Here is a 57671-nt window from a genome sequence, read left to right as displayed (position 1 = left end):
CAATGCTTCAAACGGCTGAAGTAGTGGCTAGCCGCTACAACATCAGCCGCGATGTACAAGACGAATACGGCTACCAGAGTCAAATGCGTACGGCTGCAGCCCAAGAGGCAGGTAAATTTGACGACGAAATAGTGCCGATTACCGCCATGAAAGCTGTGGTTAACAAAGAGACAGGGGAAACCTCGGAGCAAGAAGTTACTTTGAGCAAAGATGAAGGGAACCGACCTGAGACTACTCTTGAGGGATTACAGGGTCTAAATCCGGTGATTGAGGGCGGATGCATAACGGCGGGCAATGCGAGTCAGTTATCTGATGGCGCCAGTGCGACCGTCATTATGGATGACGCGTCAGCAGGAAAAGGCGATGTTCAACCTCTGGGCATTTATCGTGGAATTGCTGTTGCAGGGTGCGAGCCTGACGAAATGGGTATTGGGCCTGTGTTCGCTGTACCCAAGTTACTCAAGCAGCATGGTTTAACTATGGATGACATAGGTTTGTGGGAACTTAATGAGGCTTTTGCCGTACAGGTGCTCTACTGCCGAGACAAGCTTGGTATCCCTGATGAATTGTTAAATGTCAATGGTGGTGCAATTTCAATTGGCCACCCTTACGGAATGAGCGGTGCTCGAATGGTTGGGCACGCACTCATTGAAGGTAAACGTCGTGGTGCGAAATATGTAGTTTGCACCATGTGTATTGGTGGCGGAATGGGCGCTGCTGGTCTATTTGAAGTGATATAGGTATTAGGTATGGAAGGTTATAAAGCTCCACAACGCGACGCAATGTTCGTAACTCACGAGTTATTAGATTATCAGTCGCACTATCAAAAACTAGGTTTTGACGAAGCATCGGAAGATTTGGTTACTGCTATATTTGCTGAGGCGGCTAAGTTTGCTGAAAATACATTGGCACCTATCAATGCCTCGGGTGACGAAGAAGGGTGTAAATGGGAAGATGGTGTAGTCACCACGCCAAAGGGCTTCAAAGAAGCTTATGCAACCTACGTCGAAGGTGGGTGGCCTAGCATGGCGCACCCAGAAGAAGTTGGTGGTCAAAATCTACCGTACTCTTTGGCGTCAATTATCGCCGAGTGGTTTTCAGCGGCTAACCATTCATGGGCTATGTATCCGGGCTTAAGTCAGGGGTGTATGGAAACCCTTAAAGCTCATGGTACCGAAGAGCAGCAAAATACATTTTTAGCGAAGCTTGTTAGCGGTGAGTGGACAGGCACCATGTGCTTAACCGAGTCTCACTGTGGTTCAGACTTAGGTATGCTGAAATGTCGTGCAGAGCCTCAAGAAGACGGAAGTTATAGCCTGACGGGGACAAAGATTTTCATCTCGGCAGGTGAGCACGATATGTCTGAAAATATTGTACATATTGTTCTTGCACGTTTACCTGATGCGCCGGAAGGTACAAAAGGTATCTCTTTGTTCGTGGTTCCCAAATTTAATGTGGGTCCTGATGGCGAGAAAGCCGATCGCAACGCGGTTCATTGCGGCAGCATCGAACACAAAATGGGCATCAAGGCGAGTGCAACTTGCGTGATCAATTTTGACGGTGCAAAAGGTTTCCTTATCGGTGAACCAAATCGCGGTCTAAACTGCATGTTTACCTTTATGAACACTGCACGCATAGGCACTGGTCTTGAAGGGCTTGCGGCTTCTGATGCGGCGTTCCAAGGTGCGCTACGTTACGCTAAAGATCGTATTCAGTTCCGCTCACTAACAGGTCGCAAAAACCCTGATGGTCCAGCCGACCCAATTATCGTTCACCCTGACGTCCGTAGAATGTTACTCACACAAAAAGCATTCGCAGAGGGTAACCGTGCACTCGCGGCCTACTGCATGCAGCTCGTAGACGTTACGCTTTACGGAACTGATGCAGCCGAAAAGCAATTAGCCGATGCAAAACTCGCTCTGTTAACGCCAATTGTAAAAGCCTTCCTTACTGAGACGGCACAAGAGAGCACCAGTTACGGCATGCAAGTATACGGTGGTCACGGCTTCATCAAAGAGTGGGGGATGGAGCAGTTAGCTCGTGATACGCGTATTTGTACCATGTATGAAGGAACAACGGGTATACAAGCGATTGACTTGTTAGGTCGTAAAATCATGGGCTCAAATGGTGAATTACTGGGCGTGTTTATCAAAGAAGTAGCGGAGTATTGTGCTTCACTTCGCGGCAATGCCCAGTTCAGCGCATGGACCAATGCGTTGGCATCGCACCTTGATGAATGGCAACAAATTACTATGGACATTGGTAAAGCCGCAGCGTCAAATCCTGATGAAATTGGCGCAGCATCAGTCGACTACCTAATGTACTCAGGCTATGTGACTGTAGCCTATTTCTGGCTGAAGATGGCAGTAAAAGCTCAAGAGCAATTAGATGCAGGAAGTACGGAAGTCGACTACTACAAGTCGAAAATTCAGACGACTGGATTCTACTTTGACCGTTTGTTAACACGTACACGTTCATTAGTGTCTGCGATGCAATCTGGCTCAGACAATCTAATGGGTATGACTGAGGCAATGTTCGCACAAGAGTAATGTTACTCAGGTGAGTGAATAAGGCATCAAGTGTTCGCTTGGTGCCTTTTTTATTACGAGGAAAAAGGCATACGTATGATTAATTCTCGGTTTATTGATGTGCAAGGCAGCAAAATACACTATTTGGAACGCCTTGGTGAAGGTCGTAATTTACCTTTAATTGTTCTCTTTCATGGGTTTCCTGAAAACGCCTATGCATGGGAAGCGTTAGTTCAAAAGCTACCTACAGATTTTAGGGTCGTAGCGCCAGATTTACCCGGTTATCATTTATCCTCTCCATTACCCTCACCTGAGGATTACCAGGTGCCCAATCTAATTGCTCGAATGGGGGCATTTATTGCTGCGGTAGCGAATGATAAACCGGTAGTTTTAGTTGGCCACGATTGGGGGGGAGCCATCGCATGGCCGTTAGCAGCGTTCATGCCTCAATTATTCTCTAAGCTCATTATTCTAAATGCCGCCCATCCAAGCACATTTACTCAAGCCCTGATAACGAGCTCACTACAACGTGAAAAAAGTCAGTATATTCATACATTAGTGTCCGACAACGCTGAGTCAGTATTGCGCACGTCGGATTTTAGTTTGTTCAAAAATATGTTGGGAAGCGATGTATTTGATACCAGTTACGGCAAAAGACTTCTTCAAGGGTGGGAGATGCCTAATCGGCTTGACGCCATGTTGAATTACTACCGTCAAATGCCGCAGCAAGTGCCGCTGGACAACCCTACCAAAGAACAGCTCGCCAATATTAAGATTCCGAACATACGGATTGATGTGCCAACCCTTGTACTTTGGGGCCGACAAGATGACGCATTTGATGAATGTATTTTGGAAGGGTTAGAAAACTACGTACCACAGCTTAATGTATATTATCACGATGATGCGACACATTGGGTCCACAGAGAGCAACCTGAATGGGTGGCAGAAAAAGTAGCTCGTTTTATCTTTGGGTGAGTATAAAGAAAAAGAGCAACCCGAAGGTTGCTCTTCAATGCAGATAGTTTTACTTACCTGCAACCATGTTGAAATGGAGTCACATGGCTATGTGAAATCGTTTTTAAAGGCGACCGTTTACTACTGCAGTAATAGCGTTGCCTTCTAAGCCTTGCTCAGCTACCCAAGCTAATAGTGTTTTACCGTCCGCTTCTGGTGCAGCCAGGTCACTCTTAGGCATTTTCTTTACAAGTAGAGAACCAACGTCAACTGCGTTTGCTAGCATAGCCGTGCGAATTAGGCTATTACCGCTGCAGGTAATACCTGAATAGTAGTCTTTCAATTTTAGGCGGTAATCTGATTCAACAGCACGCATTTTTTTACGTAGCTCGCCTTTATCGTCTGCTTGTACAATAGTACAAATGTTTGCTAGTGCTTCGTTAACGTTAGCTTGCGCCATTCCCGAGAAACCAAGAGCGGCAGCGATAATTAGTGAAGTTTTAACAATTTTCAACATGGTTAATTCCTCGTTTTTATGTTTAGTCGGTGTTTGTCTGTTCGGGTTTAATTAAACAAAAGAATCGCAAATTAAAAAATTGTAGGTGTGATACTTAGGTATTAAAAATAATAACGTTGGGAGGTAAAGGCGTAAGGTTTTAGTTGGTTGCTTTCCTCTAAAAGTCTTTTTAAAACATGAGGTTATTTTTTTAAAAAGACTTTGTTTCTTTAGTTCTTCTGAGGTTTTTTAAGTGGCGAAATCTGCCGTTAACACGGAGAAATTTCGTGATCAGCGACTATAAAGCGCGATCACCTGCTTCTATATCTACGTCGTTTATGCTGGCCTCTCTGCGTGCCATAAGTCCGTTTTCATCAAATTCCCACAATTCATTACCATAAGAACGATGCCACTGTCCTTCGCTATCATGCCACTCGTATTGAAACTTAACCGCAATTTTGTGTGTATCAAAACACCACAGTGTTTTGCGAAGCTTGTACTGTTGTTCCTTTTTCCACTTTTCGGTGAGAAATTGAACGATAGCATCTCGACCAGAAAAGAACTGATCGCGATTTCTCCATACACAATCTGGTGTATAGGCCAAAGCGACTTTTTCTGGCTCTTTGGTATTCCAAGCATCTTCGGCAGCTTGTACTTTTGCGGTTGCTGAGGCTAAGTCAAACGGTGGAATAGGGTGTTTCTTCATTGTGCTTCCTGTAAAAAATTATAATTGTTGATTGGCGAACTGTTCATTCCATGATTTTAAGCTCCGGACTGATAAGCGAGCTTTATGCCATTATTTGTTTGTCACGCGCTAGATGATTAATCTGCTAAAAATTCAGTGTTTTACCTTTATTCATATTCGAGTTGGCATAAAATTCTAACAATGATATTCAACGTAACGTCGATTTTTGCTGCACAATGTTCATGATTGTCTCACTATTTTTGAGCATGATTCAGGCTGTTCAAGCAAGAGCCATTGACTTAGTGTCTGTGTTTTTTACACCTTTTTAATATATGCTCGACAAGGTTTTATAAAACAGTATCTTACGTTATGGCTCGAATTTGGCTTGTCCAACTTACTTGGCGACAGGGAGTATTACGCTGAGTTGTGATGCCTGTGATAGGTCGACATGGAAGTTATGCTCACCGTTTTTCTCTAGAGAAAAACAGTCCTTTCTTCAACTCCGGTTGAACGACGTTGATGCAAAAACGCAGTTCTCATGCAGTACGACCTCTATCTATTGGCTGATGGAGTAATTTGTATTGGCATTCATGCTAACTACATATATCTGCAATTTTCTTTTTGATCATGAGAACAAAAATATGTTTAAGCGTTTATTAGTTTATTTAGTTTCCCTAGTATGTGTTTGCGCCCCGTTAAATGCCGCCCCAATATTCTTTGTTAATGATGTCAGTGGTTTTACATCTCAGGCAGGAGTATTGTCTTACGATAGTTTTGAATATCTGTCCCATAGTGAGTCTTCACCCATTGCTTTTAATGGTGGTGAATTTACGTGTGTTACAAATACTTACTGGCCATGTCCAAATTTTTTTGGCGCAGCGGATCTAGCTGCAGAAAGTGCCAGGCGAGGAGATGCCGATATAGCGGCCTATGACGGCGATGTTTCTCTAGGCTTTACTACTGACCAAACAGGTGTGTTTACCTTTGATTCGCCTGTTACTGCATTTTCAATTTTTATTGGAGGAGCAGGTAATATATTGGATGGCGGAGATCTAGTGAGTAATCTTATTACACTTGATATTTCGGTTAATGGGCAGACTAAAACGGTCTTGAGTGAATATGGAAATGTGTCCCCAACATTTCCCAGTAACACCAATTTTATTGGAGTGATAGACCTAGATGGGATTTCAAGTGTGTCGTTCTTCGGACTAAGCTCAGGTAGAGATGCCGTTTACCTTGATTATATGGGAATATCGTCAGGGGCTGTGACCGTTTCTGCGCCCACAAACTTGCTTGGTGTTCTCGGCTTACTATTGCTTGCTTTGTGCAATAAAAGAAGAGTGTGATTAGGCTGAAAGCAAAAAGGCAGCCCTTGGGCTGCCTTTTTACTGCAAGCAAGTGTGCTTGCTACCATGTTGAATCCGTTTCACATGGTTATGTGAAATTTGCTTTATAGGCGGCTGTTAACCACTGCTGTGATTGCATTGCCTTCTAGACCTTGTTCGCTCACCCATGCTAGAAGGGTCTTGCCGTCAGCTTCTGGTGCAGAAAGGTCACTCTTTGGCATCTTCTTAACCAGTAGAGAGCCAACATCTACTGCATTTGCCAACATGGCTGTACGAATAAGGCTGTTGCCGTTACAGCTGATGCCCGTGTAGTAGTCTTTTAGTTTAAGGCGGTAGTCTGATTCTACTGCACGCATTTTCTTGCGAAGTTCACCTTTGTCATCCGCTTGAACGATAGTACAAATATTAGCTAGTGCTTCGTTTACGTTTGCTTGTGCCATTCCTGAAAAGCCAAGAGCAGCTGCGATAACTAGAGAAGCTTTAACAATTTTCAACATGGTTAATTCCTCGATTTTTTATTTGGATTGTTTGCCTGTTCGGTATCTAGTAAACAAAAAATAATCAGTCGAAAAAATCTTCAAGTCGATACTTAGGTATATAAAATAATAACTAATCGGTGAGGGGATGGGCAGCGGAGGCGATTAGGTATAGATAAGGTACCCGATTTTAACGAGGCGGGTACCTAGGTCAATAATAACTGAGGATGTCGATTTATACCTTATGAAGGTTTGAAGTGACTCGCCACATCCATAATTTGCTCGCGCATCCACATATGGGCGTAGTCATTGTCAGCACTTACATGCCAGTACAAGAAATACTCCACCGGTGGTAAATCAAACGGCATTTCATATATCGACAAATCATAGTGCTTCGCTAAATGATAAGGGAGACATGCAATAAGATCTGACTTAACAATGGTACTTGGAACGGTGAGAAAGTGTTGACTGCGCATAACTTCTTTTCGGCGTTTACCCAGTTTGTCCAATGCAATGTCAATTGGGCCTGCACCTGATTTGCGCTGCGAAACGTTAATGTGTCCTAACCGCAAAAAGGTATCGAGGTCCAAACCATTTTTGAGTGCTGGATGATTCTTTCTTGCCATCACTACAAATCTATCTTGAGCAATTTTTTCTTTACACAAATGCGGGTCGGTAAAAGTAGACGCATCTGCAAAAAAATCTAAGCTTCCTGCAGCCATAGCTGAAACGACTTGGCTACGCTGAAGTTCATAGTTAGTTAGGCATATGTTGGGGGCGAGATTTTGAAGTTTTGACACCAGTCTTGGCATGATACTCACTTCTAGTAAATCTCGGCTTGCGAAGTTGAAAACCTTTTCCGCGGTTAATGGGTCGAAGGTGTGACTCTCTTGAACACTTCGCCGAAGCAGGGCTAGTGCCTGTCTGGCAGGCACAATAATATTTTGCGCCACCGGTGTAGGCGTCATGCTATGTCCCGTTCTTACGAAGAGGGGGTCGTTTAACATTTCTCTTAATCGTGCCAGAGAGTTACTCACTGCGGGTTGCGTTATACACAGTACGTCCGCGGCTTTGGTTAGACTACCTGCGGTGTAGATAGCATCAAATACGGCGAATAGATTTAAATCAATTCTATTGAGATTCATCCTGTTTCCTTGCTAATCACTTGCCTATGAATATTCCCACTGTCGAATGGGTAGCGTATCTATCTAAAAAAGTTAACCTTATTGTAACAACTTTCTTTATAAATACCTATTATTAAAAGTTAATTGAAATATTCAATACGTTGATAGTAGATTTTGGTGCAATCTTAACTAGTGGAATGATAAAAAATGAAGTCTCTACTTGAACTACAGCAAGGTGATGAGCTTGTTCAACCAGAATGGATGCAAGTTTCTCAGAGCGATATAAACCAATTTGCCGATGCCACTGGCGACCATCAATGGATTCATTTAGACAAGGAAAAGTGTGCAAAGGAAAGTCCATTCAAAACAACTATTGCCCATGGCTTTTTAACCGCATCCCTTATGCCTAAAGCGTTTTCTCAAGTGGTGGGTGCATCTGAACGCATTGCGTCTACGATAAACTACGGTATTGATATGCTGAGGTTTTTGTCACCTGTGAGTAGTGACGACAGTGTGAGATATAAGTTTACGGTTAAAGAAATAGCTCAGAAAAGTTCAGGGTTGCTTTATAAAGTTGAAGCGTCCTGTGAGATAAAGTCTTCGGGTGATCTTGCGCTTGTAGGTACATTTCTTATGCTCGCAGTCGTCACATCCTGAAGGTTGCAGCGTCTGTTTTTGAGGTAATAAATTTTCATGGTGATTAGTTCTTTTGTTTAACAGGTCGGACCATGTGTAAAATTAATGTGAACATATTATTCACAATAAATTTACAAAATGTGAAATGAGTCATACCATCAATGTGTAGGTTGATTTTTGGCCTTACACAACAACAATATAAATCGTCCAGCTTATCACTAACGGAATGTGTGGGTTTGCCGGGAGTGGTGCGCTTTGATTTGGAATCACACTATGAAATTAAATACGCGTAAGACCGCGGTTGCTTCCTTGGTTGGAGCCGCGCTACTTTGCTCTCCCTACTTAGCTTTTGCACAGGAAGAAGCAGACTCTCAAGAGGCTGAAGCTAGAGACGTTGAACTTATCCTAGTGACAGGTAGTTTCGTTCGACGTAGCGAAAACTTTGAATCCCCATCTCCACTTGCAGTGGTTGATAGTGTTGCTATTGATTCGATTGGTGCAAAAAACATTGCCGATATCACGCAAACACTCACCATTAACACAGGTGCAGAGAATAACCCTGACGCATTTACACAGAACGCAACTGCAGGCACGTCGAATATTAACTTGCGCGGCTTGGGCGTTGCGTCAACCTTGGTGTTATTGAACAACAAACGTCAGGTAGTCAATGCTCAACCAACCAATGAAGGCTTGAACTTTGTCGATACTAGCTCGCTAGTTCCCATGATTGCCATCGATCGTATGGAAGTTGTGAAAGACGGAGCTTCAGCGCTGTATGGCTCAGATGCAGTTGCCGGTGTGGTTAACTTCATCACCAAACGTGATTACGATGGCGCTATGGTGACCGTTGATTATCAAGACGGTGCTCACGGCGACAATAAAGAATATATTTTACAAGGTTTGTGGGGTGCTAGCGGCGATAACGGCAGCGTCATTGCCGCAATTAGCTACACAAATCGCTCACCACTGTTTATCAGTGATAGACGTTTAAGTCGTCCGCAGGACGATACCAGTGCACTAGGTAATCCTGCTTCTTATTTCTTAAACATTCCTGGAGTAGGAGCTCTGCCAATCATCGACCCTTATGGTTGTGAAGAGCTAGGTGGATATCCAAACTTATTAGCGCCAAGTGGCACTATTCCTGGATTAGAAGTTGGTTTATGTGGTTTTGACTTTGGTCCATTCTATTCTTATGTGCCAGATGAAAGCAGAATAAATGCCTACACCCGTGCGATGTACGAGTTTAGTGATGATATTACATGGACCACTGAAATTGGTATGGCACGTAATCGTGCAGAGCGTGGTGGTGCACCTAGCTTCCCAATTTTGACTTCGCCCATAGTGCCAGACTATCACCCACAGAATCCATTTGGTCAGCCAGTTGCTTTCTTCGGTCGAGCTGAAGGTAACGGTTTCCCCGGAGACCCAGCTAACACAGAATCTGATACTTTCCGTTTCAGTACCAACCTTCAAGGTGTAACCGACACAGGTTTCTGGGAAGTAAGCTATACACGTGCTGTGAACAACTTTATGTTCTCAGTTCCTGATGTTTTGAACACTGAATTCCAATTAGCGCTGCTAGGTTTTGGTGGATCTTCTTGTAACCCGATTACAGGTACACCAGGACAGGGTGATTGTGAGTTTTACAATCCGTTTGCTACCTCATATTCGAGCGCACCTAACTCACAAAACGTCATCGATTCATTTACTGGTAAGCAGGTGATTGATTCACAGGCAGACCTTGAAGTATTTGAAGCCTTTACGTCATTTGATACCTTTGAAATGGGCGGTGGCTATGCGGCGCTTGCGCTGGGGGTTCAGTATCGTGAAGAAAAGCTGACTCAAGATTACGATGAGCTATCAAACCAAGACAGCTTCACCTTTGTTATTGGTAACCCAGATATTGATGGTAGCCAAGATGTCTGGGCGGCCTTTGGTGAATTGGCCCTTCCCGTAAGTGACGATTTAGACGTCCAGATTGCCCTTCGTTACGAGGACTACGGCGGCTCTATTGGTAGTACGGTAGATCCAAAACTGGCGGTGTCGTATCGCGCGTCTGATTCGTTATCTTTGCGTGGCTCTATTTCAACATCGTTCAGAGCACCTACGGTATTCTTAGCCCAGGGTGGTGCTACGTCGTTACAACAATTGGTAGATCCAGTACAGCAGGCGCAGGCGTTTGTGGCTGTGCGTACTTCGGGTAACTCTGACCTTAAGCCAGAAGAATCTACAGCCTATAATGTGGGCTTCTCATTTGAGCCATTCAGAGACTTGTCATTCGAAGTGGATTATTGGAACTTTGAATTCGAAGATCTGATTATTCAAGAGAATGCACAAGCTGTACTCAATGATGATCCAACCAACCCAGACCGCATTGTTCGTGCTGGCGATCCATTGACAGGGCCACTGCTTCAAATTAATAACACCTACGTGAATGCGAGTTCGCTGGAAACTTCAGGTTTAGACTTTGTTGCAAGTTACAAAATTGAGACAGAGATGGGCGTGTTCACTCCATCACTTCATTCAACTTACATTACTAAGTACGACTTAGACGACCCTCAAGCAGGTATGATTGATGGTGCGGGTCGTCGTAACTTTAACAATATTGGTGTGTCTTCTCCTGAATTGAGAATGAACCTCGGGCTTGCGTGGTCTCATGATGTGCATGCAGCAAACATTTTCGTTCGCTATATCTCATCATACGACGATGACCAAAACTGCTCGGATGGTACATCAAACCTTACAGGTTGTGCTGATGGATTCTACGAAGTTGATAGTCATCTAACTGTAGACGCCCAGTACAATATTGATTTAGGTTCTGTGTTTGATACTGACCAAAGTTATGTACTTACCGTAGGTGGAATCAACTTGTTTGACGAAGATCCTCCTCAATTATTTACTAACAGTGGTTTTGACTCCAAAGTTCACGACCCTCGTGGACGTCAAATCTATGCAAGACTGGCAATCGAGTTTTAGTTGCTAGCATTGTTTACAATGAAAAGGTCGGCTATGCCGGCCTTTTTTTGTAAAGAAATCAAACCGCAGTGGTTTTTTAAATGTATATCCTAATGCTGACTTTCAAGATTTTTATTGCTTAGATTGTAAAAAACATTTGGAAAATCGAACATGGTCGAAAAATTAAGCCCTCAAGAGATTGAGTCAAAATTAGAAACGTTAAACACCTTGGTTACTGATGGAACATCATGGGTGTTAGAAGGTGATGCGCTAAGAAAATCATTCAAGTTTAAAAGTTTTATTCGCGCTTTTGGTTGGATGTCACAAATGGCTATATGGGCAGAAAAGCTCAATCATCATCCAGAATGGTACAATGTGTACAATAAAGTTGATGTAAGACTGACCACACATGACGCTGATGGAATCAGTGAACTTGACTTTAAACTGGCAGAAAAAATGGAAAAGTTTTTCTAAAAGCCCATGTTCACGCCATTGTTTGATGCTTTGATGAACAAAGCGCACAAATAGTGAGCGAGCGTTCAGAAAAATGCAATATTTCGATGCTAAAGCCTTGTGTTAGCAAAGTGCCTATGTATAATACGCACCACGTTGAAGGGAGGCGATATAACAAACGCTAATTCAACGAATTTTCTGGCGCGGGATGGAGCAGTCTGGTAGCTCGTCGGGCTCATAACCCGAAGGTCGTAGGTTCAAATCCTGCTCCCGCAACCACATCGAAGCCTCAGCATTTGCTGGGGCTTTTTTGTTTCTTTTGTCCTAACTGGCACGAGCGATTGATACAGGTACACCATTCAATACCGCGTTTCCAGAGAGCTCATCCACGGCCATTTCGTCGGTTAATGCATTAACATTCGCCCCCGCGTTTTGACTTGCCACCTGCCATGTAATGCCTTTTTTGTTATGACCCCAGCCATGGGGGATGGAAATAACGCCTGGCATGATTTTGTCAGTAATTTCTGCTTCAACGGTTACTTGTCCCACGCGGGATGTTACTACTATTTGGTCGCCATCTGCGATAGCGTGAACTTTTGCATCTTTTGGATGGATTTGTGCGCTACAGCGGTTGCTCCCTTTATGCATTCTGGGGCTATTGTGTAACCAGGAATTGTTGGTTTTGAGATGTCTGCGACCAATCAACATCAGGGGTGAATTACCCTTGTCTGATTTAGGGGTAAAGAAGTGTTCTTCGACCCGTGGCAAATCTCCCATAAAATAATCAAATTCAAGGGGGATTTTTTTATCACCGTGAAAAATTGCATCGGGTAAGGCTGGTTGAAGCGGTCCAAGGTCAATACCATGAGGGTTAGCTTTTACTTTTTCTAACGTCAAGTTGTGCTCTTCTGCACCATACTTACCGTTGCGTAATAAATCATCGATAACGCCGCTAGGTTTCTTGTCCCACAAATGTTTATAGTGCTTGGTTGGCTTACCATTGAGTTCATCGAGCTTTTCAGCCAAGCTAAGGTAAATCTGCCAGTCGGTGAGATGCTCATCGCTAACCTCAACCACAGGTTCTGAATAGGTCACGTAATTGCGTACCGCAAAGTTATGGAAAACCAAGTCAAAATGGTCTCTCTCAAGTCCTGTGACTGGCGGCAAAATAATATCTGCATGGCGCGTGCTTTCTGTCACATAGAAGTCTACCGCCACCATAAATTCTAACTGTTCGAAAGCTTGGTCAAGCTGTTCAGCGTTAGGTGTTGTCAGCACTGGATTTCCCGCACCTAACACCATAGCTTTGATTTGGCCTTCACCTGTTGTGGTGATCTCTTCTGCAAGGCAGGAAACCGGGTATTCTCCGCCAAAAGCGGGCAAGCCTCTGACTCTGGAGGTATATTTTCCCATGCTACCTGGCCCAGCAACGGCAAGGATATCTGCCGCAGGTTGGGTAAACATCATGCCACCTCGTCTATCCAGATTACCGGTGAGGATATTAAACAACATGATGAGGTACTGGGTGAGGGTACCAAACACCTGGACGCTTGCGCCCATGCGTCCGTAACATACCGCTGACTTTGCTTCGCAAAAATCAATGACCAACTGTTCGATTGTTTGAGCGTTAATTCCTGTGTGCGAGGCTACTCTTTCAGGTGTATAGTGGGCTGTGTAGTCCTTAATAGCGTCAATGTCGGGAATATACTGTTTTATCCCATCCCAATTGGTGAGGTTTTTTCGGTAAAGGGTATTAATCATTGCTAACAGCAGTAATACATCTGATCCGGGCTTAATAAAGTGGTGCTCGCAACTGATATCTGCGGTTTCAGATTGTTTGGGGTCGATGACTACTATCTTGCCGCCGCGCTTCTGAATGTCTTTGAGGCGCTTTTTCACATTTGGCACTGTCATAATACTGCCATTTGAAGCTAGCGGATTTCCTCCAATAATCATGAAGTGGTTAGTATGATCGACGTCGGGGATAGGAATTTGCGACATATGACCAAAGAGCTTTCTGCACACAATGTGATGGGGAAGCTGGTCAACCGACGTTGCCGAGTAACGGTTGTGTGTTTTTAGTGCACGATAAAAGTAAGGCCCAAACAGCATAGAACCCATGTTGTGAGAGTTCGGATTACCAAGGTAAATTCCCACCGAGTTGTTACCGTGTGCTTGTTGAATATCATGTAATTTTTGAGCGGTAACGCCGAAGGCTTCCTCCCAACTGATAGCAACCCACTTATCTCCGTCTTTGCGAACAGGCGTTTTAAGTCGGTCTGTGTCGTCGTAAAGATCCTTCAAGGCTGATGCTTTAGGGCAGATGTAACCTTGGCTGAACGGGTTTTCTCTGTCACCTTTAATCGACAGGATCTCCTGCCCCTGTGTTTTGACTTCTATGCCACACATCGCCTCGCATAACGTACACGTTGAATAGTGGGTTTTGGAGGCATTTTTTGCGCTAACATTACTCATTTACAACACCGTGAAACTAATCATTGGACTATCAAAATTAGCGATTGTTGTATTAATACACAAGTATCATTGATGGTGATGGTTGAACGCTTCCCAATACGTTATACCACCAATCGACCAGAGCTAATCAAACCAGACAACAAACCTATACCACCCATCACTGGACCGGCCCAATTAGCTAACTTGCGTCGCCAACTATTGTCGGTAGGTGCAATGCACCACTTACCTGAATTTTTTAGCCCGGCTTTAGCCGATAGCAATTGCATTGCTTCGATAAGTCTTACCAAGCCAATCGCAAATAACGCATAACTTAAAACCGGGCCCCACCAACCATGTGTGAATTCATAGCTCAGTGTTATCAGTGCGCCAAACAATAAAATCCACAGGAACATGAAATTTCTGACCCGAATGATTTGGGTGCGGTATGTATCATCGGAAATTCGATTGAGTACCATTTTTGTGCTTAAAAACACTGCACCTATTGCCATAATAGCGCCCAAAAATGCGCCTCCTAGCAGTGCAACTATCTTCGCAAAAATGCTTGTTTGCGTAGCCGACACTGAAGCTCCCAGTGTTGTGGCCGCTGCTGGACTTGTCGCACTCACTAAGTTTGCGATGAGAGTAGTAAAACCTATACCCGGCGCAGTGCTTAAAATTAATTTTCCGTGCTTAGCTAACCAATCTTCCTTGAGTCGCTGGCGGGCACGAGATATCTTCTGACGCACGTTTGCTTCCGAAAGTTCTAAAAGACGCGCGACTTGCTGTGTGGATTGCTCCTCTCTGTAGTACAGCAGAATGAGTTCTCTGGATTCGCTGGGTAGCTCATCAATAAAACGTGCTAAGTCTGTTTTTATCTGACGCTCGCTCAACGCCAGATCACCCTCTAAAATTTCACTTTCAATGGACGCAATAACGTCATCTGCATGTTCGCTTGATAAACGTTGTTCAACTTTGTTGTCACGTAAATAGTTTATTGCGGTATAGCGCGTTATTTGACGCAACCATGGTAAAAAACTTTGAGTTTTTTGTAATTGAGGTAACTGCTGCCATACTTTTATGTATGCTTGCTGTGCAACGTCCTCACTCGCATCCACGTCTTTTACTATAGACAAGGCAATAGCGGTGGTGGCATTTTGCGTCGCCTTGACCAATTCAGAGAATGCCATCTGATCGCCGTTTTTAGCAAAGTCTACATGTTGAGCTAATACATCAATCCGCATTACTCAACCTCCTGTATTGCAGCTTTAATTTGGGTCAACAGCCATTGGGGATCATCATACATAATAAAATGGCGAGATTGTGTATTCATCGTCACGTTTGCGTTTAACGCGTTGCTGAGTTCCCGTTGGTATAACGCTTCCGCATTTTGTTTCATCTCTTCATTGGTAAAGCCCCCTGATGCACCTAACAGAGTAATTTGCGCAGAGACATTTGACAATTTGTCTCGCAAGTCAGTCGTCATAATGGTGTAAATTGCATCAGATGCCGTCGCTGGGTCAGACATGGCTGCCATCTCTAGTATTGTTGCCTGATGTTCCCCCGCTTCAGCTTGGTGGTGGATGCCTCTTTGTGCTGCCATACGCATTCCCGCTGAGTCGAGTTCCGAATAAAAGGATTGCAGGAAACTAGCTTGTGAGGATAGATCGGAAACGGTGACCTCTGAACTTTGTGTAAAAACTGGTCCAATAAAGGGTAAGCCATCAACAGACACCACCGCGGTTATAGTGTCTTTATCTTCGGTAGCTAACCATATACCCATAAATCCACCCAAGCTGTGCCCAACAATAACAACATCCTTTAGGTTTTTGTTTTTATGTAACCGAGTAATTGTTCTCTTAACTCTTTAAGTGAAGGCGCTTGTGATTTAGGAGTACTTCCGAACCCTGCAATACTTATGCGATGAAGTTCAAACTGTGTTGAAAGTGGGATTGCTATATCATCCCAAACACGCTGATCAGAGAGAAAGCCGGGTATGAGCAGCACCGGTGTACCTTCTCCAACTACGTCTACATTGAAACGAACTGGCGATTTTGAGGCCGCAGCTGTGTCTGTGAACACTAAAATTGTTAGGGCTATAAGTAATGGTAAAACATTCATTTTTGGACTCCGTAAAATTGGCTATCAATACGAAGTCACGATGAATCGACAAGGTGTGACAAAATTTATGAAAAAATTTAGGTTGAACGTAATTAGCGGTCAGATTTTGTAACAGTACTCAATTCGATTTTATTTTCCTTTTTTAACATCGTGGTATGAAGACAGCCAGCCAAAATGAGGATTCCCATTACTGAGATTATGTGATGTTCAATTATGCCGAAAAGTAATGCATAAAATGCCCCTAAGCCCAGCAGTACTATGCCTACGATAGTGTTACCAGAGGCTACATAAGACGTGCGCTCGCCAGCGTCAGCAATATCTAAAATATAAGTCTTTCTTCCGTTTCTGATACCCGCATAGCCAACGTTAAGTAAAAAGAAACACAAGACTGCTGCAACACTGTTTAATTGAGAAAATAAAACAAACAAGGTGCAAGATACTACACAAATGAAGCCGCCGATCAGTAAGGATCTTATCGCACTTTTGTCTGACAACAATCCCCATAAATATGATGAGGTAAATGTCGCGACAGCGCTTGCTGCGATAAAAAAGGGCAGTGTGAATTCAGAGTGTTCTTCGTTCATAGAAAGGGTGACAAAGAAAGGCGCGACTAGTGCCCCATGAAGAAAAAGGCATCGGCTCATCACTAAGTGTTTTAAGTCATTATTAGTGCGTACTAGGTTGAACAAATCTAAGAGACGATTATTGCCATTTGAATCTACTTTGACTTTTGCACTAACGCTTCTAGAAAAAAATAAGCTGCTTATTACTAATAGACTTGATATTCCAACAACAGAGACCAACAAACTATCGCCGATATTTTTTTGGCCAATCCAGAGAATTCCCGCTGAGAAAAGAGCGATTATGCCAGAAAGCGTAGCAACCATACCGGTTAATCTTCCTCGATTTCCCTTACTGACGTTGTGGCCCTGAATATCTTTCATTGTGAGTGAGCACAAAGACCGCCCAATACTCATAATCGACAGTAAAACCAGTATGGCTAATCCTGCCATAAGCGGTTGTAGAAATAAGACCGACGGGACCATAAAAGCAATACAAATGGATTGGATTACTGCGCCCCCTCGCCATAAAGCGACACGATTTTGAATATGAGACGTACCATTTTTAATGGGCCACTGTGGGATAAGGGCACCAGATTCACGAATAGGCACTAACACAGAAATCATCCAACTAGGTGCCCCGATAGACATTAAAATCCAAGGAAGCGTTGTACTCGCGGAAAGCAGTGTATCCGCTAGCTTAGTACATGTTTGTATGGTGACCAAACGTGCAAATATTGCTGGGTTAGAGATTTTTGTTGGCACACAATATCCATATGGTTGAATGATGAGTATGTCTGATAAGGACTTCAGTTGATCTGTCGCTATATATAATGTCAGCTATTTGGGTACATCATTCATACGCCGTAAAACCATATTTGGACTCTTGAGTTGAGAGGTTTATTACTCCACGAGCTGGCCGCAAAAAACACCAATACTCTATTTTTGGTTGCTTTTGCTTGTAATTGACTTTATTTGAACGTAATGTTGCGAAAATGTATCAATATTGGTTTTAGTGCGATTATAAAACGGTAGTTCATTTAAATGTCACCCCTATGCTCAGCTCAACTGTGTCTTCAAATCATTATTTAGCTGCTGTCTGTGCCCATCAGACTGGAGTAAACAACGCCAATAGTGCCGAAGTATTTAAAGTCTTGTTCGAAAAAGACAGACGACGTTTGTACGCCTATATTTTTGCCTTTGTGAGTGATAGAGCTATCGCCGATGATGTATTTCAAGAAACCAGTCTCACACTGTGGAAAGAGTTTGATAAGTTTGAACTTGGCACCAATTTTTCGAAATGGGCAAATGTCATTGCGTTTAATCGCATAAGACGGATGCGTCAAGAAAAAGGTAAATATCAACTCGGATTGAGCGAAGATTTCCTCACTGAGTTCAACAATAACATGGCGCAATTTGATACGGATATGGTAACTAAAGAGAAGCGCTGGCAACAATTAGAGCAGTGTTGCGCTTTGTTATCTTCGCCACTGAAAAGCATTTATCAAGGCTTTTACGTACAAAATTTAACCGCGCAAAACATTGCCGATAACACGGGACGTTCTATTCACGCCATCCGTAAATCAGTGCATAAACTTCGAAAACGCTTATTTGATTGCGTTGACAAGCATACCAGTGGAATAGACCAGTGAGTCGGAGTGATAAGTTCAGTTCGGTTCGCGAGATTGCAGACGCAGTATGTTCAGATATAGCTACACCTGAGCAATTGGAAGCGCTAGAGCACATGTTACATGGCAACGTGGAAGCTCAGCGTTTTTACTATGATTACATTGCCATGCACATGCAATTGAGCCAGTGTGAGGGTCCTGATCTGGAACTTGTTTTCCGGAGGACCACAGAAGAACTTGTGTTTAGGCCTAGTCACTCTGAGCATCGCGACACACCTCACGTGATGTCAGTTGACGCCGCGCCAAGCAGAAAGAAAAGCCATTGGTTGATTGTACCAATTGTTATCGCGGTTGTTATGCTGTGTATGTTTATTGGCTATCGTTACCTTTCATCAAGTTCACCGTACATCGCAGAGTTGTCGGATGGCAGTCTAGAAACCATAGGACAGGGCATAATACTGGGAGACAAGCTTGTCGCTGGAAACTATCGAACACTTCAACCAACAAGAGTGCGGCTTGGCAATGGTAATATTTTACATCTATCGGCTAATGCTGAGTTTAAGCTTTTTAATCGCCAAGAATTAACTTTTTACAGCGGGATGATAGAGGTAGAGAGTACGACTGGGCAAAATACACTCGTGCACAGTGATAGCTTTACGCTCGACACCAATGGAAGCGATTTAGCGGTGACAGTGGACAATGAACAGTTTGAACTGTTGACTGGAGAGTCAACTTTAATTCAACCTAAGCGGTGGAAGCCCAAACATTATTGGCCTTTTGAGGGCGCTAGTGATCGCGTTATTGATACTTCCGGTGATGCTCATGGTTTTACTGGCCCAGCTGCTCGTAGAATAGATGGTTTGGTTGGCACGGGAGCCTTTGCGTTTGATAATTCGGCTGATGCGCGTATTGATGTGGGGAGCGGTGGCGGAAACGCGCCAGGAACTGGTTCTTTTGCCGTGTCTGATGGTGTCACAATAGAAGCGCTCATTCGACCCTCATATACAGGAAAGTTTGGTGACATAGATGAGATTTTTCGCAAAGACAACGGCGACCAAGAACTACGTATGTTACTCAGTTTTCAACACGACAGAGGAAAGGCCTACCTTAAACCAGAGGGCGATTTTGCTCAGAGTCTAAGTTTCGGATTATATATCTTGGGGCAGGGCTACCATGAGTTGAAGCTCCCTCTCGATGGCAAAAACGGTAGGCCATCTTTAGCAGAAATAAATAACGGGAATTCTTATCATGTTGTTGCGACTTACCAAGTGAATACCGGGAGAAAGTCTATTTTTATCAATGGTATTGAGCTTGCTAGCTATCAATACATTCCCGGTTCAAAAGTACTCAGTGGAGGGCCGGGAACCGCTGCTGTAGGTAACAATCCTGCTCAGCATCGATGGCACATAGAGGCATTTAATGGCGTGATTGATGAAGTGGCGTTCTACGACTTTGCTTTGACACCCTGGGCAATAAAGCAGCATTTTTCTGAAGTTCAAAAAGGCAACAATTATTTCGGATTGTCTTCCAATCAAGACAACCTGCCGGAGAATGTGAAAATACCCCTAAGTCCCAACAGCACCTATGTCATCGACCCAGTAACTGGGCTACCAGATAGCATGAAATCTTCTGAATAGTGGGGTAGTAGTTTCTACTATCATTCGCTATTCCTGTAACAACATGTAGCTCCACTATATTTATTACAGGTTTTTTATGGCATTGCGTTTTATTCTCTCAGGAGTCTGTGGACTTTTCATTTTCTCTCAAACTGTACTTGCTAGCGCAGTCGAATGGAATGCGGAATGGATTTGGACTAAAGAGAGGTTTACCGAGCCAAATACATGGACTGCGATGCGCAAGACTATCGTCATCAATGAACCCACATCCGTTGCTTTTGCTCACATTAGCGCAGATACCAAATATTGGTTATGGATAAACGGTGAGCAGGTAGTGTTTGAGGGGAGCTACACCGGCGGCCCTAGCCCTGTTAAGGCGTCTCCTCGAGTCGATTTTTATGCCATTGCTTCTAACAAATATTATGACACCATTGATATTGGCCCTTTTTTAAAGGCCGGTGAGAATACGGTTTCGGCGCTTGTATGGTATTACGGAGACGACGGACAAAAAGGCACGCACATCTCATCACATCAAGGCGGCTTTATATTTCAAGCCGATGTGGGTGAGCAGCAAATAGTGTCTGATGCGACTTGGAAAGTGACACGACATGAGGCTTATCGGCAAGATATTGAGAAAAAGCCGCCTTATCGTATTGCTGCTTGGAGTATTCACTATGACGCTAACCAAGATATGCATGATTGGACAAACAGTGCGTGGTATATGCCAGGCTACAATGATGACCATTGGAGTGAGCCAAAGACTATCCGTACACCACCTAAAGCGCCATTCTTCAATTTGTACCCCAGTGAAATTCCTCCACTCACTAACCATGGTCTTGCCAATTGTACTAATTATCCCGAAGGTACTTTTCCTTTCGTTACTGACGGGCAAACGATTCACTGCACGCTCGATTTCAACAAGAACTTTACCCCCTATTTAGACATAGAGGCGAGTGGTGGGGAAAAGATACATATCAAATCTAATATGCGTCTAAACACCATAGATGCCACCTACATTGCCAAACCTGGACGACAACAATTTGAATCCTATTCGTGGAGCAACGGCCGTACTATCGAATTCAATATACCTAAAGGCGTTGTAGTTCACGGCTTAAAATATCGATGGACTGGGGTAGGCGATACACCAGGGCACTTTGAATCAGATGATCCTTGGTTAACCCGTATTTGGCAAATGGCTGAAAATACTTTGTATATCTGTGCAAGAGACAACTTCATGGACACGCCAGACAGAGAACGAGGGTTATGGATCGGCGACGTGGCTGACCAAGCGAGCTATCTATTTTACTCCATGGATGAGCCAGGTCGTAACCTTCTAAAGAAGGCGATTAAGGTAACACTGGCATTTAGTGACAGCGAGTCAGGTATTTTTGCTGGCTTGGGACCCGGACGTTTTCGCGAACTACCTGCACAGAGCCTACAGTTTATCGAACAAGGTATCTGGCACTACTACTTTAACACGGGCGACATTGACACCTTGGCGTTTGCTTATCCTTATGTTCACCGTTATCTCACCTTGTGGGCAATCAAAGAGGATGGTTTAGCAACTTTCAGAAATGGAGCATGGAAGTGGACAGATTGGGGACCACAAGACACGATTGATTATCCCGTTATACAAAATGCGCTCTATTACAGTGCTCTCGTCTCTGCGCGAAAAATGGCTATTGAACTAGATGACAAAGAACATATCGCGTTTTATGACGAGCGTATTCGGTCCATTAAATCCGCTTATCAACGCCACTACTGGAAGCATGGTTATTTCAGTAGTGACGCAAGCCAGTTTAAAGACGATAGAGCTAACGCAGTAGCGATATTGTTCGGCTTAGCAGAGCCTGAACAATATCAAGATATCGTTGATAATGTCCTTGTGCCTAACCAATTTGCGAGTCCACATTTTGAATGGATGGTGTACAACGCCATGGCAATTGCACAGCGCTATGATGATGCGCTGACTCGAATGAAATCTCGTTACGGCGAGCAGGTTAACAACCCAGAACTGTCTACTTTAGCTGAATACCTTCCTGCTAGAGGAACGGAGAATCATGCCTGGAATGCACCAAGTACCGTGCTGAGTCAGTATATTGCGGGGATAAGCCCAACCTCAGTGGGGTGGAAGACCTATGAGATCATGCCGAACCTGGCACACTTGACTAGAGTTGAACAGCGGGTACCCAGCATCAATGGTGATGTTTCTTTTGAACTTGAGAAAGATGAAAGTGAAATCCGAATCAATCTAATATCTCCCGAGGAAACTGTCGCGACGCTGGGTATTCCGTCCGATTATTTTGATATTGGTGATGTGAAAATCAATGGGCATATCTTGTCTCGCAGTGATATTCAAAGCGAAAGCTTAAGTGACGTAACCTGGCTAGGGGAAACAGATAAATATTTTAAAATAGCACTTCCCGCTGGAAAGTGGTCGATTGTGGCGCGTAAACAGCAATGAGATTGTTAAACCATAATTTGCACCCCACTACATGTTTGGCATGGGGATTACTTTTCGTATTTTTTGCGAATATTGGTGGTTGTAAACACCAACAGTCCGTCGACGCGTTGTTGAGTCCAGCGCCCATTGCGTTAAAAGTGAATGAAGGGTTCGTTGAGCCTTTGGGCTTTTATGATGCCAAACCTCGATTCTCTTGGCGGTTACCCAGTAATGGTAAGGCCTTAAGTCAAGGGGCGTATCAGGTCTTAGTGGCGAGCAGTGAGCGATTGCTTCTTACAGAACCTGATCTTTGGGATAGCGGCAAACAACATACCTCTCAAAGTACGTTTGTCCTCTACGAAGGCGCACCACTGATGTCTCGACAACGGGTGTTTTGGCGGGTTCGTTATTGGAATGAGGCGGGCGATGTCTCTGAGTGGAGCGTGCCATCGAGCATCGAACTCGGTTTGCTAGCCAACAGTGATTGGCAAGCACAGTGGATTGAGATTCAACAAGATCAACCCGTGCAATTGGACCAATTTGAAACACCGATACACATTCCTCAGTATTTACGCAAAGGCTTTACAGTATCGGGTAGGGTGAAAAAAGCACGTTTATACGTAACGGCAAAAGGTGTATTTATTGCTTATTTGAACGGTCAACGGATAGGTGAAGATGTACTTACGCCTGGCTATACGCCTTATGATACGCGAATCGAAACACTGACCTATGATGTTACTCAGCAACTTCGAGAGGGATCGAATGCGCTAGGTTTACAGCTTGCCGAAGGCTGGTATGCAGGACGTTTTGGGCCAAAGCGTCATTGGCATAAAAAACGAGAGATAACACCCCAAGCCATCGCCCAGCTAGAAATCGAGTTTGAAGATGGAACAACAACGGTAATCACCACAGATAATCGGTGGCGCGCATCGCAACAAGGGCCAGTGCGTTCATCGGAGTTATATGATGGCGAAAGCTATGACGCGAATTTCGACTTTTCTGGCGCCGAGTATCACTGGAGTGATCCACGGTTTAATGATAATCACTGGCAAGGTGTTCAAGCGAACGCTATTGATAATGACATTTTACTCCAACCGAAACGCCATTTTACCTCGGTAAATAAACAGTTATTACCCGCTATCGCAATAACTCAAATAGACGACAAGATCGTCTATGATTTAGGACAAAACATGGTGGGCGTGGTGCGTATTCAATTGCCAATGCGCGAGGGCCAAACGCTGACCATGAAGTTTGCTGAGGGAGTAAATCCAGACGGTTCAATCTACACACGGAATTTAGGTAGTGCACGACAAACCGATACGTATACCGCATCTGAAGACGGTATTGTTGAATGGCAACCTCAATTTACCTTTCATGGTTTCCGCTACGTTGAAATCAGTGGTTTCGATACGTCAGTAACGCCACAACTATCCTGGCTGACGGGAGTCGTGCAGTACACTGATTTTGAATTAACCGGCAATTTAAATACATCAAACACTGCGCTAAACCAACTGCAATCTAACATTGAGTGGGGCTTAAAAGGTAATTTTCTTGATATTCCCACTGATTGCCCACAGCGCTCAGAGCGCCTAGGGTGGACTGGCGACGCATTGGCTTTTACGCCAACATCACTGTTCATCGCTGATAGCCATGGATTTTGGGCAGCGTGGTTACAGTCTGTAAGAGAAGAGCAATTCGACAATCACGGTGTGCCTGTGGTGGTGCCCAATGAAGTTGGTGATATTGTTCAAGCGGGTTGGTCCGATGCTGCCGTTACTATCCCTTGGGATGTGTATTGGCGAACAGGAGATGTGCAAATACTCCGCGACAACTATGACATGATGAAGCGGTGGATAACCTATCATGAAGGTCAGTTGGAAGAGGGCATCAGTACCATGTGGACTGTGGGCGATTGGTTACAGCCTTATTCAACACGAGAGGATAGTCGGCGAGGAGAGACGGATCACAGCCTCATTTCAACGGCATTCTATGCTCGCTCTCTTGATATCACGGCTCGAACGGCACGTGTACTCGGTGAAGTAGCGGACAGCCAGCGCTATCGTGATCAATTCAATCAAGTTAAACAGGTTTTTCAGTCGTACTTTTTTGATCATGACGGAAAGCTTAAAGTCGGTGAGCAAACGCAAACAGCTTACCTTTTGGCGATTGGATTTGACTTACTTGATGAGCAAATGACGTTAAAATCTGTGCGTCATTTGCTATCACAATTTGATATTGCTGGTGGTCATTTGCGTACGGGGTTTCTGGGTACACCACTGATAGCACCGGTGTTGGAAAAAGTAGGACGTGCTGATGTGGCTTTTGATTTGGTATTCAAAGAATCGTATCCGTCATGGTTATTTTCCATAACGCAAGGTGCGACAACAATGTGGGAACGTTGGGATGGTTACACCCATGAAAACGGTTACGCTAAGCGCGCTGGCTCACTTAACCATTATGCGTATGGTGCTATTGGTCAATGGTTGTATGATCGTATGGCAGGAATTAGTCCGATAGAAGCGGGATACAAGAAGATTCGCATTGCGCCACTTGTCACCGAGTATTTAACTTTTGCAGAAGCGAACTATATGTCGTTGTTTGGAGAAATCCGCTCGTCATGGACACGTAATGCAGGAGGACTCATTATGGAAGTCACCATACCTCCTAACAGTCGAGCAGTCATTGAAATTCCTCAATACTATTATAAAAAAAGCAGTACGTTGACCGAGCAAAAGCAGGAGGTCCTTGGCACAAAGATTAGTATCAATGGGCAAAGTATTACTAGCGCTGCTGATGTGACGCTGTTGAGTGCGTCGTTAGCGACTACGTCCATTGAAGTAGGGTCGGGAGACTACAAGATTGAGGTCGTGCACTAGCGAGGTAAGTTTTGTACTTAAACACTGGTATGTAGTAGTATTCACTCAAATGTAGTCACTATAAATCATTTGTTGATGGGAACCACTCAATGAAAATTGCCTTGATGAACGAGTTTAGCCAAGCGGCTAAAAATCCAATTGTTTTAGAACAACTAACAAGTGTGGCTAGCACGCTAGGTCACGATGTTTACAATGTGGGAATGAATGGCGATACGGATCACCGACTCACCTATATCCACTTGGGTGTTATTGCAAGCTTGCTGTTAAACAGCAAAGCAGTAGACTTTGTTGTCGCGGGTTGTGGTACAGGGCAGGGCGCTATGATGTCACTTAACGCATATCCAGGTGTGACTTGCGGTTACTGTATCGAACCTTCCGATGCCTTCTTATTTTCTCAAATCAATAATGGTAACGCCTTATCGCTTCCCTTCGCTAAAGGCTTTGGATGGGGTGCCGAATTGAATATGAAATACATTTTCGAGAAAGCCTTTGAGGGCGAGCGAGGATTAGGGTACCCACGAGAATTCTACGAGTCACAATCAACCAATGCGGGCTTACTGGGCGACGTGAAAGCTGCAATGAGCAAAGCTTATCTAGACGGATTGAAAACGATAGACCAGGAAATCGTGAAGCACGCGATTGCCGGCCCTCGATTCCAAGAGTGTTTCTTTGCTAACAGTCAAGACGAGGCAATAACCGCTTACGTTCAGGGCCTTATCTAAGGTTTTAAGTTATCCACCTTGAAGTGTAATGCTCTCACTATGAGAGCATTACACTTGCCAAAAGCCGCTCTGGATATTGCCGTAGGTGACGATTGAGCACTTGCCAAAGCCCGGAATATCCATAGGTGGCACAATAACCTCAGCGCCAGATTGTGATGCAACAGTTACGGCCTTTTCAATATCTTCAACAAGATAGTACGGTCGGGATACGGGGTCTTCAGCGTCATGCATCGGCAATCTAATGCCCAACATGCCTCCCGAGTTCAATTTTGCTATACGTGCGTTTCCGAGTGCTGGTTCCGGCGCACTGAATTCACACATTAGTGCATCTGAATAACTAGCACACACCTGTTCAGCCTCGGGTGTTACGATTTCAAGATAATGAATAGTGATAGCGTCAGTCACATCTGTGCTCCTTCAGTAAATGATATGTTTAGGCATCATCCTCTGAGTCTGGTTTGTCCATCACTTCGATAACGAATCCACCAGTATTACGTTGGATTCTGTTGTACACGATACATGCGAAACCAAACCCTATATATGAAACTATGAAGTAAATTATTGGCATTGCAATATACATAAGGAAAAACTGACCGGGCATTTGTGGGCTCGCGCTTGCGGTGAAAAGTAACATGATGAAAATAAGCGGTATCATGGATAGCGCAACCAAAAGGGCCGCCACTTTTGCATTTTGATGTGCAGGAATGTTCATTATGACTTTTTTCATTTTATCGTCCTTTTTGATAACGTGTTTTGAATGACTGGATTAAACTGCCAAAGAGTTTGTTATTCCTCGTAAAGCTCAAGGGGCAGACCATCTGGGTCACTGAAAAACGTGAATTTTTTCCCTGTATATTCATCGACTCTGATCTCCTCAACTTCAACGCCTTTAGATACAAGGTAATCTCGAACCGCTTCAACAGACGTGACGTTAAAAGCCAAATGTCTTAAACCCTGAGCTTCCGGAAAACTCGGTCTTTCCGGCGCGTTTGGAAAAGAGAATAGTTCTACTTGGCTACCGTTGGGAAGTCTCAGGTCTAGCTTGTAAGAATTTCTGTGCGCTCGGTAATTTTCGGCAATGATGTCGAGGCCAACAACCGACGTATAGAAATGCTTAGACACCTCATAATCAGAACATATGATAGCTGCGTGATGTATTGAATTTAGCAAAAAAACTCCACTTATCTAAGTTGGGTTTACAGTTAACGCTAACTACGTTAAATGATTTTGCGCGTTAATTCACACATGAATGAGAGTTTTTTGTCGTTGCGTTTTATTGTGATGGTGCAACATGTTCATAACGGGCTGCTGATGAGTAAGACATTTTGATGTCGTCTAAGTACAAGTAGTGGTCATTTCTCATGACGCTCACATCACCGTTAAAGTACATGCCCCACGAAGGATAAATTCCTTTAACATCGTTATATCCAAATTGAACGTTGTGTTCGTTTAACACCTTTTCACCATCGACCCAAAGCTCAATCAGCCCTCTTTTGCTATCGGAATAATCTACTTTTACATGCAACACAAAATCTACCCATCTATCTAAGTAGTGCTGTTTTTCGCCTGGTAATCTAAATATCTCTGTACCATCACCGTTGCGAGTAGGACTATCCTCGTGAGGATCCCATTTCCAAGCACCTCTCATTCCATTTTCATCAAGAGTAAGGCTAAAAGGAGGGTTTCTGGAATGCTCTTTGAGGTGTTTATCAGCACTACCGTGAATTTGAAAGAACAACCATGCATTGTCTTCAGTTTGAGTACCCTGGCTGGGGAAATAGAAACTGAATCCGTACCAAGCCTCTGCTCCCATGACAGTAGGAGATTTATAACCGTGAAACATGGCTTTACGGTCTACATTATCTAATCTAGATGGGTTGCCATTGAAGCTTGCTGGATTTGTTTGGTGCCAGAAGAGCCGCGCTGAAAAGTTTCCATGACGAACGATGTCGTTGGAAATAGTAAAGGCCTCGTCGCTTTGCATTTGGTTAAACATAAAATTTTTATCAAGTTGAGGATCTAATCCTGGGGTGAACCCCCTCGGAGAAGCAGCATTCCAGCCACCATTTTCAAATGACTCTGCAGTCACAGAAACCTTTGGTGCACGAAACTCTCCATCTTGCCAAAGGTAGAGTCGTTGAGCACCGCCTCGTCTAATATTAACGAGCACGGCTTCCGTTTGACCTGCATTGTTCTTTATCGGTTCAAGTTCAAACCTTGCACCCGTTAGACTTACGTTGACTTTAGTGACTACCCAGTCATTGCCGTTGATACTCGTCGCCTCTGCAAAGTGAGTCGTTCCGTTGGTATCTTTATATACAACGACCGATCTGAAGTGACTTCCCTCGCTTTTGAGCGGCTCGAGGGCAAGCACATTGTCGATCACTTGATTAGAATCATTAACTAAGGTGCGGGTTACCGTACCGGGCATGGGTAGACTATGAGTCCATGTACCGTCGTTGTAGGTAGTCATTCGCCACTCTCGAAAGTCGTTGATTCTTGCTAGATAAGCGACGGCGGGAGCGCCAGAGTCTAGTACAATGGGTCTTGTGGAGAACGGCGTTTCTTTCCTGTTAGTTGAGTCAAACGCCAGCATTGAAGCGTCAGCAACATCCAAGGTAATGGGCAAAGTAATGGCCTCACCCTGAGCGTTGTAAAAGGTATCTGTGGTGGTATCCATTCGCATATAGTAAGTGTTGATACGACTGTAATTCGTTTTATCGTGGATCTCTAAGAAGTTACATTCGTGCCACAAATAGCTTATCGCGATTTCCGTGTCAGACACCTTTAGCGGACTGATGTAAAAAGTATCAACGTTAATGGGGTGGTCTATCTGAGGCGTTGGCCAAGTTATCACCACAGGCGGTTCAAAACGCGTCTCGCCAGACTTCATTTTGTAATATACCCAGGGTGATTTGTGGGTTCCTGCTCGGGTGAACAAGTATATATCTCCGTTGGCCATGGTGTAGCTTTTGGTATAGGACGCGAAAGGGGATATGTCGTCAACGTATTCAAATTTACTAATGTCGTGAGGGTTTACCGATCTCACATGGAGCATTCGACCACCAGCATGAGGCGTATCGATAGACATGGGGTTGAGTCCATCTTCACGTTCTCCGCCGTGACCACCATAAACGATATGTAGATGGCCTTCACTGTCTTGCTCAATGATTGGACGCCCGTGACTGTCTATTTTTCTATCGCCTTTTGATAGTGTACTTTCGGCTGCTCTTATTGGCCCCTGCCATTCTTGTGTCACCAAATCGTAGCGTGCGATATATGGATCGGTTAGCTCTCCTTGATACGTGATGTATACCTTATTTTCGTTAACATGATGCCATCCTGTGTGTGGGTTACCGAGTAAATTGTCGCTAAAATAGCCATCAGGAAGTTCAGGTAATACTGCTGGCTGTGGCTTTTTGGGCCCTAGGTTCTCTTCCAATGCGCCGTAGATTTCATTAAAGCTTTTGTCTTTGGTGTAGGCGTCGTAAATAGCTTGATACTCGGGATATTGACCGTAGAGATATTGGTCGGTGCGCCAACGCCAATAAGCCGCACTTTCCTCATCACCCTCTACGACTTGGGCGTTAAGAGTATCAAATACGCCATCCGTTGGTGCCAGCTTCTCGATTAACGCACGTCTTTGAGCTTCAAAAGCATCGCTTGCTAGCAGTGCATCACTTTCGTCAGATGTGGATGAACACGCCACCATCACGTAACCACCGGCTACAAGAAACGTTGCCATAACAAAAGACTGAAGACGAGACGCCCAAAACGTCGAGGGAGTTTTGCTGATATTCATGTGATGGTTTTCCCGTACAGCGTGAACATGATTAGGGTGTTAGAGTTTGCATATTATTTCACAATTAATCATAATTTAACAAAATAAATCATTTTGTAACACGGGAAATCTTCAATGTTACGCGTTTTAAAGTGCTTGGCGTGGGTAATTACTGTTCATTTCACTATTCATTGTTCAGTATTCGCAGACAACTTATCGTTCGAAGACTTTGTTAATCCGCCGAGTCCCTATTTGCCGAAAACTTGGATGCACGCCATGAACGGCAATATGAGCAAACCCGGGTTTACTGAAGACTTTCAGGCAATGCGCGAAGCAGGTATCGGTGGAGCCATCTTCTTTCATGTACACCGTCGTAATTGGCCGTATTCCTCGAGAGGACCAGTACGCTTTAATACAGATGAGTTTTTTGAGCATTTGCTGCATGCGGCGAAACAAGCCGATGAAAACAATATTGAGTTTGGCATTCACAATGCTGATGGCTGGACCTCGAGCGGCGGCCCATGGGTAACACCAGAAATGTCGATGAAAAGAGTTACATGGTCAGAGTTGACTGTTGAGGGCGGAAATCGGGTGTTTCCACCACAGCCTGGATTTGCGGAAGGCCTGTACGAAGATGTAGCCGTAATTGCGGTGCCAACGACGCAATTTAATCGCAATAATGATTTTTTAGACGCCACATTGAGAACTTCTGAAGAAAGAGAAGATGCGGCGGTGCTCAAAGACGCCGATTGGGACACGGAGCTCACTTTTACCAAAAATGATACAGAAGAATACTGGGTCGAAGTAGCGCTTGCGCAACCCGCAACACTGAGAAGCTTGCAAATTGAAACTCCTAACCGTCATGGCGAGGCTTCATTACAGGTGTCGAGTGATGGGATCAACTACACCACGGTAGTTGAAAAGCTTCGCCGTCCACGCACCGGCGCCAGAATGTGGACGTTTAGTCCTCAGTTGGTTAGTGATGAGCAAGATGGCTATACCGCGACCTTCTTTCGTATTGTGTTTGATAAGCCTATCACCTTGAAACGCTTTGACTTATGGTCTGAACCTCGTATTGATGATTGGTTATCGATGAATTCGATGGAGCGAGGACGCTTGCACATGGCACCACGCATCCACCCGGATGCCATCATTAAACAAGAAGATATTTTAGTGCTAAACAGAGGTGAGATCCCCCAACAAGGCGTGTATGTACCTGATGGTAGTTGGCGATTGCTACGGTTTGGTTACACCAGTACGGGAGCATTTAACGTTCCGGCGACGGTTGAAGGTGAGGGACTCGAAGTGGATAAATTTGATGCTGCTGCATTGGAGTATCATTTCGAACAATACGTAGGAAAGCTCGCAAAAATGGCAAAGGAGCGTGGAATCGAATCTCTTAGAACAACTGAGATTGATAGTTATGAAGTTGGGGGACAAAACTGGACACGAGACATCGAGCGTAGTTTTAGTGACAAGTTTGGCTATGACTTTATTCCTTGGCTGCCTCTGATGACGGGGCGTGTGATTGAGTCTGGGGAGCATACAGGGGCTATACTTCAGGAGTTTCGCCAACATTTGTCCGATTTAATGGTTGAAAACTATTTTGGCGAATTTACCCGCCTGTCGAGAAAGTATGGATTGGAATCTTATATTGAACCCTATGGTTGGGGGCCGTTTGATGAGTTAGCGTCTGGGGGACAGGCGGACCGTTTAATGGGAGAGTTTTGGGTAAGAGACCAAGTCTACAATGGGCGAGTAATGGCTGCCATTTCATCAGGGCATATCTACGGCAAGCCAATTATTTCAGCGGAGTCGTTTACGTCGATAAGAACCGTAAATTGGTATGGCCATCCTTATTTTTACAAGCATTACGGCGATAAAATGTGGGCACGAGGTATTAACGAAACTATGTTTCATCGTTTTGCTCACCAACCTAATAATCATGTTAAGCCGGGTATGACAATGGATTCCATTGGATCTCATATCGATCGCACCCAAACTTGGTGGAGTAATGGTGGAGTAGCATGGTTTGACTATCTAGCAAGGGGGGCGTACCTGTTACAACAGGGAGTGCCTGATGCAGATTTTTTAATACATCTTGGCGACAGAGCACCATTGCGCGTGGGGAATGGTAATAACACAGGTGTCCCGGACGGATATGGGTACGACTATACCAATACCGATGTGTTGCTTAATCGCGTCACGGTAAAGGACGGTTGGTTAACCCTTCCTGAGGGCACGCGCTACAAAGCACTTCATTTGGTCAGCACCGATTACATGCACCTAAAAACCCTTAAGCGTATAAAAGCGCTCGTAGAGGAGGGAGCAACCGTGATTGGTGAAAAGCCCCAACGGGTCATCGGGTTTAGTGAATGGTCAGCGCAAGCTGAGTTTTCAAGGATTGCTGATGAACTATGGGGGGCAGGCAATGAAACTCAGCCGATAGTTCTCAATTATAAAAAAGGCAGGGTAAGCAGTTTCAGTTTAATTGAATCCATCGAACATTTGGGGTTTGAACCAGACCTCAAGATAGATCAGGTTCCAGCTAAATTCTTTGCGCACCGACGAATCGGGCAAAATGACTTGTATTACTTTTACAATGATCAACCTGTGTTTCGAAAGCTCACTGTCGATCTGAGACAGGGTGATGGCGTTCCCGAGATTTGGAATATTGACGACGGTAGCATAGAAAGTCTCCCCAACTATTTACGAAATAAAAATCGCCTTGTTACCGAGCTAGCCCTTGAACCCTATGCCGGAAGATTTGTTTTGATACGTAGGGATAGCAATACCCCTACTTTCGATGGAACTCACAGTCAGCTAGTCAGTGCTATTTATGAAAATGATGCAACTACACAAACTATACTTAACCTGGATGGTCCGTGGAAGGTTGTTTTTAACCCTGTTCGGGGTGGGCCTGGGCAAGTCGTTATGTCTGAACTAACAGACTGGACAACCCATAACAACAAGGATATCAAGCACTATTCAGGGACAGCAACCTACCACAGAAATCTCACAGTAACCGCTGAACAATTACAATCAGGTCAACCACTTTACTTAGACTTGGGTGACGTTCAACAAATTGCTGAAGTCGCCGTAAACGGTCAATCAATTGCTACACTTTGGAAACCCCCCTTTGCCGTAGATATTAGCCAAGCAGTCCGTATTGGTGAAAATAAGTTAAGCATCGAAATTACTAACACTTGGGTTAACCGACTTATTGGAGACGAGGCTTTGCCTGATACTAGTGGCTATCAGATGACCGGTGATACTGTCCCTTGGATTAATGCAAATGAACCACCCCCCGAAAGTCAGCGGTTGACTTTTACAGGCTACAACTTTTTTGAAAAACAACCCAAAACGCTTCAACCCGCAGGTTTACTGGGGCCAGTGCGATTGATCTACGAGGGGTAGTAGTTTGCGCACCTTTTTGCTTTTGATGAAGAGTGCAAAATAAATGTGCTTGCAGTGGAAATAATAAATAGGAGTGCAGTAGTAGTGGGTATCAGTCAACGGGCTTCCAGAATTATCCCGGTGCTCGTGTTCACATGTTTTTTTACAATCACTGGATGTAACGACGCACCGCACCTCAATCGGGAACTTTATACGCCTAGTTCTCCTATGCCTGATGCGTTCTATCATGCGTCACCTGAGGAACTCCGTGCAAACTTTCTTTCGCCGCCGAGCGCGGTGAAACCCTGGGTGTATTGGTACTGGGTGAACGACCATATTTCTAAAGCAGGTATTGAGCATGATCTTAAGGCGATGCAAGAAGCGGGAATAAGCACTGCGTTGATCGGTATTATTCACTTAAAGCCGAGTGTTGGTGGTTATGGTGATGTGCAAGCCTTGAGCGACGAATGGTGGGAGCATTTGCAGTTTGCCGTTGAGAAAGCCGCAGAATATAACATCGATATCGGTTTGTTTAACTCCCCTGGTTGGAGTCAGTCAGGCGGTCCATGGGTAGATGAGTCTCAATCGATGAGATACCTCGATGCCCGTGAATATTCGGTGACGGGAGGCACACAAACTACCATTGATTTTGAAACCCCTGAGGGGTTCTACCAATCTGTTAAGGTACTAGCGTTTAAGACGCCACCTGATGAAAATGTGCGTTTGAGTCATCCCCAAACCTCTGTAACCGGATCATACCCTGTTGATGGTGAGGTACTACACACACAGGCGCCCTCGGCCCTGTTGGATAATGACATGTCTACACATTATCTGTTCCCTGAGGCATTTAGCAATAGTGCAAAAAAAGACGTTAATGAAGCTGTGTCTGAATCTTTGTATCTAGATTTTGCACACGAAGAGAGTATCCAGGTTCGCACATTAGAAATTTATCCGCACAATACATTCTCAGCCCAAGCAACACTGTTAGCAAAAAATTCAGTAGGCGAGTATCAAGCAGTGACTGAATTTGGCATACAACGGCCAAGAGATATGGCCTCCATTGGTCCAGAGCATGACGCGCCTATTGTAGTTAGTTTTCCTCCTGTTACTGCACAGGAATATAGACTTGTTTTGACCGACTTTAAGCAAGATCGACGTTATCAAGGTGTGAGTGCAGGCATTAAGGAGTTAGTGTTATCAAGCGGGTACAAGTTAGAGCGATACGTAGAGAAAAAATTGGCAAAGGTGTACCCGAAACCTCAGCCTCGTTTCGACAGTTATTTGTGGCCTGAACCCACACCATTTGATGATGCTACTTTGGCAATTTCACAAGCTGAAGTTTTGGATTTAACCCACTTAACCAACGAGGAAACTTTGCAGTGGAATGTGCCCGAGGGGCAGTGGACAGTCATGCATTACTTTATGCGCCCCACAGGTACGATGAATGGACCATCGAGTGCTGCTGCAAAAGGCCTAGAAATTGACAAACTCAGCAAACAAATAGCACAACAGCACTTTGATGCTTACGTTGGTAAATTACTCACTTTGATGCCAACAGAAAAACGAACAGCCCTCAAGTACGTAGTGGTCGATAGTTATGAGCAGGGTGCGCAAAATTGGACTGACGACTTTGCATCAAAATTTGAAGCTAAGTATGGTTACGATCCCATCCCATTCCTTCCGGTTTATAGCGGCCGAGTCGTTAACAGTGTGACCCAAAGTGAACGTTTTTTGTGGGATGTTCGCCGCTTTGTTGCCGATAGTGTGTCTTATGAATACACCGCAGGGCTTAGAGAACGGGCACACGACCATGGTTTGAAGCTGTGGCTAGAAAACTATGGTCACTGGGGTTTTCCTGGAGAGTTTCTGCAATATGGTGGCCAGGCAGATATATTGAGTGGTGAGTTTTGGGCTTCTGGTAATTTGGGAGCAATAGAACTCAAAGCTGCGTCGTCAGCAGCACATATATATGGTCATCGTACGGTAATGTCAGAGTCGTTTACGGCAGGCCGCAGTGATGGATTTCAAAATCACCCGTGGAATTTTAAAAAGCGTGGTGACTGGTCTTTTGTTGAAGGCATTAACCACACACTGCTTCACGTATATATTCAGCAAGCGTATGACGATAAATTGCCCGGGGTAAACGCATGGTTCGGATCTGAGTTCAACCGCAACAATACGTGGTTTAGTCATATGGACAGCTGGATTAACTATGTGATGCGCGCCAATTACATGATGCAACAAGGGCACTACGTTGCTGATCTTATGTATTTTATTGGTGAGGATACACCCAAAATGACCGGGGAGTTGTCTCCTTCGGTACCTGACGGCTATTCCTACGACTTCATCAACGCTGAGGTCATACTCAATGGCTTATCAGTTAATGATGGCTATTTTCAGTTACCTAGCGGTATGAATTTCAAGCTACTGGTGTTGCCACCAAGCTCCTCGATGCGCCCAGAGGTACTAGAAAAACTGCAAATCTTAGTAGCCGACGGGGGCACAATTTACGGGCCAGCACCGGCACATTCGCCGAGCCTGCAAGGCTTTCCTTCTGCAGATGAAAGGATTCGAACGAGTGCTAATGCTCTGTGGCAAAGTATTGATGGGCAACGCATCATCAAAGCAAATTATGGGTTGGGGTATGTATTCTACCAATCTGAATCCAATCAAGATTTAAGCGATGTACTCAGTGCAATTGGCCTAACGCCAGACATCGCAGGTTTGCCTGATTCAGTCATTTGGAGTCACAGAAGTAGTGATACTCATGACATTTTCTTTATCGCAAATCAAACTCAGACCTCTGTTGATATTTCACCACAATTTCGCCTAGCTGATGGCATGGGAGCTCCACAACTATGGGACGCAGTAACAGGTAGATACTTTGCTGCTGCTCAATATGAAGCGAATCCTCATTCGGTGACCTTACCAATACAACTCGACGGTTTTGGTTCGGTATTTGTGGTATTTGAAAAGGCAAGTGATTCGTTAACCACATACAACTCAATCACTCACATTGCGTTGAATGGAGAGCGCATAAGCCCTGAGCTTTGGACTGCGCCAGAGGTGGTTGATGGTCAAGATTTAAGGTTGAATACGCAGAATAACGGTACGTATGACATCAGCTTTGCCAAAGGTGAGGGGTTGTCTATAGACGTTAATGATATACCCGCTAGTATCGTCCTCGACCAACCGTGGGAACTAACCTTTGAAAGTAACAGAGACGTTCCTATCAGTATGACGGTAGACTCACTTTCGTCACTAACAGAACACAACAACCTCGCCATCAAGCATTATTCAGGACGTATTGATTATTCGACGGCATTTACCATGTCTGAAGAGTTATTGAAGGAGGGGCTGCATTGGTATCTTGAACTAGGCGAGGTTGGTGTTATTGCCAGAGTTATCCTAAACGGCAACGTCTTAGATACCCTGTGGTCCCGTCCTCTGCGTTCAGATATTAGCAAGTATTTAATAGCCGGCGACAATCGATTGACTATCGAAGTGGCAACCACCTGGAATAACCGTTTAGTAGGTGATGCACAATACCCTGATGCCTTTCCCGATGCTTTCGGCCCTAAAGAATTTAACAGCAACATTACTTTTGAAACGCGTATCAACAAGAACACGCCATTGCAACCAACAGGCCTGATGGGGCCCGTTGTTTTGCGACCGCTTCGCACATTATCACTTTTACAAGATGCGGTTGAATGACGTTTCGACCGCGCACCATGTTTTTTATCGAGGAGTATCTTTTATGACAACAGCTGGTCGTGTTGTGACCCTTTTTACTTGCGTTTTTGCCTTGTGTAGTTGTTCGTCAACCGATGAATTAGTTCAAGCACCTACATCTTCAATTTATTTAGAGCAAGAAATCCATATTACAGATAGCGCTCTGTATTTTGATGGTGAAAAGATGCCTGATGTGCGTGAAGCGCTAGCGTCGAACGACTCACCAGACGATAAATATAACTATATGTACGGTAGCGCTATCGTGCCTCATGGAGACGCAATAAAAACTTATAAACATTATGTTTTTATGACTTGGTATCGCGGTGGTAAACACGACCGACACGTGATGCTATCCAGACTTAATACCAAAACCGGACGATTAGTGCATATTGAGTTTCCACATCAACATACAGGGTTAGTTGGGCGCTGGTGGATCGGAGAGACTCACAACACAATCGCCCTAGGAATAAGCCCAAAAGACGAAACTATACACCTCGTATTTGACTTACACGCATACAATCGCAATTCCGATACTGGAGGGAATGGAAGTTTCAAGAAGGACTATTTCCGATACTCATATAGTGTAGCGGGTGCGGCATCTGCAGCAGACGAAGCTTTCGATTTGTCGTTATTTGTGCGCGATACCAGTGAACATAGCGAAGGAGACGATGACTATAAGCATCTTTCCATGACAGGTAGCGAGGATCATGATGCTCATGCAAAGCTCACTTATCCTAAGTTTTTCCTCAACGAGCAGGGTGATTTGTTTTTTTACATAAGACAGGGGACATCTCACGATGGAAAGGGCATTTTTACTAGTTACATAAGCGACGGTGTATGGACGAGCTTTAACAGCATTAATAAGCTCAATGTTAAAGAAGACGGGCTCGAATTCAATTGGAGTAACTACGGTAATATGAAGTTTGCCGACGGGAAACTGGGCTTCGCCTTTCAACGGAGGTTGAATAATAAAACCGATAGGTACCGCTATCAAAATGGCGTGTATTTTTTGTATTCCGATGATCCACTCGGGCAATCAGCATGGAGAGACTACCGGGGTAATCCTATCGACTTGCCGCTTATTGACGCCACACCAGCGCTCGTCACTGAGCCAGGGGATTGGGTTGAAACTCAACAAGTAAATGGCGTTCAGATTACAGGGGGATTTGACTGGACCATTACAGAAAACGGAGATGTGCACATTATCAGTCGTGTACTAGATAGAGAGAATAAGCACACAGTACATTTACATCACTATAAGCCAGCAGGTCACACTGAATTCATCACTACATCCGACTTTGTTGGTGCAGATAATCTCTATACCTCAGGTGGCAATATTTATGTCATTGGATTGGAAAATGGCCAACCTTATGTGGAGAGGGCTTCAGGTGGAACTAACGAATTCGAGCGTGTCTATCAGGGTACACGACGTTCCTCCAACTTTACCAAAGGCATAGTGCATGTTAAGAACGGAAAGCTTTACTACTATCTACTTGCTGATGGGGTGGGAGATAAGCGAACTACGTATTTACAAATCATTAACTTGAATGACTTGTGATTTGTTTTGATTGATTTTGAATTTCGTTAAATTACTATATTTTATATGTTATTTACTTATTTTGTTAAGTTTTATTATACTTTGTGATTATTTGTGATTAAAAAAGATTTAAATTTAGTGATCTTGTTAATTTGTTGTTATAGGGTATGTCGGTCGCTGACCGAATATGTGTGATGTGTCCATACGGTCGGTGAATCCACACACCACAACTTTATAACGATGAGTACATATCCTATGTTTGGTCAAAAACTCAAATGCATAAATTGCATTACAGCAGTAAAAATACTGCTGGTTTCATTTTTACTATTCAGTCACACAGTAGTACAGGCACAAGTCACACTGGAGCAACAAGTGAAGATCACTGACATTGGTCTTCACTTTGATGGTGTTGATTTGAATTACGGCAATGTAGATACCGCTGATACAGGAGAAAAATACGATTACTTCTTCGGAAGAAACATTTCAGCACACGGTGATGCAGTAAAAACCTACAAACACTACGTTTTCATGACGTGGTACAAGGGAGGGAAATCTGAGCGGAATGTGATGCTGACGCGATACAACACCTTGAATGGTGACATTGCTACCATTGAATTCCCCCATCGCCATACGGGGTTTCGAGGTAATCCGCTTATCGGTGAATCGCACAACACCATTGGATTAGCGGTGAGTCCGATTAACGGCACTATTCACATGGTGTACGATATGCACGCCTACGACGATAATAATCACGGAGGCGTGTTTAAAGATGATTTCTTTCGATATTCCTTCAGTGTTGCTGGCGCAGCGGACCTACCAAATGACGAATTTACCCTCGATAAATTTGTGAAGGACACCAGTAGCATTAGTCAGGGCGAAGATGATTACAAACACATCTCCATGACAGGCGATATTGCCGATAAAGGAAACTTTGCACGATTGACCTATCCCAAGTTTTTTACCACGACAGACGGTACGCTATTGCTCTATATGCGTTTGGGTGGAAACAATAATGGTGCCTATGTGTTTAATCGTTATGACGCTGCGAGTGAGACGTGGTCTACCTTCACAAAGTTCAATTTGAATAATCAGAAGAACGAAGGTAACGAGTATAACTGGGGCCTCTACGGAAACATGAAGTACGTCAATGGTAAATTGCGTGTCGGATTTCAGCAACGTAGCAGTGATAACACCGATAAATACCTCTATCAAAATGGTATTTTTTACGCGTATTCAGACCACCCTGAAGGTTTTGGGCAATGGTTTAATCACAGTGGCGAGGCAATGACATGGCCGCTAGTAAACTCTGACGAGATCAAAGTACTTGAGCCCGGTGATTACATCAGTCATGAAGAAGCTAACTCGGTATATATCGTGGGTAGTTTTGATTGGACAGTAACCGCTAAAGGTGACATTCATATTATCAGTAAGGTGCGCTCTACAGACCGCAATCGCGCTGATTTTCAAGAAGTCTATCTTCACTCATACAAGCCTGCGGGAGCTGATGAATTTATCACTACCACAGACTTTACCGGTGCATCCCAAATCTATACTGCTGGCGACAATATTTATATTGTTGGTTTAGCGGGTGGCCGACCTTATGTAGAGCGAGCGAACGGTGGCACCAATGCTTTTGTTCGTGTTTATGAAGCTACTGACGGGCCAGTCTTCGACCATGGTACCCTGTATATCAAAGATGGCAAGGTATACTACTATCTGATGGAAAAGACGTCTGGCAACGCAATGCCACTTTACTTACAAGTGATCGATTTAGGTCTTGAGAGTGAGGCGAATGCACCGGTTGTCTCTTTTCCGGTACCTTCGCAAACACTTGAGTTTGGTTTCGACAAACTTTCTCTTACAGTAACAGCGGAGAGTCCTGTTGAGGGCCGTACTATTGAGTCGGTGTCATTGTATATAGATGACCAATTAGTTCGAGTGGATGATTCGCTGCCTTATTTATTTGGCCACGGCTCTAAACCTCATGAAACTGGTGCGATGGGTTGGTTAGAGACCCACGAGCCAAATCCAAACCCATTGTCTCCCGGGACACATGTTTTTAGAGCAGTGGCGTTAGACAGCGAAGGTGATACGGGCACCGCGACTATGGTGGTGAATGTACAATCCAACGCGCCTGTTGTTTCTTTTCCCTCTAACTCCCTCACCGTAGATGAAGGCTATGACAAGTTGAGTCTTACTATTGATGCAGTTAGTCCTGTAGCAGAACGTACCATTGAGTCTGTTACCCTGTATATCGATGGTGAACTAGTCAGGGTTGACGATTCACTACCCTATTTGTTTGGTCATGGCTCTAAACCCCATGAAACAGGTGCGATGGGATGGTTAGACACTCACACCCCAAATCCAAATCCGCTGACGGCTGGAGAATATCTTTTTACTGCTGTAGCGGTTGATAGCACCGGAGAGCAATCTGAAGCATCAATGACACTAACGGTTAATGGTGCTGCGCAGCCTCCTGTCGTCACGTGGCCTGATGAACAACTGACGTTGCAAGAAGGGTATGAAAAGCTGAGTATCACTGTACAAGCAGCGTCTCCCGTGGAAGGTAGAACCATCCAGTCAGTTACTTTGTATCGCAATGGAGAGCTAGTGCGAGTCGACACACGCTCACCGTGGAATTTTGGTCACTCTTTCGCGCCTTATGAGTTTGGTGCTATGGGGTGGTTAGATAGGCACGAACCAAACCCTGAGCCGCTTATGGCGGGAACACACACCTTTACCGCGGTAGCTGTGGATAATGAGGGACTGACAGGGGAGAGTACTATGACACTAACAGTTACGGAACTTCCCGGCCCTGAAGTATCTTTTGTAACTTCTGAGATAGACATTATGACCGGATACAAGGGACTGTCCGTTGAGGCGTCAGCGGCATCATCGAGCGGTGACATCGATATCGTTAGCGTAGGGTTGTACTTGGATGACGGATTTGTGCGTGAGCTCTATGAACCTCCATATATTTGGGGAGGTGAAGATTTCCCGTCTGAATTGCTTGATTTAACCGTGGGTACCTATGAACTCAAGGTAGTCGCTACTGATAGCAATAATAAAATGAGCGAGGCAACTTTGCTGTTGAACGTATCGCTGTTTGGCGACTTTGACAATGATAATGATGTTGATAAGCATGATGTGCGGATTTTTTCTCGTGGGCTACGAGGAAGAACGCCTATTGCCATGCATTTGAGATATGACTTTAACCGCGATGGTAAAGTCGACAAGAGAGATACTCGTGGTTTGAGCAAATTGTGCACGCGACCGCGATGCGCTACACAATAAGGAGCAAGTAATCGATGAAATTCAAACTAGTAGCTATGTTTTTATTGTTTATGTTTGGTTGCGTAGCAAATGCGAGTGTTATTTCTTATCAAAGCGACCAACCAACTTACGATACCAATGATATCGTGCTTGTTGATTTTTACATCAATAATGCAAATCCTGCGTTAGATTTTCTGGAAGTAGAATTTGCCTTTGACGATACGCTATTGAGCTTTGATAGTTTCTCTGTCACCAATGATGTTTTTTTGAATACCTATTTCGATGACGCGTTTGACGACTTTGGTTTTTTAATAATTCAAATTGGTTTCGAATTTGATTGGAGTGACTTTTTGGGGACCTCATTTTTGCTCGGTCAAGCTGCGTTCACAGCGTTAGATGATAGTGTGGGCGCAGACTTGTTATTGACTGATGTGTTCGCTCAAGATGAGTTTTTTAATGATATCAGTGCAACGTCAGTGTCGGTTCCAGCGCTGTTCGGGTTGATTCTTCTGAGTTTCGCAACGGTGTTTGCGAGAGTAAGAACAAGTCGATAGTCTGGATGTAGAACCATTCAAAGCCCGTGATTGTCGTTCACGGGCTTTGTTATTGCAGCAGAAATAGGAGTAAATATTAGAGCGATGATAGTGAATAAGACTACGTTATTTTTTGACTTAGATGGTACATTGATAGACTCAGTTCCTGATTTGGCTACGTCGTTAAACGCAACGCTACAGGATTTAGGTCGGGTAACGTTCGAAGAGGATATCATCAGGCAATGGATCGGAAACGGTGCCCGGGTGCTCGTTGAGAGAGGGTTGTCATCAAGCGTTTCTGTTGATCCTATGCTTGGTAAAGAAACTGTCGATGGGGCGTTGTCGTTATTTTTGAAACACTACAGTAAGAACGTGTGTGAGCAAACCACATTGTATTCACATGTTGAAACTACGCTCTATGCGTTAAAACAGCGTGGTTACTCACTGAACATTATTACGAATAAACCCAATGAATTCATTAAGCCAATATTATCTAAACTTGGTATCCGACACCTCTTTTCGACTTACCTTGGCGGGGATTCTTTGCCAGAGAAAAAACCATCTCCACAGCCTTTGTTGCATGGCGCGAGGACGCTCAAGGTTCCAATCGAAGAATGTGTAATGATTGGCGATTCTAAGAATGACTTAGTTGCAGCAAATGCCGCAAATATGGACAGCATTGGCGTTACCTATGGATATCATCAAGGTGAGGATGTCAGGTCCTATGGGCCGGTTTACGCATTTGATAAGTTTGATGATTTACTCAGCGTGTTAGCTTAATTTCTATTTTTACTTTTAAGTTAGCAATGCTTCGAATTAAAAAGTAATACACATCATTGTTGTGTGTTGTTAAACTTTTTTGAACAATAATTAGGCCTTATACGCCGAGGGTGTTACAATAGCGGCGTTAAAATTGCTCTATCAAATAATCGACAATCGCTTATACGCATTAGTTTTTAGTTAGTAACTTACGTTCCTCTCCTGAATACCTGTTTAAGAGTCTCTCGCTTACGCTAGTCCTTTTTAGCAACATCAGTTGCTTATGCAACATTTATACAAATTTATTTAGGAGACATCAAATGTCTAAATCTACTGGTACTGTGAAGTGGTTTAATGAAGATAAAGGCTTTGGATTTATTTCTCAAGCCAATGGCGGAAAGGATGTGTTCGTACACTATCGCTCTATTGCTTCTGAAGGCTTTAGAAGCTTAACCGAAGGTCAACAAGTTGAGTTTACTGTTGAACAAGGTCAAAAAGGCCTACAAGCTGCCGATGTTAAAGTTGCATAAGCTTTAAGTCATTAAAGGATAGGCTAATTCCAAGTAGCCTATTCTTACTGATATCCTCTCTTCCAGAATATATCCTCAGTTATTGACCCACTGATATTCTTCAATACATCCTATAGGTTTTTTTAATTAATGATTCATACTTACAAAGGCGAAAGCATAAATGCTCAGCCCCCAATCTCTAATGTTTCTGTAAATAAATTCAGCGTTAGCTTTAGAGATCAGCAAAAGCTGAAAAATGTTGTTTTCCAAAATGTGACTGAAACGAAAAGCTTTGTTAACTGGCTAGTTAATATTTAATGCGTTTAAAATACTTCGAACAACAGTGTGCAATCTAAGCCCTTTTAATAAACAAAAGCCCTCGATTTAAAACGATTCGTGAGCCTACTTTCGAGAGACTTCACTCATGATCTGTATCACCCTTGTGGCTTCCACGCCGCTACATGGGTTATCTCTTTTACCCATAAAGTAATCAGTCACTCTTTGAATCATGGGAAGTTGAACGTTTTCAGGGTGTTCAAAAGTGTATTCCATGTCCTTTTGCTCTGTCACGACTGTGACTTTAGTGTCAAAAAATGAAAAAACAATGTGTCCTTTGGTACCAATGATTTTGCAGTGATCTGTTTCATCGAAAGGGTTGACTGAGAAACACCAGTTTCCTTGGAAGTGGATACCACCAGGAAATCGCATAAGCGCTGACACGGTATCATCTGCTCTTGATAATTGTGCCTGATTGCTTGAAATACCAACGTAGTGTTCGGGAGCCCCAAAGTATTGAATCATTAAATCAAGTTGGTGAGGTGCTAAATCGTGAAAAAGGCCTCCTCCAGAAATATCAGGATTAATTCGCCAAAAACTATTCTCATCAATATCATAGGACGGTGGTTGCTTGAGCAACGTCAATGACACACTTCTAACGTCACCAATAACATTTGCTTCTAGCATTTCCGCAACATGCACAAAAGAGGGAAGTGCTCTTCGGTAATGGGCAATTGAAAGCTTTTTATCTGACGCTTGAGCTGCATTCACAATTCGTTTGCAGGCTTCCGTATCCATTGCCATTGGCTTTTCTAGATAAACGTGCTTTCCGTGTTGCAATGCAGCGATAGCGTGTTCTTCATGATAAACTGGTGGGCTAGCAACGTAAATCGCGTCAAGGTCGGAATTTTTTAATAAGCCGTCAATGGTGTTGTACCAGAAAGGTACTTTGTGACGGGCAGCAAAGTCTTTCGCTTTGTATGCATTTCTTCGCATAACGGCAATGAGTTCACTGTTCTGTGCTTTATTGAACGCCGGGCCACTTTTTACTTCTGCTACATCGCCACAGCCTAAAATTCCCCACTTGATCATTGACTCTCCTGAAATGTTTTTCTCGCATTGAAAAAGAGAAAGCTCTCAATAATCAAACCTCACACTAAAAGTTTGACTAAAGAGAGCTTAATAAATTAACTCGCTCTAATGTAGATGTTTTAGAACTTGTAGTTAACAGCGACCTGGTAAATTCGACCTGTGTACGTAATACGACTTACCGCACGCTCGTCAGTACCCAGATATTCTTGGCCGATTTCATCAGTAAGGTTGAATGCTCGCAAGAATACTTTCGTCTTCTTGTTGAGTGCATATGAACCTACAAAGTCTAGTCTGCCTTGCGCTAAACGTGTTCTTGCGTTAGTGCCCAAGAATGAGTTCGCGCCGCGAAGTGTTTGGTCGTCACGCCAGTTGTATGAAAGACGTAAACTGATACCGTCGTTCTCCCAGTAACCGATTACGTTGTACGACTCTGGAGAAACACGCGTAAGTTCTACTTCACTACCACTTTGACGTAGTTTGGTGTAGTTGAATACCCCACCAAAACCATTCCAAGGGTATGGAAGGAAGTCTAGTTTTTGCTGAACAGCGACTTCAAAACCTTCTACTGAAATTGTTTCAGACGTGTTGATTGGCGCATTGATAATTACTTCACGGTTAACTAGGTTTCCGTCTTCATCTTCAAGCGGTGTTACCTGTTGACATGCAAACTCACCGCTGCCGCCGTCACTTGGCACGCGTTCAACGGCACCAATTAGACCATCAACAATAGCGTTTGAACCATTCTCAGGGCAGAAGCCTTCCTGTTGGTCGAACAGGTTAGAAATATCTTTCTTAAAGTAGCCAACAGAGATTGCACTACCTTCACGGTTGTACCATTCGAGCGATAGGTCATAGTTAGTCGCGTCATAAGGACGTACTGTAGCTGTTGGTAAGTCAATTCGCACGCTCTGAGGGCCACCGCGAACTGCTGCTGTTGGGCGCTGAGCGAGTAGGTTAGGACGAACCAAACCTTCAGAGTAAGCCGCACGTAAAATGATATCTTCCGTTAATTCGAAGGAAATATTGGCCATAGGAAGTGTATGACTGTAATCATCTTCGAATGGAGTGAGCGTCGCAACACCGTTTCTGCCTTGGGCATCAACTACGGTTTCGAAGCCGTTGAAGCTATTGTCAGTTTCAACATGTCTTACGCCTAAGTTACCAGAGTAAAGCACTGAGCCAATTTCACCAGAGAAGTCAGCCATTGCGTACAACGCGATGATCTCTTGTTCGGCATCGAAGTTAAAGCCGATATTGGTAGGAAGACCACTTTGGTTGTTTTGGCTATCCCAGAAACCTGAGCGGTTACGCTCTAGTCCAGGGAAAATAGATACGAAGCTTCGGCCCGTAACGAGATCATTCACATCGGTAACGATATTGGTTTGTAAGGCGCGAATTGCAGCGTCGTTATCAATCGTAACCCAACCACCAGTATGGTCGAAAGTACCAGGCATGTTACCGTTAAAGTATGGGTTTTGAACGTTGGTAAGTACTTGGTCGGTTAAGTAAGAGCTACCGATGTTAGATGTGTCGATACCTGCAGGCCCTTGGCGTTGGTCTAAGCTGTCCAAGGTTTCTTTTGAGTAACGACCACCGAATTTAATAGAATCAACAGTAAACCCGTCGCCCAAACTTAGTTCAGTATAACGAAGCGCGTTGAACTCTGCGCTAGAGTACGATTTGTCTAGGTCACGAACACGACCGTTAATACCTGTTTGTAAACGACGACCTTGGTTTAAATCAGAAACCGCAGTTATTTGTGAACCTGTTGTGGTAGGTTGTGACCACACTAGGTTGTCGTATACATAAGGCGTTTCCAACATACCTGCAACAACGATATTATCTAAGTTGCCTTGACCGGTATTAATAGTTCCGTCAAACCCAGTTGGAACACTGTCAACGCTGCGACGGCCGTTAACATCAGTGAAGTTAAATTGATCTCTCCAATCCTGACTGTGATTGAAGTAAATACCAATGTTTTCAAAATTGTTTTCTGCCTCTGAGTGACTTACAACACCATCGAATACCCAGTAGTCGTTGATGTAATCACCATAAAGCATAATGCCTTGAGTTTTCTCATTGAACGTTGTTTTACGGTTCTCGTTACGGAATGTACCGTTCTCAAAGTTAATGTTAGATATACCGTAAACTCGGCCAGCGTCTGGGTCATCCGACAGTCGGTCGTACGCAAACGGCGCTGTATCCATGTCTAAGGTAACTAAAGCATCAAAGTTGTCTCGGTCATAACGGGTACGGTTAAAACCAGTTTCGAATGAAGTGGTTTCCTTAGTACCGTCGTCGAGATCACGTTCGGAATAGAGTAAGTGAGCACCTAATTTAAAGTCGTCAGAAACTCGATATTCAATGTTACCTGAAAGCGATACTCGGTCACCTTCACTGTACTCACTTACATTTCTTCCTCTCATTGGCGCACGTACTTGAGCGTCATCTGGAATGCCCCAACGCTCACGGTACTCAGCGATGTTTGTCGCACGAGTTTGGTCGCCTAGATCGTCCACTGACACATAATCGATAATATCAAATGTATCGCGGCGGAAAGTTTGCCCTGAAGCACCAAGTTTAAAGGCAACACCTAACTTATCTTCAATAAGATGACGCACACCAGCTAGTCTAACGTTTGGATCCCAGTTACCAGTGAGCTCTTCGTATCTACCGCCCAAACTGGCAGTAAACGTACCGTCTTTCTTAGACAGAGCTTGTTGGAGTTGTTTGTCAACGATACCTGCTACGCCACCTTCTTGAAGGTCTGCTGTGGGACTTTTTACAACGGTTACACCGTCGAATACGCTAGGTTCGAATGCAGCGAAAGGATTTGGGCTACCTACGGATAGGCCACTTGCTGATGACGGTGTGGCGAATGATTGGCCAAATGCAGTAGTTTTAACGAATCCACTACCTAGACCACGCAAGCTAATTGTTGATTGACGACCTTCTTCGTCGTTATTCAACTGAATGCCCGGAATGGCTTGAAGTGCTTCCCCTAAGTCGAGTGCCGGAAGTGCATCAATGTCAGTTGCAGAGATAGCGTCAACGATTGATGGTGCGTTTCGTTTAACATTCAGTGCATTTTCAAGGGACTGCCTTACACCAGAAACTTCAATCACCTCGATAACATCGGTATCCGGTGTTTCAGCGTTGGCTTCTTGTGCAAATAGAGTGGGTGAACTAATTGATAGTAGTGCGCCAGCAACACCCATAGCGATTGGGTGCTTTGAAAGCTTTAATGGTTTTATAGCTGTTTTCTTCATTGTCATGCCTCGTACCGGAACATTCATTGTAGTAGGAAGAATGCTCCCTGACTTTTTAATATTATGTAAAAGAATTACAAACAATCATAAGTGAGCGAAACCAATCATAGCCGATTAACTAATGTAAAAACAATTGTTAAATTTCATATTTTTTTGTAAACGCGTTTCCTATTAACTTTTGATTCTTGATTATGTTTTGTTTTTTATGTGTTTATTTGTAGTTCGCGGCAATTTTTCGAACACTTTTTTGTAAATAAAAAGTTCAAAATATTTTACGATGAGAGATGGTTTGTGTTGTTTTTGGTTGTTTTTTGAGCACTTGTAAGGGACTTTTGACGAGATTTAGTGAGTGGTTTGTTATCCAAAAGTATATAAATATTTCAATTTCGCTCATCAATGGTCATGATTGATTTTGTGAATATCACGTTATTTCTCATCAAAAAGCGATTCGAAAGCCGTGCTTACCATTGCGTTTAAAGGCGTGAATCTTACTTTAAATAGCTTGTGCTCGACCGTCGTCAGCTTTCAACCGCTGTATAGTAATGAGGTTGACGGAAATTACAAATACCTCCAGTAAAACACCTCCGATTGAGCCAACGAGTATATTATTGAGTAACCACAGCGAAGCTCCCATCATTATTCCTACTCTCATTGGTATTCCCGATAATCTGAAGAGTGAATAAACACCGATTATTCCGGCAGATACAACGAGTAAGTCTTTAACTGACGAGTAACTCAAAGCCCCGGCGACTAACGTTAGTAACAGAAAGATAAACATTACCTTCAGCGATGATGTGTAAATTGTGGTGAGTGTGCGAAGCAAGCTCAAACCACACATGAGTGCTGCTGTTGTTGCCTCTAAAAGATAAAAGTGAACGCCGTGAATGATATAAACCGCACAGAGCAAGGCTTTTAGTGTTGTGTCATCTTTCTGATAGTAGGCAAAAAGTGCCGTGACGAAGCTTAACCCTCCAATAAACTGTGCTATCCACTCTGTTTGCCACATAGATTTTGTATGCCTTTAACTGTGATTTGTTCTTAGTAAGAGTGCTTTCTCAAGCACTCTTTTACTAGTTAATTTGAGTCATTTTGAATCATAACTGTTCATGTTGCATTTTTGAACTGGTATGATGCCAATCATTATTACGAATTCGGATGTTGGTTTGTAACAGCTAACAAGGGGTATGACGTATCTTAGTTTTTGTTAAATAAATACGTCCTGGTTTTAAGGTTCTTATTAATGAAATCAATTGCTTATTATGCACTTTTTGTCGTGTTTTGGAGTGTGTCACTCTGTGCAGATGCTGAAGTTCAGGTTAATGAAAACACAGCCAATGAGGTCCCCAATATTCTATTCATCTACACGGATGACCAAGCGCCGTGGGCCATAGGTGTGTCAGGGAATGAACAAATTCATACGCCAAACTTAGATGCGTTAGCCAAACAAGGATTATATTTTCCGAACAGTTACACCACGACTCCAGTATGTAGCCCTGCAAGAGCTGGGTTACTTACGTCACAGTATGGTTATGAGCTGGGCATTGATGATTGGATAAATGTTAAAGCTAAGACACTGACTGAGCATCAACCAAACCTTGGGCTCGACCCGCAGCACGAGACTTGGCCAGAAGTATTAAAACAGTCGGGTTATATCACTGGTCTAATAGGTAAGTGGCACCTTGGATATCAAGCAATACATCATCCAACGAAACACGGTTACGATGAGTTTGTAGGTTTTGTTGGCGGCGGAACGACGCCAGTAAACCCTCTTTTGGAAGTCAATGGTGAAGAATATAAAGCACAAGGCTTAACCGTTGATATTCTTACTCAACACGCGGTGGAATTTATACGCAAACATAAAGACGAAAAATTTGCCTTATCCCTTCACTACAGAGCGCCACACTACCGATTTTTGCCGGTTGCGCCAGAGGACGAGGCGCACTACGAAGATAGGGAGATAGCTCTTCCACATCCGGAGTATCCTGATCTAAACGTGGATAGAGCAACTACATTGATGCGTGAATATATGTCCAGCGTATCGGGTATCGATAGAAACGTCGGAATGCTCCTTGATGAACTCAAGCGTATGGGCTTAGAAGAAAACACCCTTGTTATTTTTACTTCAGACCACGGTTACAATATTGCGCACAATGGTATGTGGCACAAAGGTAATGGATTCTGGTTACTTAATAGCAAATCCGCAGGATCAGAGAATGTCCCCCCAGGCCAGCGTCCGAATATGTATGACAATAGCTTAAAAGTACCTACGCTAGTTCGTTGGCCGTCGGTGATCCCCGCAAATTCGGTGAACTTTTCAACTATGTCTAATCTAGATTGGTTCCCAACATTAACTGACATTGCAGGGGGGAACCCAAGCAAGGACAACACAATCAGAGGGCAGAGCTATTTACCAGTATTTCGTGATCCATCACAGGTAATATCTACGGATTACTACGCGGCTTACACCACCCTACATCAATCTCGTACTCAGATGCGTATGTACAGCGATGGTAAGTACAAGTTGGTAAAAGACTTTCTTAATCCAGAGCGTGATGAAATGTATGATTTAGCTACCGACCCTGATGAGCAGTTTAATATAATTAACACTACTGATGACCACCTTAAAGGTGTTAAAGCTTCGCTTCTAGAGCAGTTGCTCAGTAAGATGGGTGGGTCAGACGATCCTATTCTTCAGGGTAACTAATCATCTGACTATGTTTACGCGCAAGCGCCCAAGGGTGGTTTATCCTTGTCAGCCACTGACCTAATTCATCTTGGAGCGTGGTTACATCTTCAGGTGGAATATCCTTCAGTGTCAGTGGGGACAGTTGATAAGGGTCTTCTACGTTGTTAAACAAAGCATCGAGGTTTCCATCGCTGTTCACCACATACAAATATTCGTGAGTTCGCACTCCGTAGGCATCACCCGTACCATAATACAGGCTCGATTTCGGTCGCTCTGGTTCGTTGTCTATATTTGAAGAGTTTTGCCAATAAGGCGCATAATTTGTACCGTCTAAGTCGGTTGGCACTTGGTGTTCTAGACCGAGTAAACCAAGCACCGTGGGTTTTATATCTGGCACACCAATCAATAAGTCGTCTTGTTGCGGTATTAACTTATCGGGGAAATACAGAATAAGTGGAATACCGATTGACTCTTCGTAATACACATTTTTTGCCATCTTCCCATGGCTTCCCATCATTTCACCATGATCAGCGGTAAATACAATAAGAGTATTGTTGAGTAAATTTCGCTCTTCTAGTGTGGTTAATACACGCCCGATCTCTCGGTCAATGAGTGTAATCATGGAGAAGTGTATTGCTGCCGCTGCCTTTGCTCTCTCGATACTGGCATTCGGGCGATTTAATAGTAGACCTAAAGGGATCTCTCGATACATAGTGTTGAATATACGTTCATCGGTATCTGAAATATTGTTATAGGGGCTATGTGGAGGGTCCATGGTCCATAGAATGGCAAAGGGTTTGTTGTTGTCTCTTTGCGCTCGCGTGTTGCCGATGTAGTCGATGATGACATTAGCTTGGTCAACAGCTGAATAACGCTTCGGATGAAAGGGCGTTCCTTCCTCAACTCCGCTCAATTCGGTGTCATTTGTATATACCACAGGGTTTTTGTGGTTGTGACCTAAAGACTGATACCAATATTCTATTCCCTGTCTAGCTTTACCAGGAGGAATATAGGTATCGTATCGCGTACCTTGAAAGTAATGCCCGCCTGGCGCAGTCGTTGTTCCTACAAAGCGATTATTGCCATCAAACATGGGGAGGTTATTGTGCCAGTGTCCTTTGCCAATGAGTGCCGTGTTGTATCCGTTATCTCGAAGGACTGAAGTTAACGTGGGAATATCGGGTTTTAACCCAACCTCTGGTCGTCCCACTCTGGTATTATTTGTGACACCGTTTTTATGAGGAAATAGCCCAGATAGCAGCATGCCACGGTACGGACTGCACAACGGAAAGTTAGCGATGGCATCGGTGAATACAACACCATTATCTGCCAACGCATTAAGGTTGGGGGTGATAACCGGGTCGCTATTGGTATTCAACGCTCCCTGAAATTCAGGTTGTTGCCAAAACTCCATTGACGATCGTCGCATTTGATCTGCGACAATGACTATTAAATTCGGTTTGCCATTTATACTGTTGAATGTTTCAACTTTATCGGTTGTTGTTTGATGATTGCTCTCAGTATCAACGGCGCACGAAGTCAGTAGCAATGTACTGACCAGCGCAAGTTTTCCTAGTAATGCGTTGAGCCTATCCACATTGCTCGTCATTGTCTTCACACAATCCCTCGTCACCAATAGTTATGTTTCCTTGCATCATCCTGTCGAGTAATGCTTGCCAATCACTCACGTCCCAATTGAGCTGATTGCCGAGTAAAATAGCTTGCCTGAAGTCGTCAAATATTTGCTTGAAGTCTTTTTCTTCTGCTTGGCGAAGGAGCTGTGCGCGCAGATAGAAGTATTCAGGGTTTCTTGCTTGGCTTTCAGCAATACTGTCAAGGTAACTACTAGCAGTAATTGGATTACGAATGTTTTCGTTGTTTGAGAGCAACAGAATTTCAATAGCTCTGAGTGTCGCTTGCACGTGTCCATCTTGGGCTGCAAGCTCAAACCAAAATAGTGCTTTGCTGTCATCGGTGAATACCCACGGGCTAGATTGCAAAAGCTTTCCTAAACGATACTCTGCACGGGTTAAACCATATTTGGCAGACTCTGCTATCCAATGAATCGCCGCAGGTAGCTCTCGTTGTTCACGGTAAAGCAGTAAGCCGTACTCTAGCATTGCTGGAGAGTGACCCAGGTTCGCCAACGAAGCAAGGATACGTTCAGCTTCTCCTTCATCTTGTTTGAGCCAAGGGAAGTTTATTAACGCAGTGGCATATTGGTATTGAGCGTTCAATGACGGATCTGTCTTTAAACGATTTGACTGACGCAATATTTGTTCGTAAGCATTTTCGTATCGTCTTACCAACGTAAATTTGTCGTATACCGCTGCCCCCATGTACGCTCGAGATAAGAATTCCACGGGTTTACCATCAAAAGTGGGAACCTCAAGAGGATAGTTGGCGATCCCGTCCATGAGTTCTCTTGTTCCATCAAACGTACCACCATACTTTTGTAATTGTTCGGTATGTCTCACAGAACCATCCCAGTGAATATCGTGGTCTATCACTAAAATTGGCGGCTGAGGGGGAGTGAGTGCATTAATTTCAAGAGATATATTACCTTCTTCATCTTCAAATTCGTCGAAGTAGTCTTGAAGCTCAACCTCCTCACTGTAAAACTTAGTTTGTGGCACAGTGTCCTCGCCAAACATGATCTTTGTCGATAGTTTGTCTTCAAGAATAACTGGAAAATAAGCGTTATTGATTGAGACTTTTCCATGTTGGGCGATGTAGCCGTCAATTAGCTTTGAAACCTCAGATACCGTCTCCTCTGGGAGGCTGTCGTAAATACTCTGCAATACCGCGTTTGCGTTATGAAAGTCATATTCTGCCGCCAGAGCATAGTACAAAATCGCACTAATCATATCTTGCTCGACACCCAAGCCTTTCATATACATATTTGCAAGCTGATAGTGAGCGTGAGGATTGCCAAGTTTAGATGCCGCGAGATAGCCTTCGTACGCAGCACTGTATTCTTGATTGGTAAATTGACTGTCAGCCTTAAAAATATCTGCACTGACTAAACTACTGAAAAACAAAACACTCGATGCCAGAAGTTTGGCTTTAAACATAGAGATAACCTACACCAAATTATCGATAATGACCTATTTTGTGCATATTTGATTGATTATTGCTAGTTGTTAATGATGATTTTGAAACTATTTACACTTTATTTGCATTTCTGATGTAGGTATCAGCGCCAATGGCCCATTGGATAATCGGTATAGTGACTAGCTATTGCCTACGTCGAGCGTCGTAGGCAACTTGAAAATCGATTCCGTGATTGGTGAGTGATGTTTCAAACGCGTCCCTCGCTGCTGATGGGATATTGTATAGTCCCCGTTGTTTTCCTTCGTACAGAATTGCCGCTGCGTTATATAGTCCGTCACTATCTGAATACGGCATTAGATACAGTGCATTTTCCCAATAGCCGTGCAGTGTCGCATAAGCGATAGGTGTGAGGTAAATACTCCCCTTTATGTTGGCACTGGCACCATTTTCTAATAAGTAAACTAAATACCACTGATTGGAGTTCGTTGAGGCCGAATCGAGCAGGTTTGAGTGGCTTGTTGCCACATGTATATCTAAACCATAGTGGGTTAGTTGTTCAAAAAATTGCTGACTTTGACGCTGGTCACGGTCGTTAATGATGTAGTTTCCAACGTGATATTGGAGGGAGTCGTAGGGCATAAGATTAGTATTTGCCCCCTGTTCCAAGAGATACGTAAAGGTTTCCATGTTTCTTGCGCGATAGGCTGCAAGTAACGGGGAGAGTCCAGCCTCACCGGTAAAGTTGAGGGAATCAATTGATGAACGCAATTTTGCCAAATCGTCAGGCGCACCAAAAGCCGATTGATAGATGAATTGTTGCTCGCTCGGCGTTTCAAAACTATCCCAGTCAATAATCGAGACTCTTGTCATATCAAAAATAAGGAAGCCAACAAGAGACGTAGGGACAATAGCAGCGCTAAATGGAAGTAATCCTTTGTTGTCTTTAAATTTTAAAGCTATTGCTAAGGTGCCGATGACAAGGATTGGATAGTACTTAATAAGCGAATACAGTAAAAACTTATCATCATCAATAGACACGGGCTGGTCGTAAATGACAAAGGCCATAGACATCACCATTAAAAGCCCCCAAATACCTACGCAGGCGATTGCTAGCGTTATTGACAGTGTGGTTGGCACTTTCATTTTGGATGCGTCCTAGACAATTGAGATATGAGTCTGCATGGTTGAATAACTACGGATTACTGTAACGCTTAAAATTAAGTCATAGATTGTTACTTTGTAACAAATCTTGTGCACAAGCTCAAAAAAAGCCCCGAATGTTCAGGGCTTGAATTGAGTAAATGAGCGAGTCTATCAATCATTTCCTCGAAGTGAATGTATAGCGGGTCTGTTGATGAACCGACGTAGCGGCCAGTAACAGGCGAACAGTGAAAGCATTATTATACTGACAACGGTAATCACGAAGATGCCTGCAAGCTCTATATTTACGTACGCACTCAAAATATCTTTATTGGTGAGGTAGGCAATAAGAGTGACGATTATGCTTAAACCAATACCCAGTGCAACGACTCCCAAATTATCTTTGATAATGAGCGATACTATACTCGCCCTTTTAGCGCCTATTGCCATGCGCGTGCCTATTTCAAAGCGGCGCATCTGAGTACTGTAGCTCAATATGCCGTACAGTCCTACACCGGCTAGAAACAGGGTGATGAATGCCAGTACTGCCGTAGTTATAGCTGTGGCGTACTCAGTAAAGAGCAATAGATCTCGTTGCTCATCTAGCGAGTTAAAACTAAATAGGGCGTACTGGCTCCCAACAGTTTTGATTGCCATGACCACGTCCTCACGAGTGACTGATTGACCATCTGCAATTTTTAACGTCATCGTAGGCGTATTGTGAGTAGCAGGCGTGTATACGCGCATAGGCTCATCGTCACTTGCTGGTCTTTTGGCGGTCTTTACAATGCCTATCACCGTGTAGCTTGGCTCTTCAGGATCATTGGATATCTGCATGCCAATTGCACTACCGTTAGGATTTATTCGGTCCGCGAATACTTCGTTGATTACCATCACTCGATTGTCGTCGGCAATGTCGGCTTCTGAGAAAAAGTCACCCTCTATAAGTTCTTGACCCACCAGAGAAAAGTAGTTTGCGCTCACGCGTTTACTCTCTGGAGTAAAGTTTTCTCCGCTCTGAACATTGGTTAGCGCCCACAAGCCATATCCGTCAAGAACAGAACGAGAATGCGAAACTTCTACCACCTGAGGTAAAGCCAACAATTCTTGCTTAAGCAACAGCATATCTGCAGCGCGCTCTTCCGCTGGAGGCAGTTCGCTACTAGATATAGAAACACTGATCTGAGACATACCGTCAATAGAGTAGCCATTGTCTGTAGTGATGGATTCCACTGAATCATTAAACAAAGTAATGTTGACGAAAACTAGCGCACTTGCAATGGTGACTTGAAGCACTACAAGTGATTGACGAAGGCGTTTAGACACCTGAATTCCCGTGCCTTTACCACTAGATTGAAGGCTGGTGTTCAAAGCTTTGTAGTTGATCATTTTACTACTTAGGTAGGCGAATATTAATGCGCTAGCACACGCTAAGAACACAGCACTCAATAGGGTAAACCAAGTAATGCTCAACTCATTGACTCGTGGTAGCTCGGACGACAGTCTACTCTGGAGTATCGCGAATCCCATGGTTGCAATCACAAGAGCCACCATCAGAGAAAACATCATCAGTAGTAGCGATTCAGCAAACAAACCTTTGAACAACTGCCTTTTTTAGCGCCAAGTGCCGCGTAAATCGATAGTTGACGCTGCTGCTCTGCGGTACGAGACATAAATAAGTTAACTACATTGGCTAGGGCAATGAGTACTAAGCCAATGACACCTGCGAGGAGTTTATAGACCGTTGAGGTACTTTCACCCACAATAGCGTTTTTAAAGGACATCAGTTCAATTTCGACAGACCAGCCGTTAAAAAACTCAATGCTGGCGACGTTTTCCTGCCATGTTTCACTAACCAATGGCGTTAGTATTTGTTCGGCTTGTGCGACTGATATCTCTGGCTTTAGTTTACCCACGAAGGTGAGAGAGCCACTAATGTTCCCCCATCTTTCCATGAGATTGGTATCAAGGTTATAGTCCCATGGAAGCCATACACCCGCTTCAAAGCCAGTTTGTTGAATCTGAGGTTCAATAAAGTCTTTGTTCAACACGCCCACGATAGAGAAACTAACGCCACTAAAAGCAATCTTCTTTGACAAAATGTCATTGGTACCATCAAATTCCTTTTGCCAGGTTTCATAGGTGATTATTGCCACAGGATTGTGAGTATCTAGGGCCTCAGTACTCTCAAAACCTCGACCGATCAAGGGTGTTGTTCCGAGTAGATCAAGCCACTCTGGAGTAACATAAGCGGTGTTAAGTGTTGGTTGATGGGGCAGTGATGTTAGTACATCGCTACCATAGTGAACTAATGCTGTTTGCTCAAACACGTCTTGGTTTTTGTATAGGTGTATTAAGCCAGGGTAAGTAAATGCGGTAGCATTTACTTCATCTTTATCGTCGCCAATATGATGAATAACGTTGTATAAGCGAGTCTGATCTGGGTAGGGCAATGGCTCAACGATTAATAGGAAACCCAGGGTTAACACACAAAGCAAGGCGCCAAGTGTTGTGCCCATGGTTGTAACCACGGTGGCTACAAATCCTAGCTTCGCTTGAGACTT

General features: G+C 43.9%; 41 protein-coding genes and 1 tRNA gene (1 of these 42 running past the window's edge). 21 read left to right on the top strand and 21 right to left on the bottom strand.

Going from position 1 to position 57671, the window contains the following annotated elements; translation table 11 throughout:
• The 3 genes from EYS00_RS16435 to EYS00_RS16425 all read left to right on the top strand — a co-directional run.
• Nucleotides 1-740, top strand: the 3' portion of a protein-coding gene (locus EYS00_RS16435) for an acetyl-CoA C-acyltransferase (protein WP_130638559.1). Its footprint begins 442 nt before the window's first position; the window shows 740 of its 1182 coding nt (coding positions 443-1182); the start codon falls outside the window, past its left edge; its stop codon occupies nucleotides 738-740.
• A gap of 9 nt (nucleotides 741-749) precedes the next feature.
• Nucleotides 750-2549: an acyl-CoA dehydrogenase C-terminal domain-containing protein gene (locus EYS00_RS16430; RefSeq protein ID WP_130638557.1), complete on the top strand. Its 1800-nt coding sequence runs from the start codon at nucleotides 750-752 to the stop codon at nucleotides 2547-2549.
• 75 nt (nucleotides 2550-2624) lie between these two features.
• Nucleotides 2625-3503 carry an alpha/beta fold hydrolase gene (locus EYS00_RS16425; RefSeq protein WP_130638555.1) on the top strand — a complete coding sequence of 293 codons (879 nt, stop codon included), beginning with the start codon at nucleotides 2625-2627 and terminating at the stop codon, nucleotides 3501-3503.
• Nucleotides 3504-3606: 103 nt separating this feature from the next.
• On the opposite strand, the gene EYS00_RS16420 is transcribed toward EYS00_RS16425, so the two are convergent.
• Nucleotides 3607-3999 (bottom strand): DUF3718 domain-containing protein, encoded by a 393-nt coding sequence (locus EYS00_RS16420; RefSeq protein WP_130638553.1) that lies wholly within the window; start codon nucleotides 3997-3999, stop codon nucleotides 3607-3609.
• Between the two features lie 277 nt (nucleotides 4000-4276).
• Nucleotides 4277-4684: a nuclear transport factor 2 family protein gene (locus tag EYS00_RS16415; RefSeq protein WP_130638551.1), complete on the bottom strand. Its 408-nt coding sequence runs from the start codon at nucleotides 4682-4684 to the stop codon at nucleotides 4277-4279.
• 620 nt (nucleotides 4685-5304) lie between these two features.
• Between EYS00_RS16415 and EYS00_RS16410 the strand changes: the two genes are divergently transcribed.
• Complete coding sequence (locus EYS00_RS16410) at nucleotides 5305-6009, top strand: hypothetical protein (protein WP_130638549.1); 705 nt, start codon at nucleotides 5305-5307, stop codon at nucleotides 6007-6009.
• Between the two features lie 104 nt (nucleotides 6010-6113).
• Here EYS00_RS16410 and EYS00_RS16405 read toward each other — a convergent pair whose 3' ends face one another.
• Together EYS00_RS16405 and EYS00_RS16400 are read right to left on the bottom strand one after the other, a co-directional pair.
• Entirely contained in the window at nucleotides 6114-6506 is a 393-nt protein-coding gene (locus tag EYS00_RS16405; protein WP_130638547.1) for a DUF3718 domain-containing protein, read from the bottom strand.
• Between the two features lie 221 nt (nucleotides 6507-6727).
• Nucleotides 6728-7630 (bottom strand): LysR family transcriptional regulator, encoded by a 903-nt coding sequence (locus tag EYS00_RS16400; protein ID WP_130638545.1) that lies wholly within the window; start codon nucleotides 7628-7630, stop codon nucleotides 6728-6730.
• A gap of 186 nt (nucleotides 7631-7816) precedes the next feature.
• Between EYS00_RS16400 and EYS00_RS16395 the strand changes: the two genes are divergently transcribed.
• The 4 genes from EYS00_RS16395 (at nucleotide 7817) to EYS00_RS16380 (ending at nucleotide 11932) form a co-directional block, all read left to right on the top strand.
• Nucleotides 7817-8266: a MaoC/PaaZ C-terminal domain-containing protein gene (locus EYS00_RS16395; protein WP_130638543.1), complete on the top strand. Its 450-nt coding sequence runs from the start codon at nucleotides 7817-7819 to the stop codon at nucleotides 8264-8266.
• A 252-nt stretch (nucleotides 8267-8518) separates the two neighbouring features.
• Nucleotides 8519-11221 carry a TonB-dependent receptor domain-containing protein gene (locus tag EYS00_RS16390; protein WP_130638541.1) on the top strand — a complete coding sequence of 901 codons (2703 nt, stop codon included), beginning with the start codon at nucleotides 8519-8521 and terminating at the stop codon, nucleotides 11219-11221.
• A gap of 150 nt (nucleotides 11222-11371) precedes the next feature.
• Complete coding sequence (locus EYS00_RS16385) at nucleotides 11372-11674, top strand: 4a-hydroxytetrahydrobiopterin dehydratase (protein ID WP_130638539.1); 303 nt, start codon at nucleotides 11372-11374, stop codon at nucleotides 11672-11674.
• A gap of 181 nt (nucleotides 11675-11855) precedes the next feature.
• A tRNA-Met gene (locus EYS00_RS16380) sits at nucleotides 11856-11932 on the top strand.
• Nucleotides 11933-11977: 45 nt separating this feature from the next.
• Here EYS00_RS16380 and EYS00_RS16375 read toward each other — a convergent pair.
• The 5 genes from EYS00_RS16375 to EYS00_RS16355 form a co-directional block, all read right to left on the bottom strand.
• A complete protein-coding gene (locus EYS00_RS16375; protein ID WP_130638537.1) occupies nucleotides 11978-14128 on the bottom strand; it encodes a molybdopterin oxidoreductase family protein in 2151 nt (716 codons plus the stop codon).
• A 101-nt stretch (nucleotides 14129-14229) separates the two neighbouring features.
• Nucleotides 14230-15348: an RNA polymerase sigma factor gene (locus tag EYS00_RS16370; RefSeq protein WP_130638535.1), complete on the bottom strand. Its 1119-nt coding sequence runs from the start codon at nucleotides 15346-15348 to the stop codon at nucleotides 14230-14232.
• Nucleotides 15348-15887 carry a hypothetical protein gene (locus tag EYS00_RS16365; protein WP_130638533.1) on the bottom strand — a complete coding sequence of 180 codons (540 nt, stop codon included), beginning with the start codon at nucleotides 15885-15887 and terminating at the stop codon, nucleotides 15348-15350. Before EYS00_RS16365 ends, EYS00_RS16370 begins: the two co-directional genes overlap by 1 nt.
• A gap of 38 nt (nucleotides 15888-15925) precedes the next feature.
• Nucleotides 15926-16225, bottom strand: a complete 300-nt coding sequence (locus EYS00_RS16360; protein WP_130638531.1) for an alpha/beta fold hydrolase — start codon at nucleotides 16223-16225, stop codon at nucleotides 15926-15928.
• A gap of 92 nt (nucleotides 16226-16317) precedes the next feature.
• Entirely contained in the window at nucleotides 16318-17550 is a 1233-nt protein-coding gene (locus tag EYS00_RS16355) for an MFS transporter (RefSeq protein ID WP_242618797.1), read from the bottom strand.
• Between the two features lie 290 nt (nucleotides 17551-17840).
• On the opposite strand from EYS00_RS16355, the gene EYS00_RS16350 reads away from it, so the two are divergent.
• From EYS00_RS16350 to EYS00_RS16330, 5 genes are all read left to right on the top strand, one after another.
• A complete protein-coding gene (locus tag EYS00_RS16350; protein ID WP_130638529.1) occupies nucleotides 17841-18437 on the top strand; it encodes a sigma-70 family RNA polymerase sigma factor in 597 nt (198 codons plus the stop codon).
• Nucleotides 18434-20050, top strand: a complete 1617-nt coding sequence (locus tag EYS00_RS16345) for a LamG-like jellyroll fold domain-containing protein (protein WP_130638527.1) — start codon at nucleotides 18434-18436, stop codon at nucleotides 20048-20050. The genes EYS00_RS16350 and EYS00_RS16345 overlap by 4 nt, the downstream gene beginning before the upstream one ends.
• A gap of 76 nt (nucleotides 20051-20126) precedes the next feature.
• Nucleotides 20127-22493, top strand: a complete 2367-nt coding sequence (locus EYS00_RS16340; protein WP_130638525.1) for an alpha-L-rhamnosidase N-terminal domain-containing protein — start codon at nucleotides 20127-20129, stop codon at nucleotides 22491-22493.
• Nucleotides 22490-25348: an alpha-L-rhamnosidase gene (locus EYS00_RS16335; RefSeq protein WP_130638523.1), complete on the top strand. Its 2859-nt coding sequence runs from the start codon at nucleotides 22490-22492 to the stop codon at nucleotides 25346-25348. Before EYS00_RS16340 ends, EYS00_RS16335 begins: the two co-directional genes overlap by 4 nt.
• An 89-nt stretch (nucleotides 25349-25437) precedes the next feature.
• Nucleotides 25438-26070 carry an RpiB/LacA/LacB family sugar-phosphate isomerase gene (locus tag EYS00_RS16330; protein ID WP_130638521.1) on the top strand — a complete coding sequence of 211 codons (633 nt, stop codon included), beginning with the start codon at nucleotides 25438-25440 and terminating at the stop codon, nucleotides 26068-26070.
• Between the two features lie 48 nt (nucleotides 26071-26118).
• Here the strand turns inward: EYS00_RS16330 and EYS00_RS16325 are convergent, their stop codons facing one another.
• From EYS00_RS16325 to EYS00_RS16310, 4 genes are all read right to left on the bottom strand, one after another.
• A complete protein-coding gene (locus EYS00_RS16325; RefSeq protein ID WP_207301723.1) occupies nucleotides 26119-26475 on the bottom strand; it encodes a VOC family protein in 357 nt (118 codons plus the stop codon).
• Between the two features lie 28 nt (nucleotides 26476-26503).
• Complete coding sequence (locus EYS00_RS16320; protein ID WP_130638519.1) at nucleotides 26504-26797, bottom strand: hypothetical protein; 294 nt, start codon at nucleotides 26795-26797, stop codon at nucleotides 26504-26506.
• Nucleotides 26798-26856: 59 nt separating this feature from the next.
• A complete protein-coding gene (locus EYS00_RS16315; protein ID WP_130638517.1) occupies nucleotides 26857-27240 on the bottom strand; it encodes a VOC family protein in 384 nt (127 codons plus the stop codon).
• Nucleotides 27241-27343: 103 nt separating this feature from the next.
• Complete coding sequence (locus EYS00_RS16310; RefSeq protein ID WP_242618796.1) at nucleotides 27344-29872, bottom strand: heparin lyase I family protein; 2529 nt, start codon at nucleotides 29870-29872, stop codon at nucleotides 27344-27346.
• A 114-nt stretch (nucleotides 29873-29986) separates the two neighbouring features.
• Here EYS00_RS16310 and EYS00_RS16305 point away from each other — a divergent pair, with 114 nt between their 5' ends.
• The 7 genes from EYS00_RS16305 to EYS00_RS16275 all read left to right on the top strand — a co-directional run bounded on the left by EYS00_RS16305 (nucleotide 29987) and on the right by EYS00_RS16275 (nucleotide 43611).
• Nucleotides 29987-33268, top strand: a complete 3282-nt coding sequence (locus EYS00_RS16305) for a glycosyl hydrolase (RefSeq protein ID WP_130638515.1) — start codon at nucleotides 29987-29989, stop codon at nucleotides 33266-33268.
• 207 nt (nucleotides 33269-33475) lie between these two features.
• A complete protein-coding gene (locus EYS00_RS16300) occupies nucleotides 33476-36961 on the top strand; it encodes a glycosyl hydrolase (RefSeq protein ID WP_130638513.1) in 3486 nt (1161 codons plus the stop codon).
• A 43-nt stretch (nucleotides 36962-37004) separates the two neighbouring features.
• A complete protein-coding gene (locus tag EYS00_RS16295; protein ID WP_165399410.1) occupies nucleotides 37005-38537 on the top strand; it encodes a BNR-4 repeat-containing protein in 1533 nt (510 codons plus the stop codon).
• Nucleotides 38538-38771: 234 nt separating this feature from the next.
• On the top strand, nucleotides 38772-41810 hold the full coding sequence (locus EYS00_RS16290) for a BNR-4 repeat-containing protein (protein WP_130638509.1): 3039 nt from the start codon (nucleotides 38772-38774) through the stop codon (nucleotides 41808-41810).
• A 14-nt stretch (nucleotides 41811-41824) separates the two neighbouring features.
• Nucleotides 41825-42343: a hypothetical protein gene (locus EYS00_RS16285; RefSeq protein ID WP_130638507.1), complete on the top strand. Its 519-nt coding sequence runs from the start codon at nucleotides 41825-41827 to the stop codon at nucleotides 42341-42343.
• Nucleotides 42344-42427: 84 nt separating this feature from the next.
• Nucleotides 42428-43102, top strand: coding sequence for a phosphoglycolate phosphatase (locus tag EYS00_RS16280; RefSeq protein WP_130638505.1), 675 nt, complete (start codon nucleotides 42428-42430; stop codon nucleotides 43100-43102).
• A gap of 299 nt (nucleotides 43103-43401) precedes the next feature.
• Nucleotides 43402-43611 carry a cold-shock protein gene (locus tag EYS00_RS16275; RefSeq protein WP_130638503.1) on the top strand — a complete coding sequence of 70 codons (210 nt, stop codon included), beginning with the start codon at nucleotides 43402-43404 and terminating at the stop codon, nucleotides 43609-43611.
• A 381-nt stretch (nucleotides 43612-43992) separates the two neighbouring features.
• Here the strand turns inward: EYS00_RS16275 and EYS00_RS16270 are convergent, their stop codons facing one another.
• From EYS00_RS16270 to EYS00_RS16260, 3 genes are all read right to left on the bottom strand, one after another.
• Entirely contained in the window at nucleotides 43993-44958 is a 966-nt protein-coding gene (locus EYS00_RS16270) for a Gfo/Idh/MocA family protein (RefSeq protein ID WP_130638501.1), read from the bottom strand.
• Between the two features lie 119 nt (nucleotides 44959-45077).
• Nucleotides 45078-48227, bottom strand: a complete 3150-nt coding sequence (locus tag EYS00_RS16265) for a TonB-dependent receptor (RefSeq protein WP_242618795.1) — start codon at nucleotides 48225-48227, stop codon at nucleotides 45078-45080.
• Between the two features lie 493 nt (nucleotides 48228-48720).
• Nucleotides 48721-49233, bottom strand: coding sequence for a YgjV family protein (locus tag EYS00_RS16260; RefSeq protein ID WP_130638497.1), 513 nt, complete (start codon nucleotides 49231-49233; stop codon nucleotides 48721-48723).
• A gap of 234 nt (nucleotides 49234-49467) precedes the next feature.
• Between EYS00_RS16260 and EYS00_RS16255 the strand changes: the two genes are divergently transcribed.
• Complete coding sequence (locus EYS00_RS16255; protein ID WP_130638495.1) at nucleotides 49468-50931, top strand: sulfatase-like hydrolase/transferase; 1464 nt, start codon at nucleotides 49468-49470, stop codon at nucleotides 50929-50931.
• Here EYS00_RS16255 and EYS00_RS16250 read toward each other — a convergent pair.
• From EYS00_RS16250 to EYS00_RS16230, 5 genes are all read right to left on the bottom strand, one after another.
• Complete coding sequence (locus tag EYS00_RS16250; protein WP_242618804.1) at nucleotides 50912-52522, bottom strand: sulfatase; 1611 nt, start codon at nucleotides 52520-52522, stop codon at nucleotides 50912-50914. The genes EYS00_RS16255 and EYS00_RS16250 overlap by 20 nt on opposite strands.
• Nucleotides 52503-53987: an SEL1-like repeat protein gene (locus tag EYS00_RS16245; protein ID WP_130638491.1), complete on the bottom strand. Its 1485-nt coding sequence runs from the start codon at nucleotides 53985-53987 to the stop codon at nucleotides 52503-52505. The genes EYS00_RS16250 and EYS00_RS16245 overlap by 20 nt, the downstream gene beginning before the upstream one ends.
• A 163-nt stretch (nucleotides 53988-54150) precedes the next feature.
• Complete coding sequence (locus tag EYS00_RS16240) at nucleotides 54151-55110, bottom strand: ankyrin repeat domain-containing protein (RefSeq protein WP_130638489.1); 960 nt, start codon at nucleotides 55108-55110, stop codon at nucleotides 54151-54153.
• 171 nt (nucleotides 55111-55281) lie between these two features.
• Nucleotides 55282-56649 (bottom strand): ABC transporter permease, encoded by a 1368-nt coding sequence (locus EYS00_RS16235; RefSeq protein ID WP_165399409.1) that lies wholly within the window; start codon nucleotides 56647-56649, stop codon nucleotides 55282-55284.
• A 26-nt stretch (nucleotides 56650-56675) separates the two neighbouring features.
• On the bottom strand, nucleotides 56676-57671 hold a 996-nt coding region (locus tag EYS00_RS16230), incomplete at its 5' end, for an ABC transporter permease (protein WP_181412804.1).

It is taken from the genome of Alteromonas sp. KUL49 (genome assembly GCF_006538345.1).
In the GTDB taxonomy this organism is placed as follows: Bacteria; Pseudomonadota; Gammaproteobacteria; order Enterobacterales; family Alteromonadaceae; genus Alteromonas.
Note: the sequence above shows the minus strand (reverse complement) of the source record. Positions and strands in the feature narration are given on the sequence as shown.

Excerpts from the sequence above, each read along its gene's own strand:
- EYS00_RS16395 (WP_130638543.1), top strand. The coding sequence starts at position 7,817 with ATGAAGTCTCTACTTGAACTACAGCAAGGTGATGAGCTTGTTCAACCA.
- EYS00_RS16240 (WP_130638489.1), bottom strand. The coding sequence starts at position 55,110 with ATGAAAGTGCCAACCACACTGTCAATAACGCTAGCAATCGCCTGCGTA.
- EYS00_RS16340 (WP_130638525.1), top strand. The coding sequence starts at position 20,127 with ATGGCATTGCGTTTTATTCTCTCAGGAGTCTGTGGACTTTTCATTTTC.
- EYS00_RS16295 (WP_165399410.1), top strand. The coding sequence starts at position 37,005 with ATGACAACAGCTGGTCGTGTTGTGACCCTTTTTACTTGCGTTTTTGCC.
- EYS00_RS16360 (WP_130638531.1), bottom strand. The coding sequence starts at position 16,225 with ATGAATGTTTTACCATTACTTATAGCCCTAACAATTTTAGTGTTCACA.
- EYS00_RS16275 (WP_130638503.1), top strand. The coding sequence starts at position 43,402 with ATGTCTAAATCTACTGGTACTGTGAAGTGGTTTAATGAAGATAAAGGC.
- EYS00_RS16265 (WP_242618795.1), bottom strand. The coding sequence starts at position 48,227 with ATGAAGAAAACAGCTATAAAACCATTAAAGCTTTCAAAGCACCCAATC.
- EYS00_RS16310 (WP_242618796.1), bottom strand. The coding sequence starts at position 29,872 with ATGAATATCAGCAAAACTCCCTCGACGTTTTGGGCGTCTCGTCTTCAG.
- EYS00_RS16335 (WP_130638523.1), top strand. The coding sequence starts at position 22,490 with ATGAGATTGTTAAACCATAATTTGCACCCCACTACATGTTTGGCATGG.
- EYS00_RS16320 (WP_130638519.1), bottom strand. The coding sequence starts at position 26,797 with ATGAAAAAAGTCATAATGAACATTCCTGCACATCAAAATGCAAAAGTG.
- EYS00_RS16405 (WP_130638547.1), bottom strand. The coding sequence starts at position 6,506 with ATGTTGAAAATTGTTAAAGCTTCTCTAGTTATCGCAGCTGCTCTTGGC.
- EYS00_RS16390 (WP_130638541.1), top strand. The coding sequence starts at position 8,519 with ATGAAATTAAATACGCGTAAGACCGCGGTTGCTTCCTTGGTTGGAGCC.
- EYS00_RS16270 (WP_130638501.1), bottom strand. The coding sequence starts at position 44,958 with ATGATCAAGTGGGGAATTTTAGGCTGTGGCGATGTAGCAGAAGTAAAA.
- EYS00_RS16385 (WP_130638539.1), top strand. The coding sequence starts at position 11,372 with ATGGTCGAAAAATTAAGCCCTCAAGAGATTGAGTCAAAATTAGAAACG.
- EYS00_RS16400 (WP_130638545.1), bottom strand. The coding sequence starts at position 7,630 with ATGAATCTCAATAGAATTGATTTAAATCTATTCGCCGTATTTGATGCT.
- EYS00_RS16245 (WP_130638491.1), bottom strand. The coding sequence starts at position 53,987 with ATGTTTAAAGCCAAACTTCTGGCATCGAGTGTTTTGTTTTTCAGTAGT.
- EYS00_RS16415 (WP_130638551.1), bottom strand. The coding sequence starts at position 4,684 with ATGAAGAAACACCCTATTCCACCGTTTGACTTAGCCTCAGCAACCGCA.
- EYS00_RS16370 (WP_130638535.1), bottom strand. The coding sequence starts at position 15,348 with ATGCGGATTGATGTATTAGCTCAACATGTAGACTTTGCTAAAAACGGC.
- EYS00_RS16430 (WP_130638557.1), top strand. The coding sequence starts at position 750 with ATGGAAGGTTATAAAGCTCCACAACGCGACGCAATGTTCGTAACTCAC.
- EYS00_RS16375 (WP_130638537.1), bottom strand. The coding sequence starts at position 14,128 with ATGAGTAATGTTAGCGCAAAAAATGCCTCCAAAACCCACTATTCAACG.
- EYS00_RS16300 (WP_130638513.1), top strand. The coding sequence starts at position 33,476 with ATGCCTGATGCGTTCTATCATGCGTCACCTGAGGAACTCCGTGCAAAC.
- EYS00_RS16350 (WP_130638529.1), top strand. The coding sequence starts at position 17,841 with ATGCTCAGCTCAACTGTGTCTTCAAATCATTATTTAGCTGCTGTCTGT.
- EYS00_RS16305 (WP_130638515.1), top strand. The coding sequence starts at position 29,987 with ATGTTACGCGTTTTAAAGTGCTTGGCGTGGGTAATTACTGTTCATTTC.
- EYS00_RS16255 (WP_130638495.1), top strand. The coding sequence starts at position 49,468 with ATGAAATCAATTGCTTATTATGCACTTTTTGTCGTGTTTTGGAGTGTG.
- EYS00_RS16280 (WP_130638505.1), top strand. The coding sequence starts at position 42,428 with ATGATAGTGAATAAGACTACGTTATTTTTTGACTTAGATGGTACATTG.
- EYS00_RS16410 (WP_130638549.1), top strand. The coding sequence starts at position 5,305 with ATGTTTAAGCGTTTATTAGTTTATTTAGTTTCCCTAGTATGTGTTTGC.
- EYS00_RS16420 (WP_130638553.1), bottom strand. The coding sequence starts at position 3,999 with ATGTTGAAAATTGTTAAAACTTCACTAATTATCGCTGCCGCTCTTGGT.
- EYS00_RS16365 (WP_130638533.1), bottom strand. The coding sequence starts at position 15,887 with ATGGGTATATGGTTAGCTACCGAAGATAAAGACACTATAACCGCGGTG.
- EYS00_RS16330 (WP_130638521.1), top strand. The coding sequence starts at position 25,438 with ATGAAAATTGCCTTGATGAACGAGTTTAGCCAAGCGGCTAAAAATCCA.
- EYS00_RS16290 (WP_130638509.1), top strand. The coding sequence starts at position 38,772 with ATGTTTGGTCAAAAACTCAAATGCATAAATTGCATTACAGCAGTAAAA.
- EYS00_RS16250 (WP_242618804.1), bottom strand. The coding sequence starts at position 52,522 with ATGACGAGCAATGTGGATAGGCTCAACGCATTACTAGGAAAACTTGCG.
- EYS00_RS16260 (WP_130638497.1), bottom strand. The coding sequence starts at position 49,233 with ATGTGGCAAACAGAGTGGATAGCACAGTTTATTGGAGGGTTAAGCTTC.
- EYS00_RS16285 (WP_130638507.1), top strand. The coding sequence starts at position 41,825 with ATGAAATTCAAACTAGTAGCTATGTTTTTATTGTTTATGTTTGGTTGC.
- EYS00_RS16425 (WP_130638555.1), top strand. The coding sequence starts at position 2,625 with ATGATTAATTCTCGGTTTATTGATGTGCAAGGCAGCAAAATACACTAT.